The organism is Streptomyces sp. NPDC020917 (assembly GCF_044333795.1).
Lineage (GTDB): Bacteria > Actinomycetota > Actinomycetes > Streptomycetales > Streptomycetaceae > Actinacidiphila.
The window spans coordinates 129,878-187,548 of record NZ_JBIRRR010000019.1; the positions used below are offsets into that span (position 1 = coordinate 129,878).

General features: G+C 73.0%; 45 protein-coding genes and 2 pseudogenes (2 of these 47 running past the window's edge). 27 read left to right on the top strand and 20 right to left on the bottom strand.

Features of this window, described 5'->3' with window-relative positions; genetic code table 11:
- Nucleotides 1-443, top strand: partial view of an SDR family NAD(P)-dependent oxidoreductase gene (locus ACH4TG_RS31670; protein WP_398246040.1) — the 3' portion only. Its footprint begins 322 nt before the window's first position; the window shows 443 of its 765 coding nt (coding positions 323-765); its start codon lies off the left edge, out of view; the stop codon is at nucleotides 441-443.
- Here the strand turns inward: ACH4TG_RS31670 and ACH4TG_RS31675 are convergent.
- The 3 genes from ACH4TG_RS31675 to ACH4TG_RS31685 form a co-directional block, all read right to left on the bottom strand.
- Nucleotides 430-1,050 carry a TetR/AcrR family transcriptional regulator gene (locus ACH4TG_RS31675; RefSeq protein ID WP_398246041.1) on the bottom strand — a complete coding sequence of 207 codons (621 nt, stop codon included), beginning with the start codon at nucleotides 1,048-1,050 and terminating at the stop codon, nucleotides 430-432. The two genes, ACH4TG_RS31670 and ACH4TG_RS31675, sit on opposite strands and share 14 nt — an antisense overlap.
- Nucleotides 1,051-1,209: 159 nt before the next feature.
- Nucleotides 1,210-1,392, bottom strand: coding sequence for a hypothetical protein (locus ACH4TG_RS31680; RefSeq protein WP_398246042.1), 183 nt, complete (start codon nucleotides 1,390-1,392; stop codon nucleotides 1,210-1,212).
- Between the two features lie 132 nt (nucleotides 1,393-1,524).
- On the bottom strand, nucleotides 1,525-1,980 hold the full coding sequence (locus ACH4TG_RS31685; protein ID WP_398246043.1) for a carboxymuconolactone decarboxylase family protein: 456 nt from the start codon (nucleotides 1,978-1,980) through the stop codon (nucleotides 1,525-1,527).
- A gap of 300 nt (nucleotides 1,981-2,280) precedes the next feature.
- Here ACH4TG_RS31685 and ACH4TG_RS31690 point away from each other — a divergent pair, with 300 nt between their 5' ends.
- Nucleotides 2,281-4,809, top strand: coding sequence for a tetratricopeptide repeat protein (locus ACH4TG_RS31690; protein WP_398246044.1), 2,529 nt, complete (start codon nucleotides 2,281-2,283; stop codon nucleotides 4,807-4,809).
- A 74-nt stretch (nucleotides 4,810-4,883) separates the two neighbouring features.
- Here ACH4TG_RS31690 and ACH4TG_RS31695 read toward each other — a convergent pair whose 3' ends face one another.
- Nucleotides 4,884-5,309, bottom strand: a complete 426-nt coding sequence (locus tag ACH4TG_RS31695) for a DUF302 domain-containing protein (protein WP_398246045.1) — start codon at nucleotides 5,307-5,309, stop codon at nucleotides 4,884-4,886.
- A gap of 137 nt (nucleotides 5,310-5,446) precedes the next feature.
- On the opposite strand from ACH4TG_RS31695, the gene ACH4TG_RS31700 reads away from it, so the two are divergent.
- Nucleotides 5,447-7,666, top strand: a complete 2,220-nt coding sequence (locus tag ACH4TG_RS31700; protein WP_398246046.1) for an MMPL family transporter — start codon at nucleotides 5,447-5,449, stop codon at nucleotides 7,664-7,666.
- A gap of 70 nt (nucleotides 7,667-7,736) precedes the next feature.
- Nucleotides 7,737-8,003 (top strand): metal-sensitive transcriptional regulator, encoded by a 267-nt coding sequence (locus ACH4TG_RS31705; RefSeq protein WP_398246092.1) that lies wholly within the window; start codon nucleotides 7,737-7,739, stop codon nucleotides 8,001-8,003.
- 82 nt (nucleotides 8,004-8,085) lie between these two features.
- Here the strand turns inward: ACH4TG_RS31705 and ACH4TG_RS31710 are convergent, their stop codons facing one another.
- Nucleotides 8,086-9,099: an RNA polymerase subunit sigma-70 gene (locus tag ACH4TG_RS31710; protein ID WP_398246047.1), complete on the bottom strand. Its 1,014-nt coding sequence runs from the start codon at nucleotides 9,097-9,099 to the stop codon at nucleotides 8,086-8,088.
- 110 nt (nucleotides 9,100-9,209) lie between these two features.
- Between ACH4TG_RS31710 and ACH4TG_RS31715 the strand changes: the two genes are divergently transcribed.
- The 3 genes from ACH4TG_RS31715 (at nucleotide 9,210) to ACH4TG_RS31725 (ending at nucleotide 12,441) form a co-directional block, all read left to right on the top strand.
- Nucleotides 9,210-9,509: a hypothetical protein gene (locus ACH4TG_RS31715; RefSeq protein WP_398246048.1), complete on the top strand. Its 300-nt coding sequence runs from the start codon at nucleotides 9,210-9,212 to the stop codon at nucleotides 9,507-9,509.
- A gap of 29 nt (nucleotides 9,510-9,538) precedes the next feature.
- Nucleotides 9,539-11,026 (top strand): MFS transporter, encoded by a 1,488-nt coding sequence (locus ACH4TG_RS31720; RefSeq protein ID WP_398246049.1) that lies wholly within the window; start codon nucleotides 9,539-9,541, stop codon nucleotides 11,024-11,026.
- A 548-nt stretch (nucleotides 11,027-11,574) separates the two neighbouring features.
- Nucleotides 11,575-12,441 (top strand): GH25 family lysozyme, encoded by an 867-nt coding sequence (locus ACH4TG_RS31725; protein ID WP_398246050.1) that lies wholly within the window; start codon nucleotides 11,575-11,577, stop codon nucleotides 12,439-12,441.
- 74 nt (nucleotides 12,442-12,515) lie between these two features.
- Here ACH4TG_RS31725 and ACH4TG_RS31730 read toward each other — a convergent pair whose 3' ends face one another.
- The 7 genes and pseudogenes from ACH4TG_RS31730 to ACH4TG_RS31760 all read right to left on the bottom strand — a co-directional run bounded on the left by ACH4TG_RS31730 (nucleotide 12,516) and on the right by ACH4TG_RS31760 (nucleotide 24,881).
- Nucleotides 12,516-13,271, bottom strand: coding sequence for a class I SAM-dependent methyltransferase (locus ACH4TG_RS31730; protein WP_398246051.1), 756 nt, complete (start codon nucleotides 13,269-13,271; stop codon nucleotides 12,516-12,518).
- Between the two features lie 16 nt (nucleotides 13,272-13,287).
- A complete protein-coding gene (locus ACH4TG_RS31735; protein WP_398246052.1) occupies nucleotides 13,288-17,841 on the bottom strand; it encodes an aminotransferase class I/II-fold pyridoxal phosphate-dependent enzyme in 4,554 nt (1,517 codons plus the stop codon).
- A gap of 20 nt (nucleotides 17,842-17,861) precedes the next feature.
- Entirely contained in the window at nucleotides 17,862-19,550 is a 1,689-nt protein-coding gene (locus ACH4TG_RS31740) for a right-handed parallel beta-helix repeat-containing protein (protein WP_398246053.1), read from the bottom strand.
- A 73-nt stretch (nucleotides 19,551-19,623) separates the two neighbouring features.
- A pseudogene (locus tag ACH4TG_RS31745) lies at nucleotides 19,624-20,538 on the bottom strand (UDP-glucuronic acid decarboxylase family protein); the annotation flags it as partial.
- Nucleotides 20,539-20,540: 2 nt separating this feature from the next.
- Nucleotides 20,541-21,857: pseudogene (locus tag ACH4TG_RS31750) on the bottom strand (UDP-glucose dehydrogenase family protein).
- A gap of 79 nt (nucleotides 21,858-21,936) precedes the next feature.
- Nucleotides 21,937-22,974, bottom strand: a complete 1,038-nt coding sequence (gene galE / locus ACH4TG_RS31755; RefSeq protein WP_398246054.1) for a UDP-glucose 4-epimerase GalE — start codon at nucleotides 22,972-22,974, stop codon at nucleotides 21,937-21,939.
- 35 nt (nucleotides 22,975-23,009) lie between these two features.
- A complete protein-coding gene (locus ACH4TG_RS31760) occupies nucleotides 23,010-24,881 on the bottom strand; it encodes a glycosyltransferase family 2 protein (RefSeq protein ID WP_398246055.1) in 1,872 nt (623 codons plus the stop codon).
- A gap of 162 nt (nucleotides 24,882-25,043) precedes the next feature.
- Here ACH4TG_RS31760 and ACH4TG_RS31765 point away from each other — a divergent pair, with 162 nt between their 5' ends.
- Nucleotides 25,044-25,805 (top strand): TetR/AcrR family transcriptional regulator, encoded by a 762-nt coding sequence (locus tag ACH4TG_RS31765; protein ID WP_398246056.1) that lies wholly within the window; start codon nucleotides 25,044-25,046, stop codon nucleotides 25,803-25,805.
- A 48-nt stretch (nucleotides 25,806-25,853) separates the two neighbouring features.
- On the opposite strand, the gene ACH4TG_RS31770 is transcribed toward ACH4TG_RS31765, so the two are convergent.
- Nucleotides 25,854-27,527 (bottom strand): RICIN domain-containing protein, encoded by a 1,674-nt coding sequence (locus tag ACH4TG_RS31770; RefSeq protein ID WP_398246057.1) that lies wholly within the window; start codon nucleotides 27,525-27,527, stop codon nucleotides 25,854-25,856.
- 328 nt (nucleotides 27,528-27,855) lie between these two features.
- Between ACH4TG_RS31770 and ACH4TG_RS31775 the strand changes: the two genes are divergently transcribed.
- The 15 genes from ACH4TG_RS31775 (at nucleotide 27,856) to hypE (ending at nucleotide 43,223) form a co-directional block, all read left to right on the top strand.
- On the top strand, nucleotides 27,856-29,565 hold the full coding sequence (locus ACH4TG_RS31775; RefSeq protein ID WP_398246058.1) for a hydrogenase maturation protein: 1,710 nt from the start codon (nucleotides 27,856-27,858) through the stop codon (nucleotides 29,563-29,565).
- A gap of 191 nt (nucleotides 29,566-29,756) precedes the next feature.
- Nucleotides 29,757-30,848, top strand: coding sequence for a hydrogenase expression protein HypE (locus ACH4TG_RS31780; protein WP_398246059.1), 1,092 nt, complete (start codon nucleotides 29,757-29,759; stop codon nucleotides 30,846-30,848).
- Nucleotides 30,849-30,891: 43 nt separating this feature from the next.
- Nucleotides 30,892-32,673: a nickel-dependent hydrogenase large subunit gene (locus tag ACH4TG_RS31785; protein WP_398246093.1), complete on the top strand. Its 1,782-nt coding sequence runs from the start codon at nucleotides 30,892-30,894 to the stop codon at nucleotides 32,671-32,673.
- Entirely contained in the window at nucleotides 32,673-33,227 is a 555-nt protein-coding gene (locus ACH4TG_RS31790) for a hypothetical protein (protein WP_398246060.1), read from the top strand. Before ACH4TG_RS31785 ends, ACH4TG_RS31790 begins: the two co-directional genes overlap by 1 nt.
- On the top strand, nucleotides 33,224-33,877 hold the full coding sequence (locus ACH4TG_RS31795; protein ID WP_398246061.1) for a DUF5947 family protein: 654 nt from the start codon (nucleotides 33,224-33,226) through the stop codon (nucleotides 33,875-33,877). The genes ACH4TG_RS31790 and ACH4TG_RS31795 overlap by 4 nt, the downstream gene beginning before the upstream one ends.
- Nucleotides 33,874-34,551: a DUF6084 family protein gene (locus tag ACH4TG_RS31800; RefSeq protein WP_398246062.1), complete on the top strand. Its 678-nt coding sequence runs from the start codon at nucleotides 33,874-33,876 to the stop codon at nucleotides 34,549-34,551. Before ACH4TG_RS31795 ends, ACH4TG_RS31800 begins: the two co-directional genes overlap by 4 nt.
- Nucleotides 34,548-35,984 (top strand): hypothetical protein, encoded by a 1,437-nt coding sequence (locus ACH4TG_RS31805; RefSeq protein ID WP_398246063.1) that lies wholly within the window; start codon nucleotides 34,548-34,550, stop codon nucleotides 35,982-35,984. The genes ACH4TG_RS31800 and ACH4TG_RS31805 overlap by 4 nt, the downstream gene beginning before the upstream one ends.
- A complete protein-coding gene (locus tag ACH4TG_RS31810; RefSeq protein WP_398246064.1) occupies nucleotides 35,981-36,601 on the top strand; it encodes a hydrogenase maturation protease in 621 nt (206 codons plus the stop codon). The genes ACH4TG_RS31805 and ACH4TG_RS31810 overlap by 4 nt, the downstream gene beginning before the upstream one ends.
- Nucleotides 36,598-36,705: a DUF6893 family small protein gene (locus tag ACH4TG_RS31815; RefSeq protein ID WP_398246065.1), complete on the top strand. Its 108-nt coding sequence runs from the start codon at nucleotides 36,598-36,600 to the stop codon at nucleotides 36,703-36,705. The genes ACH4TG_RS31810 and ACH4TG_RS31815 overlap by 4 nt, the downstream gene beginning before the upstream one ends.
- A 141-nt stretch (nucleotides 36,706-36,846) precedes the next feature.
- Nucleotides 36,847-37,224 (top strand): hydrogenase maturation nickel metallochaperone HypA, encoded by a 378-nt coding sequence (locus ACH4TG_RS31820; protein WP_398246066.1) that lies wholly within the window; start codon nucleotides 36,847-36,849, stop codon nucleotides 37,222-37,224.
- Between the two features lie 5 nt (nucleotides 37,225-37,229).
- Nucleotides 37,230-38,096 carry a hydrogenase nickel incorporation protein HypB gene (hypB, locus tag ACH4TG_RS31825; protein ID WP_398246094.1) on the top strand — a complete coding sequence of 289 codons (867 nt, stop codon included), beginning with the start codon at nucleotides 37,230-37,232 and terminating at the stop codon, nucleotides 38,094-38,096.
- Nucleotides 38,097-38,111: 15 nt separating this feature from the next.
- On the top strand, nucleotides 38,112-40,607 hold the full coding sequence (gene hypF / locus ACH4TG_RS31830; protein WP_398246067.1) for a carbamoyltransferase HypF: 2,496 nt from the start codon (nucleotides 38,112-38,114) through the stop codon (nucleotides 40,605-40,607).
- Between the two features lie 15 nt (nucleotides 40,608-40,622).
- Nucleotides 40,623-40,964: a HypC/HybG/HupF family hydrogenase formation chaperone gene (locus ACH4TG_RS31835; protein ID WP_398246068.1), complete on the top strand. Its 342-nt coding sequence runs from the start codon at nucleotides 40,623-40,625 to the stop codon at nucleotides 40,962-40,964.
- Nucleotides 40,961-42,085, top strand: a complete 1,125-nt coding sequence (gene hypD, locus ACH4TG_RS31840) for a hydrogenase formation protein HypD (protein ID WP_398246069.1) — start codon at nucleotides 40,961-40,963, stop codon at nucleotides 42,083-42,085. Before ACH4TG_RS31835 ends, hypD begins: the two co-directional genes overlap by 4 nt.
- Nucleotides 42,086-42,233: 148 nt before the next feature.
- On the top strand, nucleotides 42,234-43,223 hold the full coding sequence (gene hypE / locus ACH4TG_RS31845) for a hydrogenase expression/formation protein HypE (protein WP_398246095.1): 990 nt from the start codon (nucleotides 42,234-42,236) through the stop codon (nucleotides 43,221-43,223).
- Between the two features lie 80 nt (nucleotides 43,224-43,303).
- Here the strand turns inward: hypE and ACH4TG_RS31850 are convergent, their stop codons facing one another.
- The 7 genes from ACH4TG_RS31850 to ACH4TG_RS31880 all read right to left on the bottom strand — a co-directional run bounded on the left by ACH4TG_RS31850 (nucleotide 43,304) and on the right by ACH4TG_RS31880 (nucleotide 53,551).
- Nucleotides 43,304-44,170, bottom strand: coding sequence for an alpha/beta hydrolase (locus ACH4TG_RS31850; RefSeq protein ID WP_398246070.1), 867 nt, complete (start codon nucleotides 44,168-44,170; stop codon nucleotides 43,304-43,306).
- A gap of 55 nt (nucleotides 44,171-44,225) precedes the next feature.
- Complete coding sequence (locus tag ACH4TG_RS31855; protein ID WP_398246071.1) at nucleotides 44,226-46,451, bottom strand: hypothetical protein; 2,226 nt, start codon at nucleotides 46,449-46,451, stop codon at nucleotides 44,226-44,228.
- A 233-nt stretch (nucleotides 46,452-46,684) separates the two neighbouring features.
- Nucleotides 46,685-47,401, bottom strand: coding sequence for a GntR family transcriptional regulator (locus ACH4TG_RS31860; RefSeq protein WP_398246072.1), 717 nt, complete (start codon nucleotides 47,399-47,401; stop codon nucleotides 46,685-46,687).
- Nucleotides 47,402-47,540: 139 nt separating this feature from the next.
- Nucleotides 47,541-50,303, bottom strand: coding sequence for a fibronectin type III domain-containing protein (locus tag ACH4TG_RS31865; protein ID WP_398246073.1), 2,763 nt, complete (start codon nucleotides 50,301-50,303; stop codon nucleotides 47,541-47,543).
- Between the two features lie 28 nt (nucleotides 50,304-50,331).
- Complete coding sequence (locus tag ACH4TG_RS31870; RefSeq protein ID WP_398246074.1) at nucleotides 50,332-51,255, bottom strand: carbohydrate ABC transporter permease; 924 nt, start codon at nucleotides 51,253-51,255, stop codon at nucleotides 50,332-50,334.
- Nucleotides 51,252-52,169, bottom strand: a complete 918-nt coding sequence (locus tag ACH4TG_RS31875; RefSeq protein ID WP_398246075.1) for a carbohydrate ABC transporter permease — start codon at nucleotides 52,167-52,169, stop codon at nucleotides 51,252-51,254. The genes ACH4TG_RS31870 and ACH4TG_RS31875 overlap by 4 nt, the downstream gene beginning before the upstream one ends.
- 86 nt (nucleotides 52,170-52,255) lie before the next feature.
- The gene (locus ACH4TG_RS31880) at nucleotides 52,256-53,551 is read right to left on the bottom strand and encodes an ABC transporter substrate-binding protein (protein ID WP_398246076.1); all 1,296 of its coding nucleotides are present in this window, start codon (nucleotides 53,549-53,551) and stop codon (nucleotides 52,256-52,258) included.
- A 102-nt stretch (nucleotides 53,552-53,653) separates the two neighbouring features.
- On the opposite strand from ACH4TG_RS31880, the gene ACH4TG_RS31885 reads away from it, so the two are divergent.
- The 4 genes from ACH4TG_RS31885 to ACH4TG_RS31900 all read left to right on the top strand — a co-directional run.
- Complete coding sequence (locus tag ACH4TG_RS31885) at nucleotides 53,654-54,394, top strand: GntR family transcriptional regulator (protein WP_398246077.1); 741 nt, start codon at nucleotides 53,654-53,656, stop codon at nucleotides 54,392-54,394.
- 121 nt (nucleotides 54,395-54,515) lie between these two features.
- On the top strand, nucleotides 54,516-55,250 hold the full coding sequence (locus ACH4TG_RS31890; protein ID WP_398246078.1) for an SDR family NAD(P)-dependent oxidoreductase: 735 nt from the start codon (nucleotides 54,516-54,518) through the stop codon (nucleotides 55,248-55,250).
- 53 nt (nucleotides 55,251-55,303) lie between these two features.
- A complete protein-coding gene (locus ACH4TG_RS31895) occupies nucleotides 55,304-56,434 on the top strand; it encodes a mannonate dehydratase (protein WP_398246079.1) in 1,131 nt (376 codons plus the stop codon).
- Between the two features lie 17 nt (nucleotides 56,435-56,451).
- Nucleotides 56,452-57,671, top strand: the 5' portion of a protein-coding gene (locus ACH4TG_RS31900; RefSeq protein ID WP_398246080.1) for a beta-galactosidase. 832 nt of this gene lie beyond the right edge of the window; the window shows 1,220 of its 2,052 coding nt (coding positions 1-1,220); its start codon is at nucleotides 56,452-56,454; the stop codon falls past the right edge of the window.

Consider the following 57,671-nt stretch of genomic DNA (forward strand, 5'->3'; position numbering starts at 1 on the left):
AGACCTTCGACCTCGTCTACGCCGTCAACGTCAAGGCGCCGTTCTTCCTCACCGCGGCCGTCGCCCCCGCCATGGCGGAGGCCGGATCCGGGACGATCATCAACCTGGGCTCGTGGATCGCCCGGCTCGCCGTCCCGGTCGGCGCCCTGTCCAGCTCCACCAAGGGTGCGATGGAGACGCTGACCCGGGCGTGGGCCGCGGAGTTCGGACCGCGCGGCGTGCGGGTGAACGCGATCTCCCCGGGCGTGGTGCTCACGCCGGAGCCGGGCGAGGTGCACCCAGGCGAGGTGATGATGCAGGGGACGCCGGCCGGCCGGATGGGCGACCCGCGGGCCATCGCCGACGCGGCGGTCTACCTCGCGGGCGACCAGGCGTGGTTCGTGCACGGCACCGTGCTGGACGTCGACGGCGGCCGTACCGGCGTCGCGGTCATCGCGGCCTGAGCTCCGGGTCGCCGCCCGCGCGGCGCAGGTCGAGGATCCCCTGGTCGAGTGCGGCCCGCAGATGGGCCGACTGCCCGGTCGACAGCAGGATCCCCACCCCGCCCTGGATCCCGGCCAGCAACGCGGCCGCGCGGGCGTCCACGTCGAGGTCCCGCGGCAGGCGCCCGGCGGACTGCTGGGCCCTGATCCCGGCGGCCAGGCTCTCCTGCCAGCGGCGCATCAACTCGACGACGATCGCCCGCGCGCCCGGCGTCGACCGGCCGACCTGCAGGAACAGCGAACCGAGCGGGCACTCGTCGCCCTGCTCCTCGTAGCGCCGCACGACGGCGTCCCGCCACTGCTGCCACGCCTGCCAGGTGTCCAGCCGCCCGAGGTACGGCTGCTGGTCCTCCAGCACCTGGTCCGCCTCGTACTGGGCCACGGCGAGCAGCAACTCGTCCTTGCCGTCGGGGAAGTAGTGGAACAGCTGGCTCTTGCTCGTGCGGGTGCGGGCCATCACGTCCTCCAGCGTGGCCGCGCCCACGCCCCGCTCCCGCACCACCGCGGCCGCCCCCTCGACGATCCGCCCCCGCGTCGCCTTCCCCTTGGCCGTGAGCTCCCCGCGCACCCCGCACCTCCTCTGCTCCGGCATCTGGCTGCTCCGGCATCTGGCTGCTCCGGTACCGGCCCGGACGGGACCGGCGGACTGGACTGTGCGGTCCAGCCTAACCTTCCTGCGTGCACGTCCGACCAGGGAGAGTGTCCCTGGGGCGACCGGGGTACCGCCTCAGCCGAGGGCGGGCAGGTCGCTGAACGGCGGGAGAGCGGCGGTGAGGAGCAGCGCGAGGGCGCAGAGGAGCACCGCCGCGGCGACGGTGGCCGTGCGCACCGGACGGCGGCGGCGGACCGAGCCCAGACGGGCGGGGACGGTGGCCGCGACGACCGCGATCAGCGCCAGGAAGACGGGCACGGCGGCGCGCTCCGGCGCGCAGAGGGGGCGGGGCGGCACTCTCGGCCCGGCAGGGCCGAGGGGCGGGGAACCGCGGCGCGGGTCCCGGGCAGCGGCGTCGCACCCCGCTGCCCGGGACCCGCCGGCGACCCCTCATCCCCACGCGCCGGCGATCTGCCGGGTCGTGGCGTTGAGCCGGTTGAACAGGTTCGTGACGCCGATCATCAGGACGATCGCCGCCAGCTGCTTCTCGTCGTAGTAACCGGCCGCCGCGTCCCAGACCTCGTCGTTCACCGCGTCGGGCCGGTCGGCCAGCCGGGTGGCGGCCTCGGCCAGCGCCAGGGCGGCCCGCTGCTCGTCGGTGAAGTAGGGCGCCTCGCGCCAGGCGGCCACCGTGTGCAGCTGCTCGTCGCTCACGCCCGCCTTGCGGGAGGTCTTGGCACCCGCGTCGACACACGCGCTGCAGCCGTTGATCTGGCTCACCCGCAGGTGCACCAGCTCCAGCGTCTGCTCGTCGACGCCGCCGGAGTGCACCGCCTTGAAGACCTGCTGGATCGGCTTCATCGCGTCGGACAGGACGACGGCGGGGTTCTGCATGCGAGACTGCATTTCGGTTGCTCCTTCTCGGGGTCGGTGCCCCGTCGCCGGGGCGTGTCTCCATCTCAGCCCGCCGGGCGGGACGGGACGACCGCCGTGGGACACCGTGGGACACTCGGCACGGCGCCGACCAGCGTGGACGCGGCGGCGGGCGGTTTCGCCGGCGCGGGACAGGGACAGCCGGCCGGGGCCGCCGCGCGGGCCGGAATCCGGGTCCACCGGGGGGAGTTACGGTCGGCAGCCGGGGCGGGCGATCGCGGTGGGGATCGGTGCGGGGATCGGGAAGTCCGGGGAAGCGGGGGAGCGGCGGTCGTGCAGCAGCGGACGGTGAAGGCGCATCCCCAGGACGAACTGGCCGCCCGGCTGCGGCTGCTGCAGGAGGTGTCCGGGCGTGGCGTCCGGGCGCTGGCGCGGGACACCGGGCTGAGCTCGTCCTCGCTGTCGCGCTACCTCGCCGGCCGGACGGTGCCGCCGTGGCCCGCCGTCATCGCGCTGTGCCGGCTCGTCAAGCGCGACCCGCGCCCGCTGCGACCGCTGTGGGAGCGGGCGTCGAACCCGCTGCCGGCACCGCCGAAGGCCAGCCGGCTGGTGCAGTCCGCACCGCAGCCCGCCGGCGCCCCGCGGCCGCCGCGCAACGATCTGCCGCGCGACGTCCCCGACTTCACCGGGCGCGCGGGCGAACTCGCCGCCGTGCTCGACGCGGTGGACCGGAACCGGGTCGTCGCGGTCGACGGCATGGCGGGTGTCGGCAAGTCGTGCCTGGCCGTGCACGCCGCACACCGGCTCGCCGCGGACTACCCCGACGCCCAGCTCTACGTCGACCTGCACGGTTTCACCGAGGGGCGTGAACCGCTCGATCCCGGCGCGGCGTTGCGCTCGCTGCTCGGCGCGCTCGACGTCCCCTCCGAGCGGGTCCCGCAGGAGGGGACCGAGCAACTCGCCGCCTGCTGGCGGTCGGAACTGGCCCGGCGGCGGGCCGTGGTGGTGCTGGACAACGCCGCGGGCGCCGAGCAGGTCCGCCCGCTGCTGCCCGGCGCCGGGCCGTCCGTCGCGCTGATCACCAGCCGCAACCGGCTGGTGGGCCTGGACGAGGTGCCGCCGGTGTCACTGGACGTGCTGTCGCCCGAGGAGGGCGCCGAGCTGCTGGCGCGGGCCAGCGGCGACCCGCGCGGGGCGGACGGGCGGCTGGCCCGCGAACCCGAGTCCGCGGCCGAGGTGCTGCGGCTGTGCGGACGGCTGCCCCTGGCGCTGCGGCTGGCCGCCGCCCGGCTGCGGCACCGGCCGGGCTGGACGGTGGGCATCCTCGTCGAGCGGATGGCCGACGGCGTCCCCGAGTTCGACGCGGCGTTCGGTGCCGCGTTCGCCATGTCCGTACGGCAGTTGAACCACGACCAGCGCCGGCTGTTCCGCCTGCTGGGGCTGCTGCCGGGCTCGTCCTTCGACGTCCACGTGGTGGCGGCGCTGGCCGCAGTCCCGCCGCGCCGCGCCTTCGCGCTGCTGGAGGACCTGCTCGACGCGCACCTGGTCGAGCAGCCCGCCACCAGCCGCTACCGGCTGCACGACCTGGTCCGCGCGCACGCCCGCGCGGCCGGCGCGCAGGCCGACACAGCCGCGGAACGGGACCGGGCCCTGGCCCGGGTGCTCGACTACTACGTGCACGCGGCTGCCGCCGCGGACGCCGCGCTGCCCTTCCTGTCGCGGAGCAGGACACCCACCGCGTGCGAACCGCCCGCCGCGCTCCCGCGGTTCGCGGACAAGCACGCGGCCATGGACTGGTACCGCACCGAATACACCAACCTGATCGCCGCGTTCGAGACCGCGGTCGCCACCGGCGCCGACACCCACGCCTGCGAACTGCCCCGCTTCATGCGGGCGTACTTCGCGCGGCGCTGCGGCACCACGCACCTCAACGCCCTCTTCGAACAGTCGCTGGCCGCCGCGCACCGGCTGGGCGATCCGCGGCAACTGGCCGAGGCGCACAGCGATCTGGGCTTCGCCCGCTACAACGCGGGGCGGCTGCCCGAGGCGGGCGCCGCCTACGAGGCGGCGGCACCGCTGCTGTCCCAGGTCGGCGACGACCGCTCGGAGGCCGAACTGATCATGCGCCAGGGCTACTTGGCGTGGGACCAGGGCCAGGTGGCGGAGCCGCTCGACGCCTTCCGGCGCGCCGGGACGTTGTACGCCGCGGCCGGCTGCCCGATGGGCGCGGCCCACGCGACGGCGTACGAGGCATGGGCGATGCTGCAGCTGGGGCACCGCGAGGAGGCGGCCCGGCTGGCCAGGGAGGCGCTGGAGATCCGGCATCCCGACGCGGCGTGGCCGCCCACGCTGACGGCCCGCATCACCCTGGGCGTGGCCGTCGCCGAGCAGTCGCCCGACGAGGCCGTGGCCCACCTGGAGCAGGCGCTGGCGTCGTCCCGTGAGGACGGGCACCGCAACAACGAGGCGTGGTGCCTGAACTGCCTGGGCGTGGCGCTCCGGCAGATGGGCCGCCACGAGGAGGCGCTCGCCCGGCACCGCGAGGCGTTCGCCCTGCTGGACGAGCTGTTCGAGGAGCACTGGAGGATCCGCTTCCTGCACGCCTACGCCGAGACGTGCCGGGCGGCGGGCCTGCCCGCGGAGTCCCTGCGGCTGCACCGCGAAGCGCTGGAGCTGGCGCCGCGCCTGGGGCACCGCCATGCCGAGGCGCTCGCCCACGAGGGGCTCGCCGCGGCGCTGGAGGCGACGGATCCCGCGGCGGCGGCCGAGCACCGGGCCGCCGGGGAGGCGCTGCGGCGCGCGCACGCCCCGGCGGGGACCGGCGGCGGCCCCGCCGCACCGGCGTCCGCGGGACCCGCCTGAGCGGGACCGGTCAGGCCGGACCGTTCAGGCCGGACCGGTAGAGCCGGCCCGCGGTGCCGGCCGCGGGCAGGACGTCACGCCTGCGGCGGGCGGCGCAGAGCGTCGAGGGCCGCGTCGAGCTTGCGCCGGGCCTCGTCGGCGATCGGGCGCAGGCCCGGCGCGTCGCTGAGCCGGACCATCGTCGCCGGGTCGAGCGCCTCCACCAGCGTGCGGTCGTCCGGGAGCGCGCGGACCACCACGTTGCACGGGAGCAGCAGCCCCAGCGAGCGGTCGGTCTCCAGCGCGCGGTGCGCCAGCGGCGGGTTGCACGCGCCGAGGATCAGGTACGGCTCCATGGCGGCGCCGATCTTCTCCCGCAGCGTCGCGCGCACGTCGATCTCGGTGAGCACACCGAAGCCCTGGCCGGCCAGGGCCGAGCGGACCCGGGCGACGGCTTCGTCGAAGGGGGCGTCGAGGGTGACCGCCGTTCCGTAGGGGGCGGTGGCAGGGGTGCCGGTCATCGGGCCGTCTCCTTGCGTGGGTGGGGGACCGTACTCTCCCCACGATACCCCCAGGGGTATTTGCGCGCCGTGCGACACGTCTCGTACGGTGGAGACTCGTATACCCCAGGGGGTATCGACGAAAGGGCAGTGAATCCATGCAGTCCGTCCCCGCTCCCGGCCCCTCGAACGCGCCGTCCGGGCCGCCGTCCGCACCCGCGACGCCGAACCCGGCGCCGGACCGCTCGAAGGAGCCGTCCGCGACGGCCGGCCCGCCAGGGCCGTTCGGCCGCCTCGGCGTCTGGTCCGCCACCCACACCAGGAGCGTCTTCCTGCTGTGGATCGTGCTGGTGGCGCTGCTCGGCGCGTTCGCACCGAAGGTCGGGTCCGCGCTGTCGGGCGCGGGCTGGCAGGCGGACGGTTCGCAGTCGGTCGCGGTGCGGCAGATCGCCCAGCAGCACTTCGGGGGCAACGCCTCCTCGGCGCTGCAGATCGTGGTCCACGCGGACCGGCCGGTCGGCGACCCCGCCGTCCGGAAGGTGATCGCGCAGGCCGAGAGCATCGTGCGGGCGGACCCGCGGGTCGCGGACGTCGTGCCGCCGCAGCCGGGCGCGACGCTCAGCGGGGACGGGCGCACCGCCGTCGTGCTCGCCGGCGCCAAGGCCGATCCCAACGCGATGGTCCGGGCGGCCGACGACCTGAAGGGGCCGCTGGCGGCGCTGTCCGGCCACGGCGTCACCGTGCAGGCCACCGGCGCGTCGGTGCTGTGGAGCGACTTCAACACCGCGAACCACGACGCGATGATGCACTCGGAGATCCTGTCCTGGCCGGTGACGCTGGTGATCCTGGTGCTGGCGTTCGGCTCGCTGGTCGCCGCCGGGCTGCCGCTGCTGCTGACGATGGCGGGACTGGCCGCGTCCGCCGGTTCGCTGGTCCTGCTCACCCACCTCACACCGGTGTCGATCTGGGCCATGAACTTCGCGATGATGTTCGCGCTGGCCCTGGGCATCGACTACGCCCTGTTCATGGTGATGCGGTTCCGCGCCGCACGCCGCGACCGCTCCCGCGGGACCGTCGCCGCGGTGGCCGAGACGATGGACACCGCGGGCAAGGCGGTGGCGCTGTCCGGCGCGACGGTGCTGGTCAGCCTGTCCGCGGTGATGCTCGTGCCCTCGCCGGCGTTCCGCTCGATGGCCGGCGGCATCATGCTCGCCGTCGCCTTCGTGCTGGCGGCGACCCTGACCCTGCTGCCCGCGGTGCTGGCCAGGCTGGGGCACCGCGTCGACGCGGTGGCGCTGCCCTGGGCCAGGAACGCCGAGCCGCGCTCGCCGCGGTTCGCCTCCTGGGGCGAGCGCCTGTGGCGCCGGCCGGTGGCCTACGGCGCCGCGGCGCTGGTCGTGCTGCTGGCGCTGGCCGCCCCGGTGATCGGCCTGCGCACCGCGATGCCGTCGATCGACGTGCTGCCGAAGGACGCCTCGGCCCGCGCCGGGTACACCACCGTGCAGCAGGCGTTCGGGCCCGGCGCGCCCGGCGCCCTGCAGATCGCGGTCCCCTCGGGCGAGGCCCGGCAGGCCGCCGACGTCGTCCGGCACGCGCCAGGCATCGCCGCCGCCATGCCGGCGCAGGCCGCCGCCGACCAGTCGGGCTGGTCGATGATCCAGGCCGTCCCGAAGGTCGACCCCTCCGACCCGGCACTGTCGGCGACGGTGCACACGCTGCGCGCCGACCTGCCGCGCGGGAGCCTGGTCGGCGGCGCCGCCGTGGAGAACCTGGACCTGCAGGCGCTGCTGACCGCCAGGACCCCGCTGGTCATCGGGGTGGTCCTCGGCCTCGGCTTCCTGCTGCTGCTCGTCGCGCTGCAGGCCCCGCTGGTGGCCGCGCTGGGCACGGCCGCGAGCCTGCTCTCCACGGGCGCCGCGTTCGGGGTGGCCCGGCTGGTCTTCCAGGACGGCCACGGCGCCGGACTGCTCGGCTTCGGCTCGCAGGGGTTCCTCGACGGCTGGGCGCCCGTGTTCTTCTTCGCGATGATCTTCGCGATCGCGATGGACTACACGGTCTTCCTGCTGGCCTCGGCCAAGGAGCACTACGAGCGCACCCGCAGCCCGCGGGAGGCGGTGGTGGGCGCGATGGCCCACTCGGGCCGGGTGGTCTTCGCGGCGGCGGCCGTGATGGTCGCGGTCTTCTTCACCTTCGCGGTCTCCGGTCCGCTGCCGCCCAAGGAGATGGGCATCGTGCTGGGCACCGCCGTGCTGCTGGACGCCGCGCTGGTGCGCCTGGTGCTGCTGCCGGTCCTGCTGCGGCTCACCGGGCACGCCGCGTGGTGGAGCCCGGCGTGGCTGCGCCGGATCCTGCCGGCCGTCCGCTTCTCGCACGGCTGAGCAGCCGGGCAGGGATACCCCGGGGGGTACACTGATGAGGCCGCGAGCGCAAGGAGGTACGGCCATGGGGATGGCAGTGGACGAGGACTCGGTGCAGTCGGTGCTCAACCGGTTGCGGCGGGCCCAGGGCCAGCTCGCCGGCGTCATCGCGATGATCGAGGCCGGCCGGGACTGCAAGGACGTGGTGACCCAGCTCGCCGCGGTCTCCCGCGCCCTGGACCGGGCCGGCTTCAAGATCGTGGCGAGCGGCATGCGCCAGTGCATGACCGCGGCCGACCCGGACCAGCCCCCGATGACCGAGGCCGAGCTGGAGAAGCTCTTCCTGGCGCTGGCCTGAGCCGGATCACCCGGCCGCCGTCCGCCCGCGCGGCCGCCCACCGGCCGGCCCGCGGCCGGGCGCCGGGTACCCGGAACGCCGGTCAGCGGCGGGACGCGGCGTCGCCCGCCGCGGTCCCGGCCGGCAGGGACGCGGGGAGCCCGAAGCGTTCGACGAGGCCGGGGTCGAGGAACACCGTGATCCGGCCGATCTGAACGCCGCTGGGCTCGATCACCTGGATCCCGTGCGCGGCGAACGGCTCGCCGGCCGACGCCCGCAGGTACGTCGCCAGCGCCGGGAAACCGTTCGCCGACACCGGCACGCCCCGGCACTCCAGGCGGAACACCCGGCGCACATGGTGGTCGAGCACCGCGTCCCGCCCGGTGAACCACACCGGCACCGGCGGCATCTCGTACTCCACGTCCGCGGCCAGCAGCCGTGCCAGCTCCGCGGTGTCCGCCGTCTCGAACGCCCGCATGTACCGCTCCAGCAGCTCCGCGTCGAGGTCCGGCGTCGCCGCCACCCGCTCCGGCTCCGGTGCGTCGGCGGCGATCGTCGCCCGCGCCCGCTGCAGCAGGCTGCGCACCGAGGTGACCGTGACGTCCAGCAGCTCGGCGACCTCCGCCGGGGTGTAGCCGACCACGTCGACCAGCACCAGGGCGGCCCGCTGCCGCGCGGGCAGCTTCTGGAAGGCGGCGATCAGCGCCAGCCGGGTGGTGTCGCGCAGCGCCACGATCGAGGCCGGATCGGTCTCCGGGACCGCAGGCGCGGGTGTCGGGAACGGCTCCAGCCACAGCACCTCCTCCTGCCGCCGCAGCGCCGCGCCCGCCGAGTCCGAGGTGCCCGTGCCGAGGCCCGACGGCAGCACCCGGCGGTGCGTGCTGCCGAGCGCCGTCAGGCAGGTGTTGGTGGCGATGCGGTACAGCCAGGTGCGCAGCGACGCCCGTCCGTCGAAGTGCGCGTAGCCGCGCCACGCGCGCAGCAGCGTCTCCTGGACCAGGTCCTCCGCGTCGTGCAGTGAGCCGACCATGCGGTAGCAATGGGCCAGCAGCTCCTCGCGGTACGGGACCGCCAGCTCGACGAAGCGTCCGTCGAGCGCGGCAGTGTGGGCAGGCACCGGGCTTCTCCTCGCAACGGGGGCGTCTGCTGATAAGGACACCGGCGGCGGCCCGGATTCATCGCCGCACCGTCCGGTGAATCGGCACACCCGCGTTTGTCAGTATCTGCATGAGTGCTTTCCACGTCATCCAGTACGGCATCCGCCCGGAGGCCGCCGCCGAGAACTCCCGCCTCGTGACCTCGGTGTACGAGGAGCTCGCCGCGCGGCAGCCCGCATCGTTCCGCTACGCCACCCTGCTGGTGGGCGGACACACCTTTCTGCACCTCGCCCTCACCGAGGACGACGGCCCCTCCCCGCTGCCCGCGCTGCCGGCCTTCCAGGACTTCCAGCGCGGCCTCGGCGCGCGCGTGTCCGCCCCGCCGGCCCGCGAGGACGCGGTGATCGTCGGCAGCTACCGGCTGCTGTGAGCGCGGACCGAGCGCACGGAGGACATCCCATGAGCACCGCCGCAACCACCGCAACCGCCCCACCGGCGCACCGCACGGCGTGGACGGCCGTCCTGGCGTCGATCGGCGCCTTCGTCACGTCCCTGGACGTCGTGGTCGTCTCGACCGCGCTGCCGAAGTTCCAGGCCCAGCTGCACGCCGGCCTGTCCGACCTCGAATGGACGCTCAACGCCTACAACCTGGCGTTCGCCTGCCTGATGCTCACCGGCTCCGCGCTCGGCGACCGGTTCGGCAAGAGACGCCTGTACGTGATCGGCCTCGGCGTGTTCACCGCCGCGTCGGCGGCGTGCGCGCTGTCCGGCGGCGTCGGCCCGCTGATCGCCGCCCGCGCGGTCCAGGGCTGCGGTGCCGCCCTGGTGCTGCCCCTGTCGCTCTCCTTGATCAGCGACGCGTTCCCGGCGGAGAAGCGGGGCACCGCGATCGGCATCTGGGGCGGCATCACCGGCCTCGGTGTCGCGGCCGGACCCGTCGTCGGCGGCGTGATCCTGCAGTACTGCGACTGGAGCTGGGTCTTCTGGATCAACGTCCCCGTCGGCGTCGTGACGCTGCTGCTGAGCAGGGTCAAGCTGACCGAGAGCCGCGGCAACCGGCCCCAGCTGGACGTGCCGGGGACCGTGCTGGCCGCGGCGGCGCTGTTCGCGCTGACCTGGGCACCGGTCCGGGCGCCGTCCACCGGCTGGGGCAGCGCGGAGGTGCTGGGCTCGCTGGCCGGCGGCGCGGTCCTGCTCGCCGCGTTCGTGCTGCGGCAGCGCCGGGCCCGGCATCCGATGCTGCCGCTGGCCTACTTCCGCAACCGGGGCTTCTCCACCGCCAACGCCGTCGCGTTCCTGCTGGCCTTCTCGCTGATCGGCTCGCTGTTCATGATCGCCCAGATGTTCCAGACCGGCCTCGGGCACGATCCGCTGCAGTCCGGTCTGCGCATGCTGGTCTGGACCGGCATGCCGATGATCGTCGCCCCCGTCGCCGGCGGGCTCTCGGACCGGTTCGGCACCCGGCCGTTCATGGTCCTCGGACTGCTGCTGCAGGGCGGCGGGCTGCTGTGGCTCGCCCAACAGGCCCAGCCGGGCGTGGGGTTCGGGTCCCTGGTGCTCCCACTGATGGTGTCCGGCGTCGGCATCTCGATGGTGTTCCCGACGGTCGCGGGTGCGGTGGTCGGATCGGTGCCGGCCACCGATTCGGCGCTGGCCGCGGGCACCAACAACACCGTGCGCGAGTCCGGCGGCGTGTTCGGTGTGGCGGTGCTGGCCGCGGTGTTCGCCGCGAACGGCGGCTACGGCTCGCCCGCGTCGTTCATGCACGGCTTCCGGTACGCCGAGGCCGTCGCCGCGGTGGTGGCCGTCGCGGGCGCGCTCGTCGCCTGCCTGGCGCCCGGACGCTCCGCCGCCGGTCCGGGCGGCGGCCCGCGGCCGGTCGCGCAGGGGGAGCCCGTGGCGGCGCCTGCCCCGCTGGAGCGGGCCCGCTCGGGCGCGCCGCGGTGACCGCGCGCGGCCGCCGGGGCGGCTGACCCCCGTCCCGCGTCCCGGGCCGTTCCGGGGCAGCCGCAGCCGCAGCCCCACCCGCAGCCGCCGCAGATCGCCGCAACCCGCCGCCGGGTCCCGGGGAACGCCCCGGGGCCCGGCGGCTGCCTGGCGTCCGCACCCAGCGGCCGGACGGCCTCGCCGCCGGCTCCTGGGCCGGTGCGCGGCGGCCCGTGGTCCCCGCAGGCGCCCTTCAGGGTGCCCGCGGGGACTTGTTGTTGGGTCAACCACCGTGGTTCGGACGGCAGTTCGGTTTTCAGCCGGATGAAACTTTTCCGTCGGCGCGGTGCGTCGCCCCAGGTCCCGGACGTGTCGCGTGGTCTAGACCGCGAAGGGTTCCCGGAAACCCCTTTACGCCGGGGGGCGGTTCGTGCGTCACTCTTGGCGCGTCCATATCAAGTACCACCGGGTGCCTCATGCGCATCCGTGCTACGCGAGTAGACCCGAAGCTCGACCTGTTGCGACGTTCACCCCCACAACGCCCCAGGAGGCAAGCCTTGTTCTCTCGAATGCGGACCAAGAAAGCGCTCATGATGGCCGGAGTCGTCGGTGCGAGCATCGCCCTGACCGCCACCATGACGGCGGGAACCGCCTCCGCCAAGCCGGTCTCGAAGGGCAGCACCATTCCGCTGGGCCAGGGATACGCGGGTATCGGCTACCTGCAGGACGGCGCGTCCTTCAAGCCGGACACGCGCCAGCTCGCCCTGAACGCCCCGGACCTGGTGAGCCCGAACTTCGCCAGCAACCCGCCGCCCGGCATCGACGTCTCCCACTACCAGGGCTCGATCAACTGGTCGTCGGTGAAGGCCGCCGGCATCCAGTTCGCCTGGATCAAGGCGACCGAGGGCACCACCTACAAGGACCCCAACTTCAACGCCTACTACCTCAACGCCTACAACGCCAAGGTGATCCGGGGCGCCTACCACTTCGGCCGGCCCGACCTGTCCAGCGGTGCGGCGCAGGCCACCTACTTCGCCTCCAGCGGCGGCGCCTGGTCCCGGGACAACCTGACGCTGCCCGGCATGCTCGACCTCGAGGGCGGCTGCTACAGCAAGTCCGCCTCGGCGATGCAGTCGTGGATCCTGGACTTCTACAACACCTACAAGGCCAAGACCGGCCGCGACGTCGTCATCTACACCAGCGCGAGCTGGTGGAACTCCTGCACCGGCGGCTGGAGCGGCATGTCCGCCAGGAGCCCGCTGTGGGTGGCGCACTGGACGTCCGCGGCCGACCCGACGATCCCCAACGGCTTCCCGTTCGCGACGATCTGGCAGTACACCGACGCCGGTTCGGTGAGCGGCATCTCCGGCGCCGTGGACCGCGACCGGTTCAACGGCACCTCCGCCCGCCTGCTGGCCCTGGCCAACAACACGTGACGGCCCGCTGACCGCGGACGCAGAACCACCGCCGGGCGGCGGACCGGGAGACCGGCCGGCCGCCCGGCGGCCGTTCATCCGCCGGCCGTCGGCCTGGCCGCGGTGAGCAGCACCATCCCGGTGTCGCCGTAGTCCGGGAGGCTGGGATCGCGGGCGATCCGGGTGACCCGCAACGAGGCGGTGTGCGGCGCGAACACCGCCTCCACCGCCGCCGCGTCCACCGGATACCCCGGCCACAGCGGCGAGTCGCCGATCCGGTAACTCGGCATGTTCTCCATGAACGCGGCGACGAGACGGCCGCCGGGCCGTACCGCGCCGATGAACACCCGGCACAGGGCGGCGAACTCGTCCGCGTCCTCGGTGACGCTCTCCGCCACGAAGTTCATCGACGCCAGGTCGTACGTCCCCGTGGGCACCGCCCGGACGTCCCCGTGGACCACGCGGACCCGGGCGAGCGCCTCCGGCAGCGTCGCGGGCAGTGCCGGGTCCAGCTCGCGGCACAGCGCATAGAAGGGCAACCAGCTGGCGTCCGGGCCCTGTTCGAGCTGGCGGGTGAGATACGCGACGCCCGCGCGGCTCACCTCCACCGCGTCGATCAACCGGGCGGCCGCCCCCGCGAGCATCAGCGGGTACAGGTTCGGGCCGGCCCCGAACTCCAGGCACCGCCCCGCGCCGCCGGGCGCGAACCGCCGGTAGAACGCGGAGTGGTGGCGGATGACGGCCGCGTCGACGGAGTGCAGCACGCGGTAGTTCTCCGCCAGGTACTGCTGGACCGGCCAGCGGTCCCACGCTGCGTCGTCGTTCCGTACCGGCTCGGGTGCGGCGCACATGGCGGGGGAGGCGGCGTCAGGAACGCGGCCGCAGCGCGAACCGGTCCGCCAGCGCGGCCAGGGTCCCGTTGAGCCGGTCGATGTCGTCGTCGGTGTTGGCCGCGGTGATCTGCAGCCGGACGCCGACCCGGTCGCGCGGCACCAGCGGGTACGGCGCGAGGGTGACGTAGATGCCCTGCTGCCACAGGAACACCGCGACCTCGTCCAGGTCGGCCGCGTCGGCCAGCGGGATCTCGATGATGGGCAGCCCGTCGGTGCTGGGCGTCCCCACGCCCAGCCGGGCGAGCTGGTCCAGGACCCGTGCCGTCTTCCGGTACAGGCCGGCCCGGACGGTGTCGCCGCGGCGGTCGTTGACCTCCAGCCCCGCCAGCGCGGTGGCCAGCGACGCGGTCGGCGAGGGTCCGGAGTACAGGTAGGGGGCGGCCGTCACCTTCAGGCGGTTCTTCAGCGGCGTGGGCAGCGCGAGGAAGGCCAGCAGCGAGGAGTACGCCTTGGAGAACCCCGAGACCAGCACGATGTTGTCGTAGGACTCGCCGAAGTGCCGCACGATGCCGTTGCCGCGGCAGCCGTAGGGGCTGATCTCGTCGGCCGCGCGCTCGCCCAGCACCCCGAAGCCGTGCGCGTCGTCGATGTACAGCAGGGCGCCGCGCTCCCGGCAGACCGCCGCCAGCCGCGGCAGGTCGGGCAGGTTCCCCGTCATGCTGTCCACGCCGTCCAGGCACACCAGCCGGCTCTCCCGGGCCGGCGCCGCGTCCAGCAGCGCCGCGAGTTCCTCGGGCCGGTCGGCGTGGAACCGCTGCACGGTCGCGCCGTGGCCGCGGGCCACGCGGCAGGCGTCGAAGACCGTGCGGTGGGCGTGGGCCTCGACGAACACCTGCCCGCCGTCGGCGAGCAGCGGGATCACCGACGCGTGGATGAGGGTGATCGTCGGGAGCAGCAGGGTGTCCTCGGCGTGCAGCAGCCCGGACAGCCGCTCCTCGATCTCGGGGTAGATCCGCGGGCTGCCGAGCAGCCTGGACCAGCTCGGATGGGTGCCCCAGCGGCGCACCTGCGGCTCGATCGCGGCCATCACCTCGGTGTCGAGGTCCAGGCCGAGGTAGTTGCAGGACGCGAAGTCGATCAGCCATTGGCCGTCGCTGCGGATGTGCCGCCCGCGCACCTCCTCGATGACCGCGTCCGACATGGGACTGGACTCCCGCAGCCGGTCGAGGTCCCGCCACCGTGCGTCGGGTGACGAGCCGTCGCCGGACTCCTGCGCTGCACGCACGTGGACCTCCTCCGCGCCGGGCCCGCTCCCGTCCCGCAGCGAACACAGCGGGACGGCGCCTCCCAGGGCGCCGCCGGGACGCCGCGCCGCCGCGATGCCGTCGATCCGGGGCGCCCGGTGGTCGCGGACGTCCCGCACGAGGTGCTCGCCCTCGTCCGCCGGCATGGGGCGGGCGAACAGGTAGCCCTGTCCGAACCGGCACCCCATGTCCGCAAGCCGGTCCCGCTGCACCGGGTGCTCGATGCCTTCGGCGATGACCTGGAGACCGAGAGTGTCGGCGATGCGAACAATACCCTCGACCAAGGCGACTTGACGCTGATCCGACGCAATGTCCTTGATGAACGACTTGTCCACCTTCAGGAGGTCGACCGGGAACTCCCGCAGATAGCTCAGCGAGGAGAAGCCGGTCCCGAAGTCGTCGATCGCCATCTTCACCCCGAGGTCCTTCAACGTGTCCATCGCGTTGAGGATCTGCTGGTCCCGGTGCATCAGCACGGTCTCGGTCAGCTCCAGTACGAGCGAACCCGGGGCCAGCCCCGAGGAGTCGAGGACGCCGCGCACGTCGTCCACGAACCCGGGGTCGCGGAACTGGTGCGCCGAGACGTTGACGTCGACCTTGAGCGGGTCGGGCCGGGCCAGCACGCGCTGCCAGCGCGCGGCGAGGGCCGCCGCCTGCTGCAGCACCCAGACGCCCAGCGGCCGGATGTGGCCGGTCTCCTCGGCCAGGGTGATGAACCGGTCCGGCGGCAGCAGCCCGTGCCGGTCGTGCCGCCAGCGGACCAGCGCCTCGAAACCGGCCAGCTCGCCGCCGTCGATCTCCACGATCGGCTGGTAGTGCAGCCGCAGGCCGTCCGTCCCGATGACGGTCTCCAGCTCCTCCCGCAGCCCGTGCTGCTCCAGGATCCCGGTCGCCCCGGTGTCCAGGTCCGCCCGGTACCGGCGCCACTGGCGCTTGCCCGCGGCCTTGGCCGCGTACAGGGCCAGGTCCGAGTGGCCGAGCAGCTCGTCCGCGGAGCGGCTGTCGCGGGTCGTCGCGATGCCCACGCTCGCCGAGACGTCGAGGGTGCCGGCCGACAGGCGGAAGGGCCGGGACAGGCGGTGCACCAGCTGCGCCGCCAGCGCCTCGGCCTCCTGCGGGTCCCCGGTCCCCTCCATCAGCACCGCGAACTCGTCGCCGCCGAGCCGGGCGGCGGTGTCGCCGGCCCGCAGCGCGGCGGTCAGCCGGCGCGCCACGGCGATCAGCAGCTCGTCGCCCACGGCGTGCCCGCGGGTGTCGTTGACCACCTTGAAGTCGTCCAGGTCGACGAAGAGCACGCAGGCGAGGCCGGCGTCGCGGGTGGCGCGGACCAGGGCGCGCTCGGTGCGCTCGGCCATCAGCACCCGGTTGGGCAGCCCGGTCAGGGAGTCGTGGAACGCCCGCCGGGTCAGTTCGCGTTCCAGCCGGCGCTGCTCGGTGACGTCCCGCAGGGTCAGCACGAGGCCCTCGACGGTCCGGTCGTTGCGCAGGTTGCTGCAGCGCACCTCCACGTCGACGCGGTCGCCGCCCGGCCGGACGATCTGCCAGTCCTCGCGGCTGTCCGACGACCCCTCCGCGCGCATCCCGGCCAGCGCGTGCAGCGCCCGGCCCCGGACCTCGGGCGCGAGGAACCCGGCCAGCGCCGCGCCCTCCAGCCCCGGCCGGCCGAACACGGCCTCGGCCGACGGGCTGGCGTAGCGCACGGTGTCGTCGTCGAGGATCAGGATGACGTCGGAGGCGTTGTGCACGAGCGTGCGGAAGTACGCCTCGCTGTCGCGGCGCGCCACCTCCTGGCCCAGCGCCACCCGGTGCAGCGCCAACGCGGCCTGGGACGCCAGGACTTCGCACGCCCCCCAGCGTTCGGCCAGCTCCTCGCCGGTGCCGGTCACCACCAGGGCGCCGGCCGGCGGCGGCCCCTCGCCCTTGCCTCCCTGGCCGTCCGCGCGCCCGCTGCCGTCCGTCTCCGGCGCGCGCGTTCCGTCGTGCAGGGCCAGCGGGCACAGCAACACGGCAGGGGCGCCGCCGAGTTGGGCCGCGGCGGCGTGCCCCAGATCGGCGGGCGTCAGGAGCCGGGAGCCGTGCCCGGCCGCCCGGGGCCACCAGTCGCCGGCGGTGGCCCCGTCGTGGTCCAGGGCCCAGCGCCAGGGCCGGGACCGGGTGGCGACCGCCCCCAGCCCGCCGGTGCCCGGCCGCGCCGTCAGCAGCACGGCCTCGTGCCGCCCGCCCGGCGGGAACAGGGCCCGGCCGGCGTCCTCGACCGTCTGCGCGATGTCCTTGACGCCGGCCGCCGAGACCAGGGACGCGGCCGCGGCCTGCAGCCCCCGCTCGGTCGCCAGCGCCTTCACGTGCATCGCGACCAGCCCGGACAGACGGGCCATCACCAGCAGGAAGAGCACGGCCGAGAACAGGGCGATCGCCAGCGCGTCCCCCACCCGCCCGTTCAGTGCCTCGTCCGCCAGCACGGCGGGCGCCAGCAGGGAGACCAGGACCAGGACGACGAGCAGCGAGCGGCGGATGCCCGGCGCGCGGGCCGGCGCGCGCTCGGTCAGCTCCAGCATGGACGGGTGCAGCGCCGACAGGCCCCACGCGGTGAAGAAGACCACCCAGCCGAGGTCCATCGGCGTTCCCACCCGCCACGTCCCCCGCAGCTGCAGCAGCCCGTACATCACGTCGGAGACCAGCAGGCCCGCCGTGCCCAGCGTCAGCAGCCGGATGGAGGGCGACTTCAGCGAACTGGGGGTCAGCAGCCTGGTGAGCATGGCGAGGATGAGGACGTCACCGAGCGGATAGGCGATCGAGATGGCCTTCTGAATCCACGTCATGCCGGCGGCGGTGGTGTTCGGGTTGATCAGCAGGGTCCAGAAGAGCAGCCCCAGGCCGGTGGTGAGGATCATCGCGTCGAGCAGGGCGCCCCGGTCGCGGCCGGTGGCGCGGTACCGGATGAAGCCCATCATGCCGGCCGCGAACAGCGGATACGTCGCCAGGTAGAAGGCGTCGGCCGCCGAGGGGAACGGGTTCTGCTCGCCGAAGAAGCGGTTGAGCACGTTGTACGTCGTGTCCCCCGCGGTGAACGTGAAGTTCGCCGCCGCCAGCATGTACCAGGGCCACGCGTGTGCCGGGCGGTGGGTGCGTATTCCGGTGACGATGGCGGCCGTTGAGCCGAATCCGATGACCGCCCAGGTGCCGATGTGCACCCTGGGGACGGTCAGGTATGCGACGGTCGCCGCCGCCACCACGATGACGTAGACCGCCATCACCCGGTGGACGCGATCCGTCGGGAACCGCATACGGCCAGGTTAAGCCCGGCTCACCCGGAGTGCAGTTCGGCGGCCCCGATCAGGGTGGAGGTGGTCAGCGCGGTGCCGAACCAGTCGGTGGGGCCCGGATCGATGCCGAACTGGCTGCTCAGGCCGACGCCCTTGCCCGCCACCGCGTCGCAGGTCGGGACGATCCGCGTGGCCTGGGCGGTCGAGGTGACGGCCGGGGCCCGGCCGCCGGCCAGGCACGGATCCGCGGTGAGCCCGGTCGGCTTGCCCCCGGCCTGCTCCTGCTGCTGCGCGCTCCGCCACTGCCCCAGCGAGTGGTAGGTGGCCGGCCCCCAGCGGATCTGCCACGTCCCGGCGGAGACGAAGTAGTCGTTGCCCTGGAGCACCACCTGCTGGGGCGTGTAGGCGGAGGCGGCGGAGACGACGGGCGAGCCGTCGGTGATGAGGATGTTGTTGCGCACCGAGACACCGACCGGATGGTTCCGCAGCCGGACGGCCGGACCCTGCTTCGCGCCCGTGCCGGTCATCACCACGGTGTTGTTGTAGATCCGCAGATTGCGGATGTCCGTGCCGTGGACGTCGATGCCGCCGTTCTGCGCCAGCTTCCGGCCGTCGTTGCTGCTGATGTTGAACCGGAAAGTGTCGTCCGCGAAGGCGCCGTTGTCGATGTTGGTGAACGCGTGGTAACCGGGCCCGTCGTTGCCGTAGGCGAGGTTGTACTGCACGGTCGTCGACGACACGTTCTGGTCCAGGCCGAAGCCGCTGCCGTCCACGATGGCGGGCGTGCGGTTGTGGAACGACTGGTTGTGCTCGATCGTCAGCCCGGTCGAGTCGTAGGCCCAGATGCCCACCGGGCCCTCCAGCGCCTGGGGGGCCGACCGCGAGCCGTTGTCGTGCGCCACCGACTGCTCCACCCGGCCGCCCTGGACACCGCCGATGACGATGCCGCTGCCGGTGTTGTGCTTGGTGGACGCCGGGTCGCCCAGGTTGCCGAACGCCTGGACCCCGGAGACCACCACGTTCTGGTGGGAGTACCGGGGATGCTTCACGTCGAACCGGGGGCCGTACGTCAGCAGGCCGTCGTTCGTGTTGTCGTGCACCGACGAGCCGGAGACGCGGACGTTGCTGAACCCCACCGAGTCGTCGGCGCAGCCGACGGACACCCCGATCCAGAACCGGGACACGTCGACGCCCGAGACCACCACGTGGTCCAGCCGTTTCGTGCCCTTCTGGTTGTTGTAGACGAGGATGCCGCTGGGGCTCTTGAGCGTGCGGTCGTTCCCGGTGACGACGAGGTCGTGGATCTCCACCCCGCCGGTGTCGACCACGGTGATCCCGGCCTTGTCGGTGGGGGCCACGGTCGCCCGCCCGGAGCCGTAGGAGCCGATGACCACCGGCTGGCTCGCGCGGCCCGCCTCGCCGTGACCGACCGTGAGGCTGCCGGCGAAGCGGCTGCCGCCCTGGAGCAGCAGGTGGTCGCCGGGCACCAGCTGCTGCCGGTCGGCGCGGGCCAGGGTGCGCCAGGCATGGTTCGTGGAGCGCCCGTCGTTGCCGTCGTCGCCGGACGCGCTGACGTAGTACGTGTGGCCCGGCCGGAAGTGCGGAAGCGAGCTGCAGCCGGCGGCGGCCACCGGGACCAGCAGCGCCAGCAGCGCCGGCGCCGCGAGGCGGACGCGCCGCGGCACGCGGCCGCGGCGCCGGCCCTCCGCCGGGCCGTCGGGACCCGCCATGCGCGGCCCCTTCCGTCAGATTCCGTCGTCGTGCGGCGTCTCCGGCCCTCCGCCGTCCGGCGGCCGGGAACGGAAACCACTCCACCGTATGTCGCAGTCCCTCGCACAGCGTGATCTTGGGACTCCATCCGAGGTGCTCGCGGGCGCGGTCGATGACCGGGCACCGGCGGGTCGGGTCGTCCACGGGGAGCGGCAGCCGGCGGATCCCGGAATCCGTTCCGGTCACCTCGATGACCAGGTGGGCGAGCTCGTCCACGGTCCGCTCGTCCGGGTTGCCGAAGTTGACCGGGCCGGGCTCGTCGGAGTCGAGCATGGCGACGAGACCGCGGACCAGGTCGTCGACGTAGCAGAAGCTGCGGGTCTGGCTGCCGTCGCCGTACACCGTCAGCGGCTCGTTCCCCAGGGCCTGCCGGATGAAGCTGGACACCACCCGGCCGTCGTACGGGCGCATCCGCGGGCCGTACGTGTTGAAGATGCGGACGATCCCGGTGTCGGTGCCCTCGCTGCGGCGGTAGGCCGTGGTGAGCGCCTCGGCGAAGCGCTTGGCCTCGTCGTACACGCTGCGCGGCCCGACGGGGTTCACATGGCCCCAGTCGTCCTCCGGCTGCGGGTGCACCAGCGGGTCCCCGTACACCTCGCTGGTGGAGGCCAGCAGGAAGCGCGCCTGGTAGCGGCCGGCGAGGCGCAGCGCGTTCTCGGTGCCGCGGCTGCCGGCGGCCAGGGTGTGCAGCGGCCGGCTGTGGTAGTCCGGCGGCGAGGCCGGGCTGGCCAGGTGCGCCACCGCGTCGACCGGGCCCGGCACCCGCAGGCTCTCGCTGATGTCGCCCGCGATGAAGCGGAAGCGCGGCTCGTCCCTCAGGCGCCCGAGGTTGCCGGGGCCGCTGGTGGACAGGTCGTCCACGCACCACACCTCGTCGCCGCGGGCGACGAGCGCGTCGCACAGGTGGGATCCCAGGAATCCGGCTCCGCCGGTGACCACCACACGCATGGCTACTCCCCGGGCTGGGGGCGGCCCGGCGCGTGCAGGGACCACCCGGCTTCGCGCCACCGGTCGGCGTCCAGCGCGTGGCGGGCGTCGACGACGGTGGGACGGCGGACCAGCGGGGCCAGCGCTGCCGGGTCGATCGCCCGGTACTACGGCCAGGCCGTCAGATGCAGCACCACGTCGGCGTCCTCGCACGCCTTGGGGACGTCCAGGGTGTACTGCAGCCCGGGCGCCACGCTGCGGGCGTTGTCCAGCGCCTCGGGGTCGTGCACCCGCACGTGCGCGCCGCGGCGCTGGATCGCCTCGGCGACGGCCAGCGCGGGGGAGTCCCGCACGTCGTCGCTGTCCGGTTTGAACGCCGCGCCCAGCACCGCCACGTTGGCGTCGTCGAACGAGCCGCCGACCAGCCGGCCGGCCAGTTCCACGGTCCGCGTGCGCTGCCGGGTGTTGATCTCGTCGACCTCCTCCAGGAAGGCCACGGCCCCGCCCACCCCGAGCTCCTCGGCGCGCGCCACGAAGCCCCGGATGTCCTTGGGGAAGCAGCTGCCGCCGAAGCCCAGGCCCGGCTGGAGGAACCGCGGGCCGATGCGGGAGTCCGCGCCGACCGCCTGGGCCAGCGTCAGCACGTCCGCGCCCGCTGCGTCGCAGACCTCGGCCATCGCGTTGATGAAGGAGATCTTGGTCGCCAGGAAGGAGTTCGACGCGACCTTGACGAGTTCCGCGGTGCTCGGGTCGGTGCGGAAGAACGGGACGCCGACGCGCAGCATCGGCGCGTACAGCTCGCGCAGGACCTGCTCGTCGTGCTCCGACGTCACGCCCACCACGATCCGCTCGGGCGCGGCGGAGTCCTGCACCGCGAAGCCCTCGCGCAGGAACTCGGGGTTCCAGGCGAGCCCGGCCTCCGGTGCCGTCCTGTGCAGCCGTTCGGCCAGCCGGGCCGCGGTGCCCACCGGCACCGTGGACTTGCCGACGATCAGGTCGCCCGGCCCCAGGTGCGGCGCCAGGGCGTCGACCACCACCTCCACGCTGCGTACGTCGGCCGACTTCGAACCCGGCTGCTGCGGGGTGCCCACGCAGACGAAGTGCACCGGGGCGGACCGGGCGGCCGACGCCACATCGGTGGTGAACCGCAGCCGCCCGGAGGCCACCGTGCGCTGCAGGAGTTCCTGCAGCCCCGGTTCGTAGACCGGCGGGGTGCCGCTGCTCAGCGCGGCGATCCGCTCCTCGTCGATGTCGGCGCCGAGGACCTCGTGCCCGAGGTCCGCCATCGTCGCCGCGTGCACGACTCCGACGTATCCGGTGCCGATGACCGTCATCCTCATGGCAGCCTCCCAAGGGTTGCTGTTCGGGGGCGGCGCGCAGGTTCCGGTGCGCCGCCGGTTCGCGGGTCGGGCGGCCGGGTCATGGCCGGTCCGCGTAGCCCGCAGGATTGAGCCGGGTGAAGCGCCATGCGTCCTGGCACATGGCCGCCACGTCCCGGGTGGCCCGCCAGCCCCACGCGCGCGTCGCCGCGGTCGGGTCCGCGACCAGTGCGCTGACGTCGCCGGGGCGGCGGGGCACGATCCGGTAGGGGATCGGGCGGCCGGAGGCCCGCCGGAACGCGGCGAGCAGTTCCAGCACCGAAGTGCCCGAGCCGAGGCCCAGGTTGAAGACCCGCATCCCGGTGCGGTCGGCGAGGTGCTCCAGCGCCAGCCGGTGCGCCTCGGCGACGTCCATGACGTGGATGTAGTCGCGGATCCCGGTGCCGTCGACGGTGGGGTAGTCGCCGCCGAACACGTCCAGCCGGTCCAGCCGGCCGGCCGCCACCTGCGCCATGTACGGCATCACGTTGCCGGGCGCGCCGCGCGGCACCTCGCCCAGCAGGCCGCTGGGGTGCGCGCCGGCCGGGTTGAAGTACCGCAGGGACATCACCGCCCAGCCGTCGTGGCGGCGGCAGACGTCCGCCAGGATCTGCTCGCAGGTCCACTTCGACGCGGCGTAGGGGTTGGTGGGCCGCGCCGGGTCGGCCTCGGTCAGCGGTATCCGGTCCGCCTCGCCGTAGATGGAGCACGACGAGGAGAACACCAGCCGGTGGACGCCGTGCTCCTGCATCACCGACAGCAGGGTCATCGTGCCGCCGACGTTGACGTCGTAGTACTCGACGGGTGTGCGCACGGACTCGGAGATCTCCTTCTTGCCCGCGAAGTGCACGACCACGTCGATCGGGTGGCGGTCGAACACGGCGTTGAGCGCGTGCCGGTCGCGCAGGTCGATCCGGTAGACGGCGCCGAGGCAGCGGCCGGCGACCTTCTCGGTGCGGGCGAACACCTGGGGCGAGCTGTTGGAGTGGTCGTCGACGACGATCACCTCGAAGCCGTGTTCCAGCAGTTCCACGCAGGTGTGGCTGCCGATGAACCCGGCGCCGCCGGTCACCAGCGCGGTGGACAGGGTGCGAGGCATCTGGCGGACCTCCTCGGGGTCGGCGCGGTGCCGCGTCACCAGGTGGTGACGGCGGTCACGTACGTCGGGTAGATGGCGATGGCGAGGGCCAGCGGGAGCAGGGGGACGGCGGACATGAACAGGGGGCGGCTGGCGGTGGCGAACGCGGACTTCAGCGGCGTGCCGGCCGCGCGGGAGGCCTCCCGCACGTGCAGCACGGCCACCGACACGCTGACCACCGAGTACGCCAGGCCGCCGAGGATGCACAGGAACACGTAGCCCACGGACGGCCCGGTCAGCTCGCCGATGATGGCGGCGGCGGACAGCCCCGTCGCGATGACCACGAACGGCAGCACCAGGCGCTTCGACAGCAGTTCGAGTCCGCTGCGGTCCTTGGGCGTCACCTTGAAGTAGATCGGCCGGCGGAAGGTCTCCTGGATGACGGCCCCCAGCACCCCCCAGGCCACGAACGGCCAGCGGGCCATGGCGAACAGCCACAACTCCCAGCTCCAGACCGGCGCGGAAGAGGGCCGCAGCAGCTTCCGGTGCCGCAGCAGGAGCAGCAGGATCACCAGCCAGATCGACATGGCCCAGAAGTGGCCCAGGAAGGCGAGGTAGTTGACGCTCACCCACACCTGCCCGGTGATCGCGGCGGCTGCCGGAAGGGCGATCGCGGCGAGCGCGCCGGCGGCGAGCAGCGGGTAGTACAGCAGCACGATCGTGAAGCGCAGCCGCAACCGGAAACGCAGCCGGTGCATGTGGCGCGGGATCATGCCGAACATCATCGCGACCAGGCTCCGGGACCACTGGTACTCCTGGGTGACCATGTCGTCGAAGGTCATCGGGCCCAGCCCGTGCGCCTCGGCGTCGATCGCGAACGCCCCTTGCCAGCCCGCGGAGTTGAACAGGAAGGTGGTGGTGAAGTCCTCGGCGAGGTCGGGTCCCAGGCCCCCGATGTCGCGCAGCGCGCGGGTGCGCACGCCGTAGTGCGAGCCGATGCACACCGGGGCGAGCCGGTTGGCGTGGCCGAGCTGGAACGGGCCGTGGAACGGCGCCTCGCGGTGCATCCGGCCGCGGGCCGACCACGAGGTGGCGGCGTTGGCGTCGCACATGCTCGGCGCGGCGACGTAGCCGATGGCCGGGTCGGAGAACGGGCGGACGACCTCCCGCAGATACCCCGCGTGCGGCTGGTGGTCGCAGTCCAGCTGGACCACCACGTCGTAGAGCCGGTACCCCCAGTGGTCGTAGAAGTAGGCGAGGTTGCCCTCCTTGCACTTGGTGCGCCGCGGCCACGTCGTGCGGTTGTAGGCCGCGATGCCCTTGCGGCTGGACACCCGCACCCCGTTGCGGGCGCACCACGAGCGGATGTCCTCGCGCGGATCCTCGTCGCACAGCCACACGTCGTAGGAGTAGGGGAAGTCCTGCGCGAGCATCGCCTCCAGCGTCCTGCGGGCCATGGCCCACGGCTCCGAGGGCGCGCGCGTCACCGCGATCGCCAGCCGCAGCCGGGGGATCGGCAGCGAGGACGAGACGCGGGGGAGCCGGGAGACGGCTATCAGGAAGTAACTCGCCTGGCAGGTCAGGTAGAACAGCAGCGCGCTGGTCAGCACCAGTCCCATCCAGCTGACCCGGTGCGCGGGGTTGAGCCACCACTGCCAGAAGTACGCGAAGAAGGCGCCCCAGCCCACCGCCAGCACGGAGATCCACGCCTTGTCACGGTGCGAGAGCGTCGGGACGAAGGTTCCGGGGGCGGCCTTGAGCCTGCGCGGCGGCCGGCCGAAGAGCGGGCCGTGCCGGGTGATCCTGGCGACGTTGCCGTCGGAGATCATGGCCATCCACTGCTCCAGGCCCATGTCCTCCGGTTCGCCGACCAGGGTGTCCGTGCTCCCGTCGTCCGGTGGTTCTGGGGGCGGGCTCCGGTGCGACATGACGCTGCTCCTGGTCGGGTGCCAGGACGTGTACGCGGTCGGTGTGCGTCCTATCCTGACGCGTGAAATTTACGATGTATATGTACATATTGCGACGATTTGTCCGTACAGTCAAAGGGCGGGACCGCGGGCGGTGCGGTCCCCCTCCCCGAAGGGGCGGAGATGGCGCGACGCAAGCGGGACGAGGCGGCCGGCGCGGGCCGCCGCGCCGCCGACCACGGGCGCTACGGCCGGCTGAGCCGGGAGCGCGTGCTGTCCACCGCCCTGGAGCTGGTCGACCGGGAGGGGCTGTCCGCGCTGAGCATGCGCCGCCTCGGATCCGAGCTGGGCGTGGAGGCGATGGCCCTGTACCGGTACGCCGCGGGCAAGGACGCGCTGCTGGACGGCCTGGTCGAGGCGCTCTACCTCGAACTGCGCGAACAGCTCGACGAGGGTGCCGGGGACGGCGCGGATCCGGCGGCGCGGGGCGCCGCCGAGGAGCCCGGATGGCGCAGCGAGCTGCACCGGATCGCGCGGGCGACCTACGGGGTGGCCATGGCGCACCCCGAAGTGGTGCCGCTACTGGCCACCCGCATGCTGGCGGTGCCGCTGGCCCGCCGGGCACCGGCCGTGCTGAGCGCGCAGGAGGACATCCTGCGGCTGCTGGCGGCGGCCGGCCTGGACGAGGACGCGGCCGCCGCCGCGTACCGGGCGGTCAGCGCCTGGCTGCTCGGCTACGTCTTCGCCGACCTGCAGGCGATGGTGGACAACCCCGAGGAACCCGAGGCGGCCTTCCGGCTGGGCCTGTACCGGATGCCCGTCCACGACTTCCCCGAACTGCGCGCGATCACCCCGGCGCTGGCCGAGCGCGGCGGCCCGCAGGGCCTGACCGCCGGCCTGGACGCCGTCCTCGACCAGTGGGTGCCGGGCCCGTCCAGGGGCTGAGGCCGGGGTTCGACGGACGTCCCGGGGCGGGCCTTCGGCGCCGAGGGGTCAGCGGACCTCCAGCTTCCAGATCTGCGGCGCGAGCTTGTTGCACGTCCACTGCTGCACGTTGGCGCCCGGGGCGCCCGACCCGCCGGCCACGTCCAGGCACAGGCCGCTGCCGGTGTTGCGGAACGTCCAGTAGCCGTCGCCCTGGTTCAGGGCCTGCCAGCGCTGCGCCGCCGAGCCGTCGCAGCCCTCCTGGTCGACGTTGGCGCCGGGCGCGGTGCCCGCGCCCGCCACCGCCACGCACAGGCCGGAGTTCTGCCCGGTCAGGGTGAAGTCGCCGGAAGCCGTCCGGGTGAAGCGGAAGTTCTGCGGGCCGAGCCCGTTGCACGTCCACTGCTGGATGTTGCCGCCCACCGCGCGGGAATCGGCCGACACGTCCAGGCAGTTGCCGCTGATGACGTTGATCAGCCGGTAGGTGCTGCCGGAGGCCAGACCCGCCCCCGAGGAGTCCTGGGTGCCCTGCGAGGAGCCGGTGGCGTAGAACGGCCGGCACTGCGTGCCGACGTAGTCGGTCGCGATCTCCAGCAGCTTCGTGCCGTCGGTGCTGGGCAGCAGCGAGGAGCTGTAGTTGGGGCAGTAGCTGGCGTCGGGGGAGGGCACCGCGACCGGCGCGTCGATGGGGAACCAGTTGCCGCCCCCGTTCTCGGTGTTGACCAGGACGGTGCGCCCGCTCGTCGTCGCCAGTGCGCCGTTCGCCTCGCGGAACTGCTGCCCGACGAGCACCAGCCGGCCCGCCGCGGTGCCGTTCGCCAGCCAGGCGACGACGGGCGTGTGCGTGAAGTACTGCCCGGTCTCGGTGGTGATCATCGGGCCGACGTCGGTCGGCGGGCCCCAGTCGGCGCCGTCGGAGGACGTGCGGTAGTGCACGGCGCAGTCGTACTGGTTGCCGGTGCCGCACACCTCGTAGGTCATGTAGGAGCTGCCGTCGGTCCGTTGGACGACCGTGGCCATGCCCGGCCGCAGCGCCTGGGCGGTCGGGGCGACGGTCGGGAAGGCCGGGCCCCAGGCGCGCCCGTCGGAGGAGAACCGCTCCTGCAGGGACTGGCTGTGCGCTGCCGGATCGGTCTCGTCGGAGTAGTGGCAGACCAGGTCGCCCTCGCTGTCCACCGACAGCTCCGGCTCCCACAGCCCGCCGGTGTTGGACGCGGTGGCGCAGGGCGGCAGTTGCGACCAGGAGGAACCGTGGTCCTGGCTCTGCCAGACGTCGAGGGACATCCGGCGGTCGGCCGGGCTCTGGCCGACCGAGGCGGCCCACAGCAGCGTGCCGGCCGGCATGGCGCCGATCTGCCGGGGCAGCTCGAACAGGGTCGAGCAGCACAGCCCGTTGACGGTCGCGGGGTCGTGGATGCCGCCGACCTCCTGGAAGGTCGCGCCGTCGTCGGTGCTCCGGTAGATGACGCCGACGCCGCCGGCCGCGTCGAAGTCCACGACGCTGGCGACCAGTTGGCCGTTGGCCGCGCCGGAGTGGGCCAGCCGCACCACGCGCGGGTACAGGCCCGTGCCTTTGCGCAGGGCGGCGCCGGTGGCGTCCGGATGCACGGTGGCCGACGATGCCGCCGCCGGTGGTGGCGTCCGGCCGCTGGCCGGCCCCGCCGCGGCGAGACCGCCGAGGGACATCAGGACGAGGGCTGCCAGCGCGGCGAGCAGCCGGTGGAGGGATGTGGGGGTACGCATACGGAAGCCTTCCGCGTGGGGGAACGGCGAAGCGGTCTGCGCAGTGGGCGGGGCGCTGTTGCATCGTTGCAAAGGGCGCTGCGTCAGGCATGACAGCACACCGCGGTCGCCCTGTCCATATCCCCCGTGCCAGGCGTGAGCCCGGTGGGGCGGGCGGCCGCCCCCTCCGGCCGACCGCACCTGCGCCGCCGGGTGCTCCCCGCGGCCCGGGTGGCCTGGGCGATCGGGTGACTTGACCGCGAGGCTCCCCGGCCCCCGCCGCGGCGGGCGCCATGCTCGGTGGCTGTCCGAGCACAGCGACCCGACGGCGAGGGCCGGGAGGAGCCAGGTGAAGATCCTTCTTGTGGCGACGGCGTTCAACAGCCTGACCCAGCGCGTGTTCACCGCGCTGCGCGACCGCGGGCACAGCGTCGGCGTCGAGCTGGCCCTCGGCGACCGGCAGTTGCGCGACGCGGTGCGGCGCGACCCGCCGGACCTCGTCATCGCGCCGATGCTCAAGTCCGCCGTCCCGCAGGACATCTGGTCCACCGTCACCTGCCTGATCGTGCACCCCGGTCCGCTCGGCGACCGCGGTCCCTCCTCCCTCGACTGGGCGGTGGACGAGGGGGCCAGACGCTGGGGCGTCACCGTGCTCCAGGCGGAGGCCGAGATGGACGCGGGCCCCGTCTGGGCGTGTGTGCCCTGCCCGCTGGCCGCCCGCGGCAAGAGCGACCTGTACCGCAACGAGATCGCGGACGCCGCGCTGGAGGCGGTGCTGACGGCGGTCACCCGGTTCGCCTCCGGCGACCACCGGCCCCGCTCCCAGGACGACCCCGAACTGCGGTCCGTCGTCCGCACCCGGCCGCCGATGCGGCAGGCCGACCGGCGGATCCGCTGGGACCGCGACCCGACCGACCGCGTCCTGCGGGCACTGCGCGCCGCCGACTCCCAACCCGGCGTCCTGGACGAGCTGCTGGGCGGCGAGTGGTTCCTGCAGGGCGGCCACCGCGCGCACGGCATGGGCGGCGACCCCGGCGAGGTGCTGGCCACCCGCGCGGGCGCGATCTGCCGGGCGACCGTCGACGGCGCCGTGTGGATCCCGCAACTGCGCCCGCGCCGCACCCCGGGCGGCCCGCGGACCTTCTCGCTGCCCGCGGCCACCGCGCTCGGCGACCGGCTGGCCGGCGTGCCGGAGGTCCCCGCGCCGCTGCTCCAGGCGCACGGCCGCCGCGAGTGGAGCGACATCCGCTACCACGAGGTCGGCGCGACGGGCATCCTGTCGTTCTCCTTCCCCGGCGGGGCGATGTCCACCGGCCACTGCCGCCGCCTGCTGGCGGCCTACCGCGCGGCGTGCGCCCGCCCCACCTCGGTGCTGGTGCTCGGCGGCGAGCGGGACTTCTTCTCCAACGGCATCCATCTGAACGTCATCGAGGCCGCACCGGACCCCGGCGAGGAGTCGTGGGCGAACATCAACGCCATCGACGACCTGGTGGAGGCGGTGCTCACCACCACCGACAAGCTGGTGGTCGCCGCGCTGGGCGGCAACGCCGCGGCCGGCGGCGTGATGCTCGCACTGGCCGCCGACGAGGTGTGGTGCAGGGCCGGCGCCGTGCTCAACCCGCACTACCGGCTGATGGGCCTGTACGGCTCGGAGTTCTGGACGTACTCGCTGCCGCGCCGGGTCGGCGACTCCGTCGCCACCGCGCTCACCGAGCAGTCACTCCCGGTGAGTGCCGAGCGTGCGGAGCGGCTCGGACTGGTGGACCGGGTGCTGCCCACGCCCGCGGACGGCTTCGCCCTGCAGACGGTGGAGCTGGCGACGCGCTGGGCGTCCACCGCCGGCGTGCAGGCGCGGATCGCCGAGAAGAAGGGCGCCCGGGAGAAGGCCGAGCAGGCCAAACCCCTCGCGGCCTACCGGGACGAGGAGTTGGCGCGGATGCACGCCATCTTCTTCGACCCGGACCACCCCTACCACGCGCTGCGCCGGGCGTTCGTGCACAAGGAGGTGCCGGCGGCGACCCCGGACCACCTCAGGGCGCTCGCCGGCGCGCGGGGCTGACCGCGGAGCCGTCCGCCGCGGGCCGCCTGGGCAGCACCCGACATCACGGAACGTGACGGGACAGCCCGAGTGGCGGTGTGCCCCTCACCCCGATGGTCGCCTTCGACCGCATCCGGCGGCGCGGCGCACGGTACGCAGGGAGGAGACGCCGTTTTCTGGCGTATGTCGACCACAGCACCCAGGAGGCATCGATGGCTGGTGCGAACTCGGCCACGCAGTCCCGCGCCGCCGGCGGCCCGGATGCCGCGGCCGACGACCAGGACCCGATCCACATCCTCTGGATCAACGCAGGTCTCAGCTGCGACGGCGACTCGGTGTCGCTGACCGCGGCGACCCTGCCGAGCATCGAGGAGATCGCCCTGCAGGGCCTGCCCGGCCTGCCGAAGATCGCGGTGCACTGGCCGCTGATCGACTTCGAGTGCGGCCCCGTGCAGGGCGCCGACGCGTTCATCGAGTGGTTCTTCAAGGCCGAGCGCGGCGAGATCGACCCCTTCGTACTGGTGGTGGAGGGCTCGATCCCCAACGAGGCGATCAAGGCTGAGGGCTACTGGTGCGGTTTCGGCGACAACCCCGAGACCGGCCAGCCGATCACCACCAGCGAGTGGATCGACCGGCTCGCCCCGAAGGCCCTGGCCGTCGTCGCCATCGGCACCTGCGCCACCTACGGCGGCATCCACGCCATGGAGGGCAACCCCACCGGCGCGATGGGCGTGCCCGACTACCTCGGCTGGGACTGGAAGTCCTCGGCGGGCATCCCCATCGTGTGCGTGCCCGGCTGCCCGATCCAGCCCGACAACTTCGCCGAGACCCTGACCTACCTGCTGTACCAGGCGGCGGGCTCGGCGCCGATGATCCCGCTCGACGACAAGCTCCGGCCCACCTGGCTGTTCGGCGCCACCGTGCACGAGGGCTGCGACCGGGCCGGCTACTACGAGCAGGGCGACTTCGCCACCACCTACGACTCGCCCAAGTGCCTGGTGAAGCTGGGCTGCTGGGGCCCGGTGGTGAAGTGCAACGTGCCCAAGCGCGGCTGGATGGACGGCATCGGCGGCTGCCCCAACGTCGGCGGCATCTGCATCGCGTGCACCATGCCCGGCTTCCCCGACAAGTTCATGCCGTTCATGGACGAGCCGCCCGGCGCGAAGGTCTCCAGCACCGCGAGCGGCCTGTACGGAACGGTCATCCGCAGGCTGCGCGGCATCACCGCGAGGACGGTCGACGAGGAGCCCAAGTGGCGCCACACCGGCCGCGAACTGACCACCGGTTACAGCAAGCCCTGGTGACACCCCCACTCCCGTACACATGACGAAGGGCACGGCACTGACGATGGCACCCACCCCCACGGCCGCGGCGGACGGCAGCGGCCTGATGGAGATGTCCTGGGACCCGATCACCCGGATCGTGGGCAGCCTCGGCATCCACACCAAGATCGACTTCAAGCAGAAGCGGGTCGCCGAGTGCTACAGCACCTCGTCGGTGTTCCGCGGCTACAGCGTCTTCATGCGGGGCAAGGACCCGCGCGACGCGCACTTCATCACCAGCCGCATCTGCGGGATCTGCGGGGACAACCACGCCACCTGCTCGGTGTACGCGCAGAACATGGCGTACGGCGTGAAGCCGCCGCACCTGGGCGAGTGGCTGATCAACCTCGGCGAGTCCGCTGAGTACATGTTCGACCACAACATCTTCCAGGAGAACCTGGTCGGGGTCGACTACTGCGAGAAGATGGTCCGCGAGACCAACCCCGGCGTGCTGGAGCAGGCCGAGCGCACCGAGGCCCCGCACGCCGCCGAGCACGGCTACCGCACCATCGCCGACATCATGCGGTCCCTCAACCCGCTGGAGGGCGAGTTCTACCGCGAGGCGCTCCAGGTGAGCCGCTACACGCGGGAGATGTTCTGCCTGATGGAAGGGCGCCATGTGCACCCGTCCACGCTGTACGCCGGCGGCGTCGGCACGGTCGCCTCGGTGCAGCTGCTCACCGACTACCTGACGCGGCTGATGCGGTACGTGGAGTTCATGAAGCGCGTGGTGCCGCTGCACGACGACCTGTTCGACTTCTTCTACCAGGCGCTGCCCGGCTACGAGGAGGTCGGCCGCCGGCGGGTGCTGCTGGGCTGCTGGGGCGCGCTCAACGACCCCGAGCACTGCGACTTCACCTACCGCAACATGACCGACTGGGGACGGAAGATGTTCGTCACCCCGGGCGTCATCGTGGACGGGAAGCTGGTCACCAACGACCTCACGCAGATCAACCTCGGCATCCGCATCCTGCTCGGCAGCTCGTACTACCAGGACTGGGAGGGGCAGGAGCAGTTCGTCACCCACGACCCGCTCGGCAACCCGGTCGACCCGCGCCACCCCTGGAACCAGCACACCATCCCGGCGCCGCAGAAGCGGGACTTCGACGACAAGTACAGCTGGGTGATGTCGCCGCGCTGGTTCGACGGCAAGGACCACCTCGCGCTGGACACCGGTGGCGGCCCGATCGCCCGGCTGTGGTCCACCGCGCTGTCCGGGCTGGTCGACATCGGCTACGTCAAGGCCACTGGCCACAGCGTGGTGATCAACCTGCCGAAGTCGCTGACCAAGCCGGAGACCACCTTCGAGTGGAAGATCCCGCAGTGGAGCAACGCGCTGGAGCGCAACCGCGCCCGCACGTACTTCCAGGCGTACTCGGCCGCCTGCGCCCTGCACTTCACCGAGCAGGCGCTCGCCGAGGTGCGCGCCGGCCGCACCCAGACCTGGGAGAAGTTCGAGGTGCCGGACGAGAGCATCGGCTGCGGCTTCACCGAGGCGGTGCGCGGCGTGCTCTCCCACCACATGGTCATCCGCGACGGCAAGATCGCCAACTACCACCCGTACCCGCCCACTCCGTGGAACGCCAGCGTCCGCGACACCTACGGCACGCCCGGCCCCTACGAGGACGCGGTGCAGAACACCCCGATCTTCGAGGAGAACTCCCCGGAGAACTTCAAGGGCATCGACATCATGCGCGCGGTGCGCAGCTTCGACCCGTGCCTGCCGTGCGGGGTGCACATGTACGTCGGCGGCGGGAAGACCGTGGAGAAGATGCACGTGCCGACCGGCCTGAGCGGCCTGGCCTGATGGCGGCACAGGACGCGCGCCCGGCCCGGCCCGCGGAGGCCACCGCGCGCCGGGTCGAGGAGATCCTCGAACGCCTCGCCGCACACGGCGACCCCGCGGTGGCCCGCACCGCGGAGGACCTCGTCAGTGCCCTGATGGAGTTCTACGGCAGCGGGCTGGCCCGGGTGGTCGCGCTGCTGTCCGGCCGCAGCGGCACGCCGCTGGAGGCCCTGCTGGACGACGAGCTGGCCGCCGGGCTGCTGGTGCTGCACGACCTGCACCCCGACGACCTGGCCGGGCGCGTGCAGCGTGCGCTGCGCGCCGCCGACGCCGCGTCGGCCGAAGTGACGGCGCTGGACGCCGAGTCCGGGCGCTTGCGGCTGCGCGAGGAGGGCGCCGGCGGCTGCGGATGCGGCGCCGGCGCGGCACGCGGGCGGATCGAGGACGCCCTGGCCTGCTTCGCACCGGAGGTCGTGTCCGTCGAGTTCGAGGAGCCCGGGACGGGCGCCCGCGAACCGGTCCTGCTGCAGATCGGCACCCGCCCGCCCGGGACGCGGCCGGCGGACGCCCGGTGAACCCGACCGGCGCCGCGCCCGGCCTGCGCAGGTTCCTCACCCCCCGCACCGACGCCGGAACCGAGTACTGCGAGCTGTGCTCCCTGGAACTCGGCCCCGACCACCGCCATCTCGTCGACGTCGAGCAGCGGTCGCTGGCCTGCGCCTGCCAGGCGTGCGCCGTGCTGTTCGACCGGCCGGGCGCCGGCGGCGGCCGGTTCCGCACCGTGCCGGACCGCTACCTCACCGACCCGGCGTGGCAGGCCGACCCGGTGCGCTGGCAGGCCCTGCAGATCCCCGTCGACATGGCGTTCTTCTTCCGCAACTCCGCGCTGGAACGGCTGGTCGCGCTCTACCCGAGCCCGGCGGGAGCCACCGAGAGCGAGATCCAGCAGGACGCCTGGGACGCGGTGTTCGGCGACTCGCCGCTGGCCCACGAACTGCAGCCCGACGTCGAGGCGTTGCTGGTGCGCCGCACCGAACGCGGCGACACCTGCCACCTGGTGCCGGTGGACGCCGCCTACCAGCTCGTGGGCCGGCTGCGGATGCACTGGCAGGGCTTCGACGGCGGCGCCCTGGTGCACCGCGAAGTCGCCGCGTTCTTCGACGACCTGAACCGCAGGGCGCAGGCGGTCACGGTGACCGCCGGTGAGGGAGGCAACGTTACGTGACCAGCTTCGACTTCGCGTGCACCGGCGTGCGGGCCGACCCCTACGCGGCCGGCCCCACGCTGGTGTTCCGGCTGCGGATCACCGCGCCCGGCGACCAGCCCGTGCACGCCATGGCGCTGCGCTGCCAGATCCGCATCGAACCGGCGCTGCGCCGCTACGGCGACGGGGAGGCCGGCCGGCTCGGCGACCTGTTCGGCGTCCGGTCGCGGTGGGGGAGCACCCTCAACCCGCTGCAGTTCGCCCAGGTCTCCCTGGTCTGCCCCGGGTTCACCGGCGAGACCGAGGTCGACGTGCCGGTGCCCTGCACCTACGACATGGACATCGCCGCGACCAAGTACTTCGAGGCCCTGGAGGAGGGCGCGGCACCGCTGCTGATGCTCTTCTCCGGGATCGCGTTCCGCGGCCCCGGCGGCTTCCAGGTGGAGCCGATCCCCTGGGACAAGGAGGCCCCCGTGCGGCTGCCGGTCGCCGTCTGGCGGGAGATGATGGACCAGCACTTCCCCGGCTGCGGCTGGCTCCGGCTGCCCCGCGACACCATGGAGGCGCTCCGGGAGTTCCGCTCCCGGCACGCGCTGCCGTCCTGGCAGCACACCATGGAGGCGCTGCTCGGCGCCGCAGAGGGCGGTACCGCCCTCCCGGCCGCCCAGACCGCGGTGGAGGTGGTGGCGCCGTGAACCCCGTCGCCCCGCCCGCCCCCGCGCCCTGCTTCGACACCGCCCGCGCGGTCGCCGACGTCGTGCTCTTCGAGGGGTACGTGCTCTACCCCTACCGCGCCTCCGCCGCGAAGAACCGGATGCGCTGGCAGTTCGGCGTGCTCGTGCCCCCTGCCTGGGGCGATCGCAACGGCGAGCACAGCGCCATGCGCACCGAGATCCTGATGGAGCCGCGCGGCGACGCGACCCTGCACGCCGAGGTGCGGTTCCTGCGGGCCCAGCGGCGGACCGTCGAACGCGCCCTGCCCGACGGCGGATTCGAGCCGACCGGGTCGCTGGAGCTGCCCGACCGGGTGCTCGTCCCCTGGGACGAGGGGGTGGTGGAGACCACCGAACTCACCTGCGCCGTCGCCGATCTGCAGGCCGCGGTGGACGGCGGCCTGGCGCTGCCGTTCCGCCGGCCCGCGGGCCAGGACACCGAGGACGTGCGGGACGCCGGCGGCACACTGATCGGCCGGATGGTGCGCCGCCGCGAGCAGGTCGACGGGGTCCTGCGGCTGTCCGCCGCCGAACTGCCCGGCCCCTACCGGGCGTTGCGGCTGACGGCGGTGGTGGAGAACACCGGCGGCTGGCAGCCGGCCGACGGCGGTGCCGCCGACCGCGAGGCGGCGCTGCCGCACGCCCTGGTCTCCGCGCACCTGATGCTGGGGCTGAGCGCGGGCGCCTTCCTGTCCATGACCGATCCGCCGGAATGGGCGCGGGCCGCCGCCGTGGAGTGCCGCAACGAGCAGACCTGGCCCGTGCTGGCTGGCGCCGCGGCCCGCGACGACGTGGCGCTCTCGCTGCCGATCGTCCTGGAGGACCACCCGGACATCGCCCCCGAGAGCCCCGGCGCCCTCTACGACGCCACCGAGATCGACGAGATCCTCGCCCTGCGCACGGCCGCCCTCACCGACCAGGAGAAGCGGGAGGCGCGCGGCACCGACGAGCGCGCCGGCGCCGTCATCGACCTGGCCGACTCGATGCCGCCCGAGGTGCTGGAGCGCCTGCACGGCGCGGTCCGCTCGCTGCGCGAGGTCACCGGCCCGCCGGTCCTCACCACCCCGGACCCGGAAGCCGACCTGGAGGAACTGCTCCGGCCGGACACCCCGTGGTGGGACCCGGCCGCCGACCGCAGCGTCGACCCGGAGCGCGACCGCGTGCCCGTCGACGGCGTCCTGGTCGGCGCCGGCAGCCGCGTCCGGCTGCGCCCGGGCAAGCGCCGCACCGACGCGCAGGACATCTTCCTGCACGGCCGCACCGCCCTCGTCGAGGCGGTCCTGCACGACGTCGACGGCGGGGTGCACCTCGCCGTCACCGTGGACGGCGATCCGGGCGCCGAACTGCGCCGGGCCCAGGGCCGGTTCCTGTACTTCCAGCCCGACGAACTGACCCCGGTGGAGGACGGCGCGTGAACGGCGGCAGCGGAAGCGAAGCCGGCCGCGGCGACGGCGGCGCGCACGGCCCCGGCGGGAACGGCCGTGCGGGAGGCGGCAGTTCGGGATCTCCGCGGCGGGTGCTCGTCGCGGGCCTGGGCAACATCTTCGCCGGCGACGACGGATTCGGCGTCGAGGCCGTGCAACGGCTCGCCCGCCGGCCGCTGCCGCCCGGCGTGGAGACCGCCGACATCGGGGTGCGCGGCGTCCACCTGGCGTACCAGCTGCTCGACGGCTACGAGACCGTGGTGCTGCTCGACGCCACCGCGCGCGGCGGCGCCCCCGGCACCGTCTACCGCATCGACGGCGCGCAGGCCGACCGCCCCGAGGGCGACGTGCTCATCGACGGCCACCGGATGACGCCCGACGCGGTCCTCGCGCTGCTGGACACCCTCAGCGCGGGCACCGGCGGCACCCGCCCCGGGCGCATCACGGTGATCGGCTGCGAGCCCGCCGTCCTGGCGGACGGCATCGGCCTCAGCCCGGCCGTCGCCGCCGCGGTGGACCCGGCCGTGGACGCCGTCCTCGGCCTGCTCCGCGAGGAGCCGGGCGCAGCGGACCTGGCCCCCGCGGGGGCGGACGAGGCGAGGAGGTGATCGTAGTGAAGTACGTGCTCGGTGCCGTCCTGGGCGGACTCGCCGCCGTCGTGGCGACGTCCCTGCCCGACGTCAGGCGCTACCTGAAGATGCGCGCGATGTGACCCGCGGGGCCGCACCGCTGCCGCCGAACGGGCGACGGCGGGAGCGGCCCCGCGGCGTGGCGGGCCGCCTGCCCCACCGGCGGCCCCTGTACTGGACTCGGCCGCGGGACAGCCCTCCGGCGGCCGCGTCAGGGAGTGACCATGCACGAGATGTCCATCGCGCTGGCCGTCGTCGGCCAGGTCGAGGACGCCGCACGCTCCCACGGCCACACCGCCGTCGAGTCGGTGGCGCTGCGGGTCGGGGAGCTGGCCGGAGTGGTGCCCGACGCCCTGCGGTTCTGCTTCGAACTCGCCTGTGAGAACACCGTGCTGGCGGGAGCCACGCTCCTCACCCAGCAGGTGCCGGGACGCGCTTCCTGCGCCCCGTGCGGATCGGACTGGGACACCGGACTGCCCCCGCAGCTGTGCTGCCCGTGCTGCGGGGGTGCCGCAGGCGGCCTGCTGTCCGGCAGGGAACTGGAGATCGCCGAGGTGCGCTGGGCCGACGCCGGTGCCGCCACGGCCTGTCAGGAGGTGTGACGACCATGTGCCGTGCCGCGGACCTGCAGACGGCGGTGCTCGCCAAGAACGACGAGGGGGCCAGGGACCTGCGGGCGCGGATGGCGGCGCGCGGCACGGTCCTGGTCAACCTGATGTCCAGCCCCGGAAGCGGCAAGACCGCGCTGCTGGAGGCCGAGTTGGGGCTGGCGCGCGAGCGCGGCCTGGCGGTGGCCGCGCTGACCGCGGACCTCGCCACCGAGAACGACGCCCGGCGGCTGGCCCGTTCGGGCGTGCCGGTGCGGCAGGTGCTCACCGACGGGCTGTGCCACCTGGAGACCGACATGCTCGGCCGGCACCTCGACGGGTGGCCGGAGCAGGACGTCCGGCTGCTGTTCGTGGAGAACGTCGGCAACCTGGTGTGCCCGGCGTCCTACGACCTCGGCGAGTCGCTGCGGGTGGTGCTGGCCTCCGTCACCGAGGGCGAGGACAAGCCGCTGAAGTACCCCACCGCCTTCGGGCTCGCGCAGCTGGTGGTCGTCACCAAGAACGACATCGCCGAGGCCGTGGAGTTCGACCGCGAGGCGTTCCTCGGCCACGTCCGGCAGGTCAACCCCGGGGTGGAGGTGGTGTTCACCTCCGCGCGCAGCGGCGAGGGGGCCGGGGCGCTGCTCGACCGGGCGCTGGCGGTCGCCGACGGCGCGGCCCCGCACCGGCCGGTGATGGCCACCTCCGCCGTCGCCCTCGTCGAGGACGGGCACGCGCATGCGCACGCCTTCGGCCTCGGGCACGGCCACCCGCACGCCCACGCCCACGCGCATGACGGTCCGCACGCCCCCGACGACGTTCCTGCCGACGCCCCCGCCGACGTGCAGGACGGCGCGCACGGCGGCGCGCCCGCCGCGGCCCGCTGAGACGGCTGCTCCCCGATGACCGCGGAACCCGCCGCGCCCGCAGCACCCGCACCCGCACCCGACGGCTTCGCCTCCGCATCCGCCTCCGCCGGATCCGCGCCCGCGCCCGTCCCCGTGACGCGCCGCAGGGTCACCGTGCGCGGGGTCGTCCAGGGGGTCGGGTTCCGGCCGTATGTGTACGCGCTGGCCGGCGAACTGGGCCTCGGCGGGCAGGTGACCAACACCGGGGAGGGCGTGGTCGCCGAGGTCGAGGGCCCGGCGGAGGCGACCGCGGCCTTCTGCGAGCGGATCGCGGGTGAGGCGCCGCCGCTGGCCGTGGTGCAGTCCGTCGACCACGCGGCGGTCCCGCCGCAGGGCGACACCGCGTTCCGCATCGTGCCGTCCCGGCAGGACGGGCCGCGCCGCACGCTGATCGCACCGGACACCGCGACGTGCGACGCGTGCCTGGCCGAACTGCGCGACCCGGCGGACCGCCGGCACCGGCACCCGTTCATCACCTGCACCCACTGCGGACCGCGGTTCACCATCGTCACCGCGCTGCCCTACGACCGCGCGCACACCACCATGGCCGCGTTCCCGATGTGCCCGCGCTGCGAGCGGGAGTACACCGACCCCGCGGACCGCCGCTTCCACGCCCAGCCGGTCGCCTGCCACGACTGCGGGCCGCGGTTGCGGCTGGTGCTCGGGCGGCCGGCGGACCCGAGGGGCCCGGCCGAGGACCGCGGCGGCGAACCGGTCGCCCGCGCACGGCAGTTGCTGGCCGAGGGCGCGATCCTCGCGGTCAAGGGGCTGGGCGGCTACCACCTGGCCTGCGACGCCGGGAACGAGGACGCGGTGCGCACGCTGCGGCGCCGCAAGGCCCGCGGCGACAAGCCGTTCGCCGTGATGGCCGCCGGCCCCGCCGACGTCGAGCCGCTGGTGCGCCTCGACGCCGCGGAACGCGCGCTGCTCAACGGGATCCGCCGGCCCATCGTGCTGCTGCGCCGCCGGGCCGGCACCGGGGGAGCGGACGGCGCCGGGACCGGAGCCGGCCTGCTCGCCCCCTCGGTGGCTCCCGGCAGCGCCGACCTCGGCGTCATGCTGCCCTACACGCCGCTGCACCACCTGCTGCTCGGGCTGCCGGGCGATCCGCCGGGCCCGAGGCTGCTGGTGATGACCAGCGGCAACCTGGGCGGCGAACCCATCGTCACCCGCGACGACGAGGCGCTGGAGCGGCTCGCGCCGCTCGTCGACGGCTGGCTCACCCACGACCGCCCGATCCACGTCCCGTGCGACGACTCGGTGGTACGGGTCGTCGACGGCCAGGAGCTGCCCGTCCGGCGCTCCCGCGGCCACACGCCGTTCCCGGTGCCGCTGCCCGTCCCGGTGCTCCCGTCGCTCGCGGTCGGCGGCGACCTGAAGAACACCTTCTGCCTCGGCGAGGGGCGCCAGGCGTGGCTGTCCGCGCACGTCGGCGACATGGACGACCTGGCCACGCTCACCGCGTTCGAGCACGCGGAGCGGCACCTGGAGGACATCACCGGCGTCAGGCCGCAGGTCGTGGCCGCCGACCGCCATCCCGGATACCGCTCGGGCCGGCTCGCCGAGCGCCGGCACGGGCCGCGCCTGCGGCGGGTGCAGCACCACCACGCGCACGTCGCCGCGGTGATGGCGGACAACGGCCACGACGGCCGCGCCCCCGTCATCGGGATCGCCTTCGACGGCACCGGCGCGGGCGACGACGGCGCCGTCTGGGGCGGCGAGGTGCTGGTCGCCAACTACGACGGCTACCGGCGCGCCGCCCATCTTCGGTACACGCCGCTGCCGGGCGGCGACGCCGCCGTCCGGCACCCGTACCGGATGGCGCTTGCCCACCTGCGTGCCGCGGGCTTGTCCTGGGATCCGGCGCTGCCCTGCACCGCCGCGTGCCCCGAGGTGGAACGAGCCGTGCTGCAAAGGCAGTTGGACCGCGGACTGCACTGCGTGCCGACGTCCAGCATGGGCCGCCTGTTCGACGCGGTGTCCTCGCTGATCGGCCTGTGCCAGCACGCCACCTACGAGGCGCAGGCCGCGATCGAACTGGAGGCGGCCGCAGCGTCGTTCGACGGAGGGCACCCCGAACGCCCCGGCTACGCCTTCGCGTTCACCCAGGCCGCCGAGGGCGCGGGCGGCCCCGAACCGCTGCTGCTGGACCCGGCGCCGGTGCTGGCGGCCGTCGTCGCCGACCTTGCCGCGGGCCTCGGCACGGACCGCATCGCCGCCGCCTTCCACGCGGCCGTCGCCGGTGCGGTGCGGGCGGTGTGCGGGCAACTGCGCGAACAAACCGGCATCGGCTGCGTCGCGCTGAGCGGCGGGGTGTTCGCCAACGCCCTGCTGTCCTCGGCCTGTTGCCGCGGGCTGCGCGAGGACGGCTTCACGGTGCTGCGCCACCGCCTGGTGCCGCCCAACGACGGCGGGCTCGCCCTCGGCCAGCTCGTCGTGGCGGCGCGGGCTCCGCACCCCGCCGACCGGACCCTTCAACCGCAAGCCTAGAGCGAGGAGAACGGCATGTGCCTGGCGGTGCCCGGCAAGGTCATGGAGATCGAGGAACGCGACGGGACGCGGATGGCGACCGTCGACTTCGGCGGTGTGGTCAAGGACGTGTGCCTGGAGTACCTGCCGGACCTCAAGGTCGGCGAGTACACCATCGTGCACGTCGGCTTCGCGCTGCAGCGGCTCGACGAGGAGTCCGCGCTGCAGAGCCTGGCGCTGTTCCAGAACCTCGGACTCCTGGAGGAGGAGTTCGGCGACCCCTGGGAGCAGGCCGCGGACGCGGCCGCGGAGCCTGCCCCGACCGGCGAGGGGCGGGGGCCCGCCCACCCGCGGACCGCTGAGGAGGCACAACGGTGAAGTACCTCGAGGAGTTCCAGGATCCGGAGCTGGCCCGCAGGCTGCTCGACCGGATCCACGCCACGGTCACCAAGCCGTGGGCGCTGATGGAGGTGTGCGGCGGCCAGACGCACTCCATCATCCGGCACGGCATCGACCAGCTGCTGCCGGACCAGGTGGAACTCATCCACGGGCCCGGCTGCCCGGTCTGCGTCACGCCGCTCGAAGTCATCGACAAGGCACTGGAGATCGCCTCCCGGCCCGGCGTCATCTTCTGCTCGTTCGGCGACATGCTGCGGGTGCCCGGCACCGGCCGCGACCTGTTCCAGGTCCGCGGCGAGGGCGGTGACGTGCGGGTGGTGTACTCCCCGCTGGACGCCCTGCGGATCGCGCAGCAGAACCCGGACTCCGAAGTCGTCTTCTTCGGCATCGGCTTCGAGACCACCGCGCCGCCCAACGCCATGACCGTCCACCAGGCCAAGCGGCTCGGCATCCGCAACTTCAGCCTGCTGGTGTCCCATGTGCGGGTCCCCCCGGCCATCGAGGCCATCATGGGCTCCCCGGACTGCCGGGTGGACGCCTTCCTCGCCGCCGGGCACGTGTGCAGCGTGATGGGGACCGGCGAGTACCCCGAACTCGCCGACCGCTTCCGTGTGCCGATCGTCGTCACCGGGTTCGAGCCGCTGGACATCCTGGAGGGCGTGCGCCGGTCGGTCACCCAGCTGGAACGCGGCGAGCACACCGTCGAGAACGCGTACAGCCGGGCGGTGCGGCCCGAGGGCAACCCGGCCGCGAAGGCGATGCTCGACGACATCTTCGAGGTGACCGACCGCGCCTGGCGCGGCATCGGCGTGATCCCGCGCAGCGGCTGGCGACTGGCCTCCCGCTACCGGGACTTCGACGCCGAGCACCGCTTCTCGGTGGAGGGCATCGCCACCCTGGAGCCGGCCGAGTGCCGCAGCGGCGAGGTCCTGCAGGGCCTGCTCAAGCCGCACCAGTGCGAGGCGTTCGGCACCACGTGCACGCCGCGGACCCCGCTCGGGGCGACCATGGTCTCCAGCGAAGGGGCCTGCGCCGCCTACTACCTGTACCGCCGGCTCGGCGGCACCCCCGCACCCGTGGAGGCGACTCCCGTTGGCTGACATCACCGGCATCCCGGCCTCCGGCACCGGCTCCGGTACGGGCACCGGCACGTCCGCGGGCCCCGTGCCCGCGCAGACGACCGCGCCCGCCCCGGACTTCTCCGGCTGGACCTGCCCCGCGCCGCTGCGCGACCTGCCCCGGATCGTCATGGGGCACGGCGGCGGCGGGGCGCTGAGCGCCGAACTCGTCGAGCACGTCTTCGCACCGGCCTTCGGCGGCCCGGTGCTCGCCGGGCTCGGCGACTCCGCCCGCCTCGAACTCGGCGGCGCGCGGCTGGCGTTCAGCACCGACTCGTACGTGGTGCGGCCGCTGTTCTTCCCCGGCGGCAGCATCGGCGACCTGGCGGTCAACGGCACCGTCAACGACCTGGCGATGAGCGGGGCGCGGGCCGCGTACCTGTCCTGCGGCTTCATCCTGGAGGAGGGGGTGTCCGTGGCCGTGGTGGCCGAGGTCGCCCGCGCCCTGGGGGCGGCCGCCCGCACCGCCGGCGTCGAGGTGGCGACCGGCGACACCAAGGTCGTCGAGTCCGGCCACGGCGACGGCATCTACGTCAACACCGCCGGCATCGGCCTGATCCCCAACGGCGTGGACATCCGGCCGCAGCGCGCGGTGCCCGGCGACGTGGTGATCGTCAGCGGGCCCGTCGGGCAGCACGGGGTGGCCATCATGAGCGTGCGCGAGGGGCTGGAGTTCGGCGTCGAGATCCAGAGCGACTGCGCCGCGCTCGGCGGCCTGGTGCAGGCGATGCTCGACGTGACCCCGGACGTGCACGTCCTGCGGGACCCCACGCGCGGCGGCCTCGCCGCGGCGCTGAACGAGATCGCGGACGCGGCCTCGGTGGGCGTCGTCGTGCACGAGAACCGGGTGCCGGTGCCGCCCGAAGTGGCCAACGCCTGCGCGGTACTGGGCCTCGACCCGTTGTACGTGGCCAACGAGGGCAAGCTGGTGGCGTTCGTGCCCCGGCAGGACGCCGACGCGGTGCTGGCCGCCATGCGCGCCCACCCGCTGGGCGCCCAGGCGGCGGTCGTCGGGGAGTGCGTCGCGGACCACCCCGGCATGGTGGTGGCGCGCACGGCACTCGGCGGCACCCGCGTCGTCGACCTCCCGCTCGGGGAGCAACTGCCGCGGATCTGCTGACCGGGACGCCGCGGCCGGGTCGTCGCGGCCGGGGCGTCGCGCGGGCGGTGCCCGCCTGCGACGGCCCGGCCGCGCCGCGCTCACCCGGCCGTTTCGCCCGTCAAGCGGCGGGCGGTCACCGTGATCGCCTCGCGCTCGTGCTCGGGGGTGTGGAAGCCGTGTCCTGCGCCGGTGACCGCGTGGAACTCCCAGTGCGGGAGGGCCTCCGCGGCCTGCCGGGCGATGTCGAACGAGACCAGCGTGTCGCGGTCCCCGTGCAGCACCAGCGCCGGCGGGCCCGCCGCGGCGTAGCCGTCGAGCGGCCGGCAGCGCGCCATCTCGGCGAACAGCACCCGGCCGAGGGCGAAGCGGCCGTCGAGCAGCAACTGCCCGTCGCGCGCCAGCTCCGCCATCGGCTCGGGGCCGAAGTTGGCCAGGCCCCAGGGCAGTTCGGGTTCCAGGAAGGTGCGGCGCAGGTCCAGCACCGGGTTCCACAGCACCAGATGGCGCAGCCGCGGGCCCAGCCAGGGCATCGACAGGCCGGTGGACACGGCCCCGAAGCTCGCCGCCACCACCGACAGCGGACCGGGGAACTCCCGCTCCGCGTGGCCGGCGACGGCCTCCAGGTCGAGCATCTCGCCGGCGATCGTGATGCCCTGCGGGCCGCCGCCGCTCTCCCCGTGCCCGCGGAAGCTGAACCGGACGGTGGTCAGGCCCAGTTCGGCGAGGCGCTGGGCGAGCCGGACGAAGGCGCCGCCCTCGTCCATGGTGGCCGAGATGCCGTGCACGAGGAGCACCGTGCCCCGGGAGCCGTCCGCGGGGAAGCCGGGTGCCGGGCGGTGCACCACGGCGTCGAGCACGACGCCGTCCGGTGCGGTCACCTGGACCCGCCGCACGTCCCACGCGTCCGGAACGGGCCGGCCGTTCTGCCTGTCGTGCGCCTCGTGCACGTGCATCTCGCCGTTCACAGGTGCTCATCGCCTCCTCGGGTGTCGGGGGAACGGTAGGGGATCCGGGGACGGCTCACGGCGTCCAGCGGTACAGCAGGACCTTGTTGAGCAGGTCGTCCTCGACCTGGACCAGGTAGTCCCCGTTGGAGCGGCGGGTCGCGGTGAGCCCGTACGGGATGTCGACCCAGCCGGTGCGGTCCACGCCGCCGACGTTCGCGCCCGGCTGCCAGGTGCCCACCGGGCTGGCGTCGGCCGCCTTCCACACCCACACCTGCCCGCGGGTCGCGATGCCGCAGGCGAAGATGTAGTCGCCCGCGTAGTCCATCGTCACCATGGTCACCACGGGGTTCGCGGCGGTGTCCCAGGGCAGCACCAGCGTCCAGGTGGGCGTGCGGTTGCCGGTGCTCCACTTGTCGTAGCGCACCAGGACCTTGCCGCACTCCTTCCAGTGGGCGTTGTCGAAGAGCTGGTCCGGGGTGTACCCGGACATGTACATCACGTCGGTGTTCACGTCGTAGTGCAGCCGGCGGACGACGTTGAAGGGAGCCGGCAGCGGGATGCTCTGCCGGCTGGCGTAGGTGTAGATCGGGTTGCCCTGCGCGTCGAAGCCCTGAAGGGGGTAGTAGCGCAGGTCGCGGTCGCCGCCCTCCCAGATGTTGCCGTTGTCGTCGACGAACCACACCCAGCAGTTGCTGGGGGAGTTGAGGCCGGTGCCGGTCTGGAGGTACTCGCCTGCCTCGAAGGCGCCGTTGCCGCTGATGTCGCGCCAGATCCACTCGCCGGTGGCAGGCTGGTTCGGCGGCCACGTGGGGTCGTCACCGTTCCAGTGCGCCTTGAAGATCGCCCCGGACGGCTTGGCGATCTCGCCCTGGAAGCGGTAGATCAGCATGTGGGAGCAGTACATGCCGGTGACGAACATGTACAGCTGGCCGTTCAGCCGCCGCAGGAACGGCGATGCGGCATGGTGCTGATGGCCCGTCAGGAACAGCCGCGCGTCCTGCGGGTAGGCGACGGAGTCCAGGGTGTAGCTGCGCCAGGTCGCGTCGGTGCCGGGCGCCCGCGTGTAGTTCATGCTGTAGTGGCACTGCTTGGTGTAGACCTCGATCCCGTCGGCGGTCGGGTCGAAGTCGCCGGCGTCGACGAAGGCGCTGCCCTGGAGCTGCCAGACCACCGTTCCCGCGGAGTTGAACTTCCGCAGCCAGGTGCCGAACTCGAACATCGCGAGGTAGACGTTGCCCGCGGAGTCGCCGCCGACGCCGACGATGCCGAAGAACTTGTCCGAGGTGACCCGGCCCGGCGTCCCCGCCCCGATGCCGCCGGCCTGGCCGAGGCTGCGGGCCAGCGAGGGCGTCCCGGACAGGTTGGTGTACGTGTGCACCTGGCGCAGCGGGCCGTTGTCGCCGACCAGCAGGTCCCCGTGCACGTCGATCGCCAGCGAGGTGGGGATCCAGGCGGAGGACGGGCCGCTGATCGTCCCGCCCAACTGCGTACCGGTGTTGGAGAAGTGCAGGATCTGTGCCGGACGCGACGTGTTGACGTGCCAGAAGTGCCCGTCGTTGGTGTCCCGGGTGACGTTCGCGACGACCCAGATGTCGCCGTTCGCGGCGATCGCCACCGAGCCGGGCTGGTTGACGCTCCAGCTGCGCACCAGGGCGCCGGTGGCCGCGTCGAAGATCTTGACCTGGTTGGCCGACCGGTTGGTGGCCACCACCTGGGTCGCCGAGGCCGCGGCGGCGGCCGGCGGGCTGCCGACCGCGAAGGTCAGCGAGGTGGCGGTGCCGTCCCGGTTGTAGCGGGTCAGGCCGTTGCCGACGCTGAGGTAGACGTAGGAGTCGTTGACCGCCACCGCGTCGCCGTTGGCGCCGCGGCAGTTGCCGATCATGTGGCCGTCCTTGTAGATACCGGCGTAGTTGCCGGCCTCGTCCCAGAAGCTGACGGTGTAGACGGTGCCGTCGGACGCGACGGCGATGTTGAAGACGAAGTCCTGCACCCACTCGGTGGCACCCGAGAAGGTGTTCCCGGTCCAGGAGGTGACGACGTTCGTCAGGGTGTTGGTCGGGGTGACCATCGGCGTCATGGCCGCGGGAGCGGCCGCGCCGGCCGTGGTGGCGGACGCGCCTGTGCTGCCCGCCGCCGCGGCGCGGGCCGTCGCGGTGCCCGCCGCCGGGATCGCCAGGGCGGCGCCGGCGACGATCGCCGCGTTGCGGCCGTGGGTGAGCATCCGGCGGCGGCTCATGGAGCGGTCGGGGGACGTGGACTCGGGCGTGGAGGACGACGGTGCGGGTTCCTGCTCGCTCATATCAGGGGTCCTTCGTCATGGGCCGGCCGCTGAGGGCCTGCCGAGCCGAGCGAGTGTCCGTTCACTTGACGGCGGTAAAGCTAGAACCGGTCCTGAGCCGCGTCAATGCCTGGAACCACTTTCGCTGTGACCGTCGAAGCTCGGCGGTCCTCATCCTCTGTCACGTGAGCGCTCACCAACCGGCCAAGGCGGCGTCCCCAGGGGTGCGGGCGGAGCCGCGGGGCAGCGCCGTCTCAGTCGGTGAAGTAGTCGGGGTACTGCTCCCGCAGCGCGGGGGCGTAGCGGCGCACCCGGCCGATGTGCGCGCGGAGGATCTGCTGCCCGCCCTCGACGTCGCCGGCCTCCAGCGCGTCGACGATCGCCGTGTGCTCCTCGATCAGGTCCCCCACGCTGCCGATGTCGGGCTGGGCGAGCCGGCGCAACCGGTCGAGCTGGACCTTCATCGGCTGCATGACGGTCCAGGCGCCGTGGTAGCCGCTGATCACGAAGATCTGCTCGTGCAGGGCCTCGTCGGCGTCGAAGAAGCCGGCGAGGTCCTCCTCGGCCCGGTAGCGGTCCTGCTCGGCCAGCAGCGCCCGGCACGCGCCCACGCCGCGGTCGGCCTTGCCGCACGCGACGGCGAAGGCCGAGACCTCCAGGCTCTCCCGGACGAACCGCGCTTCCTCGACGTCGCGCAGGCTGATGCGGCCCACGGTGGTGCCGACCTGCGGGATGACGGAGACCAGCCCGCTGTCCACCAGACGCGCGATCGCCTCGCGCAGCGGCGTCCTGCTCACCTGGAGCCGGGCGGACAGATCGGTCTCGGACAGCGAGGCCCCCGGCGGGATCCGCAGGGTCCGGATCGCCGACATCAGCTCGTCGTGGACCCGGTCGGACGTGCGGACGCGACCGCGCGTGATGGGCCGGAGCGACCCGGCATCACGCTGGGTGCCCGCTGGGGTGCTGCTCACCGATCATTCCCTTGCATAGGCGCATGCCGGACTTCCGGCAGGGCCAGGATAGGTGCCACCGTGCGCGACCGGTTCCGGACGAGGGGGCGCGGGAGAGGATGCGTCCTCGCCCGCGCCCCGCCGCCCTGCGGGTCGGCCGTCAGCCGTGCTCACCGCGGGTGCTCATCGTCCAGTTGTCGAAGTCGTACACGACCGCCTGGTCGTCGACCCTGGCGATGAACCGGGAGCCCTGCTGGTCCTGCTGGAGCCACGGCGTGTCGAACAGCTTGAACCCGTCGTAGTTGATGGGCTTGCCGTTCACCAGGTGGGTCGCACCGGGCGCCTGGGTCGGGTCGTCGAAGGTGATGTCCAGGTCGTCGCCGGTCAGGCTGTGGTACACCAGCCGCGGGTCGGCGTCGTCGACGTGGCTGGTGTCCAGCCGGGTCTTGGTGGTCAGCGCCGTCGCGAAGGCGTCGAGGCTGGCGTACTTGGAGGTGTCCCCGGTCTCCAGCACCCACCCGTTGCGGTCGGCCTGGCTGCGCAGGATGTCGTAGCTGTAGCTCGGGGTCGTCGTCGGGTGGATCTGGGTGGTGGTCTTCACCTTGTTCGACGGGTCGTTGGGCGTCTGGTGGTACCAGGTCGCCGGCTTCGCCATCTTGAACGCGAAGTACATGGTGCCGGTGTCCACGACCGTCCAGCCGTCCACCTGGCGGCGTTCCTTGATCGAGCCGGTGTCCGGGAACATCGCGTTGACGTAGTTCTCGGTCTGGTTGCCGTCGGACTTGAAGACGCCCACGGCCGTCGGGCCGTCCTGCATCACCCGGTGCTCGGCCGGCTGGTCGTAGTTGCCGACCGGCGCGTTGCCCTGATCGACCGACACCCGGAACAGCGGGTTCGCCGCGTCCGACTGCCAGCGCAGGTCAAGCGGCTGGTCCTCGATCCAGTTGTCGACCCTGCGGTACTGCACCTCGGTGCCCAGACCCCAGGTCGGCCGCACGTAGGTGGTGCGGTAGACGTCCATGGCGTTGCCGCTGGAGTTCTGCATGTTCGTCTTGAACGAGGTGTAGGACTTGTTGGTCATCTGGCCGATCTTCACCGCGAGGGCCGGCGGCGTGTAGGTCGTGCCGGACCAGGCGAGCAGGCCGACGTACTCCAGGTCGGGGCGGTACGCCGAGGGCGCCGGGTTGTCCGACTCGCCCACGCCCTGCTGCGCGCGGTGCTCACCGAAGTACGTCCAGGCGAGTGAGGTGTGGTCCGCGGGCCGCCACGTCGGGTCGTTGACCGACGACAGGTCGCCCTTGGCCCGGCTCTCGGACGAGATCATGTAGCCGTTGTCCCAGTCGTTGGCCCACTCGAACCACATGACGTCCATGGCCATCTTGACCTCGTTGCGCAACTGCGGGTCGTTCGACCACTGGTAGAGCGCGTTGAGGCCGAAGTACGTCATGATCGTGTACTCGGGGCTCTCGTACTCGGCCCAGCCGCCGTGGACCGCCTTCTGCACCATCTCCTCGATGTTGGCCTTGCTCGCGGCCATCAGCGCCGCGCCGGAGGTGCCGTTGGTGTCGGCCACGTCGGGGAGGTACTGGCCGACCAGGTAGCCGGTGACGTAGGTGCTCATCCGCAGGTTCTCGGTCTGCGGCAGCTTCTTGTAGCTGTACTGGCCGAAGTAGTGGCGCACGTCCTGGAGCATCGCGGGGCTGAACTGGTCGCCGGCCATGAGGTAGGCGTACATCCGCGACAGCCACTTGTACTGCTCGTAGTCGTAGCCCTGGTAGAGCTTGTCGAGCTTGCCGAGGTTCGTCGCGACGTCCTGGTGGTCCACCAGCTGCGCGGTGTACTCGGCGATGTTGATCGGGCCCTCCTCCTCCTTCATCGCCTTGGTCTTGTCCCACAGCCACTGCGACCGCGTCTGCTGGGTGCCGGGGAAGGGGGCGGGGGCGGACGGCACGTAGGGGGCGGTCGAGACGTGCAGCGGGGCGCTCATCGGGCTGACGTTGCCGAACGCGTCCTTGGCCCGCACCGTGAAGTCGTAGGCGGTGCCCGGCACCAGCCCGGTGACCACGGCCTGGGTGGTGGAGCCGCTGACGGACTGGACGAGGTAGCCGTCGCGGTAGACGTCGTAGCCGGTCACGCCGGTGTCGTCGGTGGACGGGCTCCACACCAGCGGCACGCTGTCCTGGGACGGCTTGCCGGCCGTCAGGTTCGCAGGCGTGGACGGCGGGGTGGTGTCGTTGATCGCACCGGCGTCGTACACCCCGAGGTTGTCGACGGTGATCGCCTCGTCGGTGCCGCCGGTGTCGACGCGCACCTGGAAGCCGAGCTCGACGGAGGTCACCAGCCGCTTGCCGCCGTTGGGCACGATGGTGAAGCGGTACTGGGGGATGTCGCTGTCGTCGACCGGCTGGAGCGCGCCGGAGGTGTCCTTGTACGCGGCGGTGCCGGTGAGGCTCACCGACGGGACCGGGAAGCGCGGCACCATGACGTTGTCGAAGTTGCCGAACTGGATCTGCGCGTAGATGTCCTTGGCGACCGGCTTGTCGCTGGCCGCGCTGCGCCTGAGGTCGAACTTCAGCACGAACTGCTCGGCGGGGCTGCCCACCGGCAGGCTGTAGACGGCGTTGATCCGGTCCTTCAGCGAGCCGGTGGAGAAGCGGTGGTAGAAGTAGCTGGCGAGGGCGGCCCCCTGGGAGGCGTCCCGCAGTTCGAGGGCGTTGTTGCCGCCCACGTCCACGATCTGCTGGGTACCGCCGGTGGTGGTGCTGCCCTGGGTCAGGGGGCTGGTGCCGCTGTCCATCGTGGTGTCCATGTCCGCCGCGAGCAGGTTGACGGGCGTGTCGTCGGCGGCGACGGCACCCTGGGACGGTGCCGCGAGAAGCACGGTGACGCACAACGACGCCACGGCTCCGTACAGGACTCTCATCGAGCATCCTTTCGTTGACACTGGCTGACTACTTGACGGCCCCTGCGACCAGGCCCTTGCTCCAGAACGACTGCAGCGACACGAACATGGCGACGACCGGCACGACCGACAGCATCGCCCCGGTGACGACCGTGGCGTACCCGATGGGGTAGCCCTGCATTTCGCGCCAGCCGACGAGACCCACGGTCACGGGCTGCAGACGGCTGTTGGCGAGCATGAGCGAGGGGAGAAGGAAGTTGGTCCAGATCGCGACGAACTGGAACAGGAAGACGGTGACCATGGCGGGGGCCATGATCCTCATCCCCATGGCGAAGATGCGCAGTTCACCCGCACCGTCGATGCGGCCGGCCTCGATCAGCGCGTCCGGTATCGAGGACGCGGCGTAGATCCGGCTGAGGTACACGCCGAACGGGCTGACGATGCTCGGGATGAACACCGACCAGAAGGTGTTGACCACCCCGGTGTGGCTGAACAGCAGGTACAGCGGGACGGCGAGCACCGGCGCGGGCAGCAGCACCGCGGCGAGCACGGTGCCGAACACCGCCTCGCGGCCGGGGAAGGGGAGCTTCGCCAGCGCGTAGCCGCACATCGCGGCCAGCAGCGTGGAGACGACGCCGCCGCCCACGGCGTACAGCAGCGAGTTGAGCAGCCACCGCGAGTAGATGCCGCCCTGGGCCTTGAACAGCGTCTGCACGTTGTCCCAGAGGGCGAAGTGGTGGCCGAACCAGAAGCCGCTGCCGGAGAACAGCTCCCCGCTGCCCTTGGTGGCGGACACGATCAGCCACCACACCGGGAGCAGGAAGTAGAGGGCGAAGAGCGTCATGACGGCCAGCACGAACAGCCGGGACGTGGGGTTCACGTGCGTCAGCGGGCTGCCCTTCGAGCGCCGCGGTGGCGGCGGCGCGGGCCTGGCCGTGGTGGTGCGCGCGGGCGGGTGCATCGTGCTGGTCATGAGTCGGTCCTCTTGGCCGACGCGCGGAAGACGGCGACCGACAGCACGCAGATCAGCGCACCGAGCACCACCGACTGCGTCGCCGCGTAGTTGAAGTTGTTCGAGGACACCGACCGCAGCGTGGCCATGATCGGTGTGTAGGTCGACGACAGGTTCGGTGCCACCGACTTCATGGTGGCCGGCTCGTTGTAGAGCTGGAACGTGCCGATGATCGAGAACACCAGGGTCATCAGCAGGGCCGGGCGGATCTGCGGGACCTTGACGAGCAGCGCGGCCCGCCACCCGGTGCAGCCGTCCAGCGCGGCGGCCTCCATGGTCTCCTGCGGGATGGCCTGCAGGGCCGCGTACATCAGGATCGTGTTGTAGCCGGTCCAGGCCCAGGTGAGGATGTTCGCGATGGAGAAGGGCAGGGCCGCGTCGCTGACGAAACTGGCGTGGATGCCGGCCGAGTCGAGCAGCCGGGTGACCGGGCTCAGCGACGGCGCGTACAGGAACGACCAGACCAGACCCGCGATCACGCCGGGCAGCCCGTACGGGACGAAGTAGGCGACCCGGAACAGCCGGCCGCCCCTGACGGCCGGCGAGTCGAGCATCAGGGCGAGCGCCAGCGCGACGACGAGCATCAGCGGCACCTGGATCACGCCGATGAAGGCCACCCGCCCCAGCGAGTTGAGGAAGTCCGTGTCGTGGAACACCTGGACGTAGTTGTCGAAGCCGGCGAAGACCGTCCGCGACCCGGTGAGCCCGAGACCGGACCGCTTCACGGCGAAGAAGCTCTGCTCCAGGGAGTATCCGGTGGGGATCAGGTAGACGCAGACGAAGAGCAGGAGGAAGGGCAGGACGAAGGGCGCGGCTCGGCGGAGTTCGCGAAGTCGGCGCCGGCGGTTCGTCACGGCGGACGTCACGGAGGACACGGTCACCTTCTCTGAGGAGGAACGGGTGCGGGGGAGCGGTGCGGGGGAGCGGGGGGCCGCGGTCCCGCGGCCCCCCGCGGGGACGGCTAACTCACCGAGAAGCCCTGGGACTTCAGGGCCGTGACGGTGCTCTTCTGGGCGCCGTCGAGGGCGTCCTGGTACGACCCCTTCTTCGTGTGGATCCTGCCGAGCCCGTCACCGAGCGACGTCGCCGAGGTCGACATGATCGGACCCCACACCCAGCCGTCGTTCACCTTGGCCGACTCGGTGCGGAACAGCTGGTAGATGCGCTGGCCGCCGTAGTAGGCCTGCGGGGCGTCGAGCGCGGAGTTGGCCAGCCCGGACTTGGACGCGGGCAGGATGGCCGCCGACGCGATCAGGTTCGACACGGAGTCGCTGTTCGTCGACATCCACGTGGCGAACTCGGTCGCCTCCTTGGGGTGCGCGCAGTCCTTCATCACGGCCGTGGCCGATCCGCCGGAGTTGCCGACCGCGTCGGAACCGGCCCAGCGCGGCATGGGCGCGACGCCCCACTTGCCGGTGGAACCGGCCGCGTTGTCGCGGATCAGGGACGCCGACCAGACCGGACCGACCTCTGCCCAGACCGTTCCCTTGCTCCACGCCGAGTACAGCGACGCGTCGAAGGCCGGGTACGAGGTGAGCAGCCCCTTGTCGTAGAGGCCCTGCCAGTAGTCGCCGACCTTGCGGTTGGCGGGGCTGTCGAAGGACACCGACCAGGAGTCGCCCTTCACCCCGAACCACGGGGCGCCGCCCTGCCAGGCGAACCCGGCGTACAGGTAGGCGTCGGTGGGCAGGTTCATGATCCGCGAGGACGGGTCCGCCGCCTTCACAGCGGCCGCGGCGGCCGCGAACTCGTCCCAGGTCTTCGGCACCGCGATGTGGGCCTTGGTGAACAGGTCGGTCCGGTAGAACATCGCCATCGGTGCGGTGTCCACGGGCACGCCGTAGGCCTTGCCGTCGACGCCGACGTTGTTCCACACCCAGTTGGGGAACTCCGCGCGGTCCTTCTCGACGTACTTGCTGACGTCCTGGAGGACGCCCGCCGCCAGGAAGCTGGAGAACGTCTCGTACCCGACCTGTGCCAGGCAGGGGGCGTTGCCGGCCTTGGCGGCCGTGAGCATCTTGTCGTAGCCCCCGGCGCCGCCGTTGGTGACGGCCTCGTACTTCACGTGGATGTCCGGGTGCGTCTTGTTCCAGAGGGCCACGGACTTGTCGTAGCCGGCGGCCCAGCCCCAGAAGGTGATGTCGGCCGGGCCCTTGGATTCAGCTGTCGGGCTGCTGCTACTGCTGCACCCGCTCAGCATGATGGTGGTGGCAGCGAGGATCGCTGCGGCAGTGAGCCTCGCCCTGCGCTTGATCATGACGTCCCCTCGGTTTGCTCTTACAGCGCGGTGCGCTTGTGCTGCCCGGCCGATGGCGGGGAATACTTGCATACAAGTACGCTGGCATGCAAGGATTCTGACATGAACGCTCCCCGACCAGCGCGCATGCCGGATCAGGCGCCCCGCGGACCCGCCGGAGTGCTGTCGCCGATCAGCCGGGACGGCCGGCGGACCCGGACCTCCGACCTCGTCCACGACGAACTGGTGTCCGCCATCCGCACCCTGCACCTGGCGCCGGGCTCCTCCCTGTCCGAGACGGAGATCGCCGAGCGCCTCCACGTCAGCCGGACGCCGGTGCGCGAGGCGATCGCCCGGCTCGCGGACGCCGGCCTCGTCCACGTCGTGCCGCAGGTCGGCACCAGGGTCGGGCTGATCCGCCTGTGGGACGTGGAGGAGGCACGCTTCGTCCGCGAGAGCCTGGAGGTCTCGGCCTTCGAGGCGGCGTGCGGCAGCTCCGCCCTCGACGTCGGCCGGCTGCGCGCCCTGCTGGACCAGCAGGAGGAGAGCTACCGCGCCGACGACCACGACGCGTTCTTCCTGGCCGACGAGGCCCTGCACGCCGAGGTGTTCGCCCTCAGCGGGTACCTGCGGGCCTGGCAGGCCGTGCAGCGGATGAAGCTGCAACTCGACCGGCTGCGCCGGCTCGCCCAGCCGGACACCGCGAGCATGCGGGACCTGATCGACGAGCACCGGCTGATCGTCGACGCGCTGGAGGCCCGCGACGTCGCGGGCGGGCGCGAGCTGATCAGCCGGCACGCCAGGCGCGCGCTGGAACGCGTCCCGGCGCTGTGCGCGCAGTATCCGGACTACTTCACCGAATGACCGGGCAGACGCCGCCCCGGCGGCGGCCCGGCGGGGTCAGGACGCCCCGCACCACCGCGCGCCCCGCGCACCCCTGTGCATCCCGCACGCCCGATGAAGGCCCCGGAAAGGACGATCCCACGTGAGCAGGTTCGCCGGACGGACGATTCTCGTCACAGGTGCCGGTTCCGGCATCGGCCGCGAGATGGCGCGGCAGTTCCTCGAAGAGGGAGGAACGGTGTACGCGGCGGACCTCGACCCCGGCGCCGTGCCCGAGGGCAGCACCCCGCTGAAGGTCGACGTCACCGACCCCGACTCCTTCGCCGCCGCGGTGGACCGGGCCGTGTCCGAGACCGGCGCGCTCCACGTGCTCTGCAACAACGCGGGCGCTTCCTCCACCACCGGCGTACTGGACTGCGACCTCGAGGAGTGGGAGCGCACCTTCGCGGTCAACAGCCGCGGCGTCTTCCTCGGCACCAGGCTCGCCCTGCCGCACATGCTCGCCCAGAGCGACGGCGCCATCGTCAACACCGCCTCGGTCGCCGGGCTGGTCGGGCTGAAGGACCGCGCGGCCTACTGCGCCAGCAAGGGCGCGGTGATCGCCTTCAGCCGCCAGGTCGCCGTGCAGTACGCGGGCACCGGCGTGCGCTGCAACTGCGTGTGCCCCGGCACGGTCGACTCGCCTTGGGTGGGCCGGCTGCTCGCCGCGGCCGACGACCCGGAGCAGGCGCGCGCCGGGCTCGTCGCCCGGCAGCCCATGGGCCGGCTGGGCACCCCGACCGAGGTCGCGGCGGCGGCCCTGTACCTCGCTTCCGATGCCGCCACGTTCATCACCGGCACCGAGTTGGTCATCGACGGCGGTCTGCTCGCCGGCTGACCATCCCCTACCACCGAACGGATCACCGTGAAGCTCCTGCGGGTCGGCCAGGCATGACCATACGACTCTCCCTCGGCCACATCGACACCTACGACGACCGGGTCGCGACGTTCGCGCACCAACTCGGACTCTCCGGCGTCCAGTTGCACACACCGGATCTGCTGCCCGGCGAGGACGGGCACTGGAGCCTGCCCGAGCTGCGGGCGCTGCGCGACCGCTGCGACGCCGACGGCCTCGCGATCGACGGCCTCGAGAACGTGCCGCTCGCGCACTTCTGGAAGATCCAGCGCGGCCTGCCGGGCCGCGACGAGCAGATCGAGAACTACCAGCGGACCATCCGCAACCTCGCCGCGGTGGGCATCGACCTGCTCGGCTACAACTTCCTCGCCACGTACGTGTGGCGCACGGACATGGCGGCGGCGGGACGCGGCGGCGCCAAGGTGACCACCTTCGACCTGGCGGACGTCTCCCGCGGCAACGCGCTCGCCGGATACCGGCTGACCCCCGACCACCCCGTCGAGGAGCCGATCACCGCCGACGACATGTGGGCGAACCACCAGTACTTCCTGGACGCCGTGCTGCCGGTGGCGGAGGAGGCCGGGGTACGCCTCGCGCTGCACCCCGACGACCCGCCCGTGGACCAGCCGCTGGGCGGCATCGCCCGGATCTTCACCTCGCCCGCGGCCATCGGAAGGGCCCGCGCCCAGGCGGGCGGCAGCCCGTCCTGGGGGCTGAACCTCTGCCTCGGCACGGTGTCGGAGATGGCGGGCGAGGAGAGCATCAACGAGGTCATCGACCTGCTCGGTCCCCAGGTCTTCTACGTGCACTTCCGGGACGTGCGCGGCACCGTGCCGCGCTTCACCGAGTGCTTCCTCGGCGAGGGCAACTTCGACCCGGCGCGGGTGATCCGCCGCCTGGAGGCCGCCGGGTTCGACGGCTTCCTCATCGACGACCACGTCCCGGCGATGATCGGCGACCTCGACACCTGGGGCGACACCTCCTCCGCGGCGTACTGCAGCCGCGGGCGGGCCCACGCGATCGGGTACCTGCAGGGCGTCCTCAACGGTCTGGGGCTCGACGGCCCCGCCGCCCGCGAGGCCGTACACGTTCCCGGCGCGCGCGGCGCCGCACCCGGCCAGGACCGGCCTGCCGCCCGGGCCCAGGGTTTCTCGTCAGCACAGTGACGTCAGGAGGAGAGCACGTGACGGATGGGTGGATCCGCTGGCCCGCCAACGTGGCGGGCCGGTTCGGCGGCGAACCGGTCGCCTTCGGGGGCGACTACAACCCCGAGCAGTGGGACGAGAGCGTGTGGCCCGAGGACGCCCGGCTGATGCGCGAGGCCGGCGTCAACCTCGTCACGGTGGGCGTGTTCGCCTGGTCGGCACTGCAACCGGGCCCGGACCGCTGGGACTTCGGCTGGCTCGACCGGGTGCTCGACCTGCTGCACGAGAACGACATCGCCGTCGACCTCGCCACCGCCACGGCGTCTCCGCCGCCCTGGCTCACCACGCGGTTCCCCGAGGTGCTGCCCGTCGACCGCGACGGGCGCACCATGTCCCAGGGCGGTCGCCAGGCATGGTCGCCGTCGTCGGCGGTGTTCCGCGAGCACTCGCTCGCCCTGGTCGAGAAGATGGCGGCCCGCTACGGCGGCCACCCGGCGCTCGCACTGTGGCACGTCTCCAACGAACTCGGCGGCCACAACTCGCGCTGCTACGGCGAAGCGAGCGCGGTGGCCTTCCGCGGCTGGCTGCGGGAGAAGTACGCGGACTCCCTCGACGCGCTCAACGCCGCCTGGGCCACCCGCGTGTGGAGCCAGACCTACTCGGCATGGGAGGAGATCCAGCCTCCGCGGGTGACGTTCACCGACTCCAACCCCACGCAGGTGCTGGACTTCGACCGGTTCAGCTCCGACCAGCTGCGCGAGCAACTCCGCGCGGAGAGCGCCGTGTTGCGGCGACACACGCCGGACGTGCCGATCACCACGAACATGGTGCTGTTCGACGCGGGCAAGAACATGAACTACAGCTCGTGGGTCGGCGACATGGACCTCGTGTCGAGCGACCACTACCTGCGCCCGACACCCGACGCCGACGCCGAGCTGGCGTTCTCCGCCGACCGCGCCCGGGGCCTGGCCGAGGGCGCGCCCTGGCTGCTGATGGAGACGGCCACCGGCGCCACGAGCTGGCGCCCGGTCAACCCGGCCAAGCGCCCCGGGCAGTTGAGGCGCGACGTGTTCGCCCACGTCGCCCGCGGAGCGGACGGCATCTGCTTCTTCCAGTGGCGGGCCGGCCAGGCCGGCCCGGAGCGGTTCCACTCCGCGATGCTCCCGCACGCCGGGGCCGGCAGCCGCAAGTTCCACGAGGTCAAGGCCCTGGGCGCGGACCTCGCGGCCTGCGCCGAGGTACTGGGCAGCACGACGGC

What these genes read in the sequence shown, in the direction of transcription:
- ACH4TG_RS31685 (WP_398246043.1), bottom strand. Translation starts at nt 1,980, where the DNA reads ATGCAGTCTCGCATGCAGAACCCCGCCGTCGTCCTGTCCGACGCGATG.
- ACH4TG_RS31695 (WP_398246045.1), bottom strand. Translation starts at nt 5,309, where the DNA reads ATGACCGGCACCCCTGCCACCGCCCCCTACGGAACGGCGGTCACCCTC.
- ACH4TG_RS31700 (WP_398246046.1), top strand. Translation starts at nt 5,447, where the DNA reads ATGCAGTCCGTCCCCGCTCCCGGCCCCTCGAACGCGCCGTCCGGGCCG.
- ACH4TG_RS31705 (WP_398246092.1), top strand. Translation starts at nt 7,737, where the DNA reads ATGGCAGTGGACGAGGACTCGGTGCAGTCGGTGCTCAACCGGTTGCGG.
- ACH4TG_RS31715 (WP_398246048.1), top strand. Translation starts at nt 9,210, where the DNA reads ATGAGTGCTTTCCACGTCATCCAGTACGGCATCCGCCCGGAGGCCGCC.
- ACH4TG_RS31720 (WP_398246049.1), top strand. Translation starts at nt 9,539, where the DNA reads ATGAGCACCGCCGCAACCACCGCAACCGCCCCACCGGCGCACCGCACG.
- ACH4TG_RS31725 (WP_398246050.1), top strand. Translation starts at nt 11,575, where the DNA reads ATGCGGACCAAGAAAGCGCTCATGATGGCCGGAGTCGTCGGTGCGAGC.
- ACH4TG_RS31730 (WP_398246051.1), bottom strand. Translation starts at nt 13,271, where the DNA reads ATGTGCGCCGCACCCGAGCCGGTACGGAACGACGACGCAGCGTGGGAC.
- ACH4TG_RS31735 (WP_398246052.1), bottom strand. Translation starts at nt 17,841, where the DNA reads ATGCGGTTCCCGACGGATCGCGTCCACCGGGTGATGGCGGTCTACGTC.
- ACH4TG_RS31740 (WP_398246053.1), bottom strand. Translation starts at nt 19,550, where the DNA reads ATGGCGGGTCCCGACGGCCCGGCGGAGGGCCGGCGCCGCGGCCGCGTG.
- galE (WP_398246054.1), bottom strand. Translation starts at nt 22,974, where the DNA reads ATGCCTCGCACCCTGTCCACCGCGCTGGTGACCGGCGGCGCCGGGTTC.
- ACH4TG_RS31760 (WP_398246055.1), bottom strand. Translation starts at nt 24,881, where the DNA reads ATGTCGCACCGGAGCCCGCCCCCAGAACCACCGGACGACGGGAGCACG.
- ACH4TG_RS31765 (WP_398246056.1), top strand. Translation starts at nt 25,044, where the DNA reads ATGGCGCGACGCAAGCGGGACGAGGCGGCCGGCGCGGGCCGCCGCGCC.
- ACH4TG_RS31770 (WP_398246057.1), bottom strand. Translation starts at nt 27,527, where the DNA reads ATGCGTACCCCCACATCCCTCCACCGGCTGCTCGCCGCGCTGGCAGCC.
- ACH4TG_RS31780 (WP_398246059.1), top strand. Translation starts at nt 29,757, where the DNA reads ATGGCTGGTGCGAACTCGGCCACGCAGTCCCGCGCCGCCGGCGGCCCG.
- ACH4TG_RS31785 (WP_398246093.1), top strand. Translation starts at nt 30,892, where the DNA reads ATGGCACCCACCCCCACGGCCGCGGCGGACGGCAGCGGCCTGATGGAG.
- ACH4TG_RS31790 (WP_398246060.1), top strand. Translation starts at nt 32,673, where the DNA reads ATGGCGGCACAGGACGCGCGCCCGGCCCGGCCCGCGGAGGCCACCGCG.
- ACH4TG_RS31820 (WP_398246066.1), top strand. Translation starts at nt 36,847, where the DNA reads ATGCACGAGATGTCCATCGCGCTGGCCGTCGTCGGCCAGGTCGAGGAC.
- hypB (WP_398246094.1), top strand. Translation starts at nt 37,230, where the DNA reads ATGTGCCGTGCCGCGGACCTGCAGACGGCGGTGCTCGCCAAGAACGAC.
- hypF (WP_398246067.1), top strand. Translation starts at nt 38,112, where the DNA reads ATGACCGCGGAACCCGCCGCGCCCGCAGCACCCGCACCCGCACCCGAC.
- ACH4TG_RS31835 (WP_398246068.1), top strand. Translation starts at nt 40,623, where the DNA reads ATGTGCCTGGCGGTGCCCGGCAAGGTCATGGAGATCGAGGAACGCGAC.
- hypE (WP_398246095.1), top strand. Translation starts at nt 42,234, where the DNA reads ATGGGGCACGGCGGCGGCGGGGCGCTGAGCGCCGAACTCGTCGAGCAC.
- ACH4TG_RS31855 (WP_398246071.1), bottom strand. Translation starts at nt 46,451, where the DNA reads ATGAGCGAGCAGGAACCCGCACCGTCGTCCTCCACGCCCGAGTCCACG.
- ACH4TG_RS31865 (WP_398246073.1), bottom strand. Translation starts at nt 50,303, where the DNA reads ATGAGAGTCCTGTACGGAGCCGTGGCGTCGTTGTGCGTCACCGTGCTT.
- ACH4TG_RS31870 (WP_398246074.1), bottom strand. Translation starts at nt 51,255, where the DNA reads ATGACCAGCACGATGCACCCGCCCGCGCGCACCACCACGGCCAGGCCC.
- ACH4TG_RS31880 (WP_398246076.1), bottom strand. Translation starts at nt 53,551, where the DNA reads ATGATCAAGCGCAGGGCGAGGCTCACTGCCGCAGCGATCCTCGCTGCC.
- ACH4TG_RS31885 (WP_398246077.1), top strand. Translation starts at nt 53,654, where the DNA reads ATGAACGCTCCCCGACCAGCGCGCATGCCGGATCAGGCGCCCCGCGGA.
- ACH4TG_RS31895 (WP_398246079.1), top strand. Translation starts at nt 55,304, where the DNA reads ATGACCATACGACTCTCCCTCGGCCACATCGACACCTACGACGACCGG.